Origin of the sequence: Streptomyces longispororuber, assembly GCF_014656095.1 — a bacterium.
GTDB lineage: Bacteria > Actinomycetota > Actinomycetes > Streptomycetales > Streptomycetaceae > Streptomyces > Streptomyces longispororuber.
Genome location: NZ_BNBT01000065.1, coordinates 1 through 42,152, shown reverse-complemented (window position 1 = coordinate 42,152; position 42,152 = coordinate 1). Strand labels below are relative to the sequence as shown.

34 protein-coding genes are annotated in these 42,152 nt (G+C 73.8%); 17 read left to right on the top strand and 17 right to left on the bottom strand.

The window, feature by feature from the left end; translation table 11 throughout:
* On the bottom strand, positions 1-991 hold a 991-nt coding region (locus IE330_RS20715; RefSeq protein ID WP_229925795.1), incomplete at its 3' end, for an RNA polymerase sigma factor.
* A 587-nt stretch (positions 992-1,578) separates the two neighbouring features.
* Here IE330_RS20715 and IE330_RS20710 point away from each other — a divergent pair.
* A complete protein-coding gene (locus tag IE330_RS20710) occupies positions 1,579-2,847 on the top strand; it encodes a S41 family peptidase (RefSeq protein WP_229925796.1) in 1,269 nt (422 codons plus the stop codon).
* An 81-nt stretch (positions 2,848-2,928) separates the two neighbouring features.
* A complete protein-coding gene (locus IE330_RS20705; RefSeq protein WP_190137569.1) occupies positions 2,929-4,425 on the top strand; it encodes a cellulase family glycosylhydrolase in 1,497 nt (498 codons plus the stop codon).
* A gap of 61 nt (positions 4,426-4,486) precedes the next feature.
* Here IE330_RS20705 and IE330_RS20700 read toward each other — a convergent pair whose 3' ends face one another.
* Positions 4,487-5,215 (bottom strand): SIR2 family NAD-dependent protein deacylase, encoded by a 729-nt coding sequence (locus IE330_RS20700; protein WP_190137568.1) that lies wholly within the window; start codon positions 5,213-5,215, stop codon positions 4,487-4,489.
* Positions 5,216-5,327: 112 nt separating this feature from the next.
* On the opposite strand from IE330_RS20700, the gene IE330_RS20695 reads away from it, so the two are divergent.
* A complete protein-coding gene (locus tag IE330_RS20695) occupies positions 5,328-6,566 on the top strand; it encodes an FAD-dependent monooxygenase (protein ID WP_373314697.1) in 1,239 nt (412 codons plus the stop codon).
* Between the two features lie 79 nt (positions 6,567-6,645).
* Here the strand turns inward: IE330_RS20695 and IE330_RS20690 are convergent, their stop codons facing one another.
* Positions 6,646-6,852, bottom strand: a complete 207-nt coding sequence (locus IE330_RS20690) for an antitoxin (protein ID WP_190137567.1) — start codon at positions 6,850-6,852, stop codon at positions 6,646-6,648.
* 134 nt (positions 6,853-6,986) lie between these two features.
* On the opposite strand from IE330_RS20690, the gene IE330_RS20685 reads away from it, so the two are divergent.
* Positions 6,987-7,730, top strand: coding sequence for a class I SAM-dependent DNA methyltransferase (locus IE330_RS20685; RefSeq protein WP_190137566.1), 744 nt, complete (start codon positions 6,987-6,989; stop codon positions 7,728-7,730).
* Between the two features lie 30 nt (positions 7,731-7,760).
* Here the strand turns inward: IE330_RS20685 and IE330_RS20680 are convergent, their stop codons facing one another.
* The 4 genes from IE330_RS20680 to IE330_RS20665 all read right to left on the bottom strand — a co-directional run bounded on the left by IE330_RS20680 (position 7,761) and on the right by IE330_RS20665 (position 11,675).
* Positions 7,761-8,198, bottom strand: a complete 438-nt coding sequence (locus IE330_RS20680) for an SRPBCC family protein (protein ID WP_190137565.1) — start codon at positions 8,196-8,198, stop codon at positions 7,761-7,763.
* 61 nt (positions 8,199-8,259) lie between these two features.
* On the bottom strand, positions 8,260-9,189 hold the full coding sequence (locus IE330_RS20675; protein WP_190137564.1) for a LysR family transcriptional regulator: 930 nt from the start codon (positions 9,187-9,189) through the stop codon (positions 8,260-8,262).
* A gap of 72 nt (positions 9,190-9,261) precedes the next feature.
* Complete coding sequence (gene sph, locus IE330_RS20670) at positions 9,262-10,239, bottom strand: sphingomyelin phosphodiesterase (protein WP_190137563.1); 978 nt, start codon at positions 10,237-10,239, stop codon at positions 9,262-9,264.
* Positions 10,240-10,547: 308 nt separating this feature from the next.
* Positions 10,548-11,675, bottom strand: coding sequence for a glutamate--cysteine ligase 2 (locus IE330_RS20665; protein ID WP_190137562.1), 1,128 nt, complete (start codon positions 11,673-11,675; stop codon positions 10,548-10,550).
* A 144-nt stretch (positions 11,676-11,819) separates the two neighbouring features.
* Between IE330_RS20665 and IE330_RS20660 the strand changes: the two genes are divergently transcribed.
* Both IE330_RS20660 and IE330_RS20655 read left to right on the top strand, forming a co-directional pair.
* A complete protein-coding gene (locus IE330_RS20660) occupies positions 11,820-12,785 on the top strand; it encodes an LLM class F420-dependent oxidoreductase (protein WP_190137561.1) in 966 nt (321 codons plus the stop codon).
* 37 nt (positions 12,786-12,822) lie between these two features.
* Positions 12,823-13,251: a hypothetical protein gene (locus tag IE330_RS20655; RefSeq protein ID WP_190137560.1), complete on the top strand. Its 429-nt coding sequence runs from the start codon at positions 12,823-12,825 to the stop codon at positions 13,249-13,251.
* 193 nt (positions 13,252-13,444) lie between these two features.
* Here IE330_RS20655 and IE330_RS20650 read toward each other — a convergent pair whose 3' ends face one another.
* A complete protein-coding gene (locus IE330_RS20650; protein WP_190137559.1) occupies positions 13,445-14,362 on the bottom strand; it encodes a glutaminase in 918 nt (305 codons plus the stop codon).
* A 719-nt stretch (positions 14,363-15,081) separates the two neighbouring features.
* Between IE330_RS20650 and IE330_RS20645 the strand changes: the two genes are divergently transcribed.
* Genes IE330_RS20645 through IE330_RS20625 form a run of 5 tightly spaced genes read left to right on the top strand, consistent with a single transcriptional unit; the run spans position 15,082 to position 22,715 of the window.
* The gene (locus tag IE330_RS20645; RefSeq protein ID WP_190137558.1) at positions 15,082-18,738 is read left to right on the top strand and encodes a nitrate reductase subunit alpha; all 3,657 of its coding nucleotides are present in this window, start codon (positions 15,082-15,084) and stop codon (positions 18,736-18,738) included.
* Entirely contained in the window at positions 18,738-20,381 is a 1,644-nt protein-coding gene (gene narH / locus IE330_RS20640) for a nitrate reductase subunit beta (RefSeq protein WP_190137557.1), read from the top strand. The genes IE330_RS20645 and narH overlap by 1 nt, the downstream gene beginning before the upstream one ends.
* Complete coding sequence (gene narJ, locus IE330_RS20635; protein ID WP_190137556.1) at positions 20,378-21,007, top strand: nitrate reductase molybdenum cofactor assembly chaperone; 630 nt, start codon at positions 20,378-20,380, stop codon at positions 21,005-21,007. The genes narH and narJ overlap by 4 nt, the downstream gene beginning before the upstream one ends.
* Entirely contained in the window at positions 21,004-21,717 is a 714-nt protein-coding gene (gene narI, locus IE330_RS20630; protein ID WP_190137555.1) for a respiratory nitrate reductase subunit gamma, read from the top strand. The genes narJ and narI overlap by 4 nt, the downstream gene beginning before the upstream one ends.
* Positions 21,714-22,715 (top strand): tellurite resistance/C4-dicarboxylate transporter family protein, encoded by a 1,002-nt coding sequence (locus IE330_RS20625; RefSeq protein ID WP_190137554.1) that lies wholly within the window; start codon positions 21,714-21,716, stop codon positions 22,713-22,715. Before narI ends, IE330_RS20625 begins: the two co-directional genes overlap by 4 nt.
* Before the next feature lie 94 nt (positions 22,716-22,809).
* Here the strand turns inward: IE330_RS20625 and IE330_RS20620 are convergent, their stop codons facing one another.
* The 3 genes from IE330_RS20620 to IE330_RS20610 all read right to left on the bottom strand — a co-directional run bounded on the left by IE330_RS20620 (position 22,810) and on the right by IE330_RS20610 (position 25,407).
* On the bottom strand, positions 22,810-23,856 hold the full coding sequence (locus IE330_RS20620) for a hypothetical protein (RefSeq protein ID WP_190137553.1): 1,047 nt from the start codon (positions 23,854-23,856) through the stop codon (positions 22,810-22,812).
* 188 nt (positions 23,857-24,044) lie between these two features.
* A complete protein-coding gene (locus tag IE330_RS20615; RefSeq protein ID WP_229925794.1) occupies positions 24,045-25,040 on the bottom strand; it encodes a RimK family alpha-L-glutamate ligase in 996 nt (331 codons plus the stop codon).
* A gap of 55 nt (positions 25,041-25,095) precedes the next feature.
* The gene (locus tag IE330_RS20610; protein WP_190137552.1) at positions 25,096-25,407 is read right to left on the bottom strand and encodes a hypothetical protein; all 312 of its coding nucleotides are present in this window, start codon (positions 25,405-25,407) and stop codon (positions 25,096-25,098) included.
* A 715-nt stretch (positions 25,408-26,122) separates the two neighbouring features.
* Between IE330_RS20610 and IE330_RS20605 the strand changes: the two genes are divergently transcribed.
* Positions 26,123-26,533, top strand: coding sequence for a VOC family protein (locus tag IE330_RS20605; RefSeq protein ID WP_190137551.1), 411 nt, complete (start codon positions 26,123-26,125; stop codon positions 26,531-26,533).
* A 125-nt stretch (positions 26,534-26,658) separates the two neighbouring features.
* Here IE330_RS20605 and IE330_RS20600 read toward each other — a convergent pair whose 3' ends face one another.
* Together IE330_RS20600 and IE330_RS20595 are read right to left on the bottom strand one after the other, a co-directional pair.
* The gene (locus tag IE330_RS20600; protein WP_190137550.1) at positions 26,659-27,168 is read right to left on the bottom strand and encodes a DUF5949 family protein; all 510 of its coding nucleotides are present in this window, start codon (positions 27,166-27,168) and stop codon (positions 26,659-26,661) included.
* Between the two features lie 211 nt (positions 27,169-27,379).
* Positions 27,380-28,723 carry a hypothetical protein gene (locus IE330_RS20595; protein WP_190137549.1) on the bottom strand — a complete coding sequence of 448 codons (1,344 nt, stop codon included), beginning with the start codon at positions 28,721-28,723 and terminating at the stop codon, positions 27,380-27,382.
* A 523-nt stretch (positions 28,724-29,246) separates the two neighbouring features.
* Between IE330_RS20595 and IE330_RS20590 the strand changes: the two genes are divergently transcribed.
* Positions 29,247-33,566, top strand: coding sequence for a HAMP domain-containing hybrid sensor histidine kinase/response regulator (locus IE330_RS20590; protein ID WP_190137548.1), 4,320 nt, complete (start codon positions 29,247-29,249; stop codon positions 33,564-33,566).
* Positions 33,563-36,226 carry a GAF domain-containing SpoIIE family protein phosphatase gene (locus tag IE330_RS20585; RefSeq protein ID WP_229925792.1) on the top strand — a complete coding sequence of 888 codons (2,664 nt, stop codon included), beginning with the start codon at positions 33,563-33,565 and terminating at the stop codon, positions 36,224-36,226. Before IE330_RS20590 ends, IE330_RS20585 begins: the two co-directional genes overlap by 4 nt.
* Before the next feature lie 126 nt (positions 36,227-36,352).
* Here the strand turns inward: IE330_RS20585 and IE330_RS20580 are convergent, their stop codons facing one another.
* A complete protein-coding gene (locus IE330_RS20580) occupies positions 36,353-36,826 on the bottom strand; it encodes an ATP-binding protein (RefSeq protein ID WP_190137547.1) in 474 nt (157 codons plus the stop codon).
* A 323-nt stretch (positions 36,827-37,149) separates the two neighbouring features.
* Here IE330_RS20580 and IE330_RS20575 point away from each other — a divergent pair, with 323 nt between their 5' ends.
* Positions 37,150-37,527 (top strand): nuclear transport factor 2 family protein, encoded by a 378-nt coding sequence (locus tag IE330_RS20575; RefSeq protein ID WP_190137546.1) that lies wholly within the window; start codon positions 37,150-37,152, stop codon positions 37,525-37,527.
* Positions 37,528-37,672: 145 nt separating this feature from the next.
* Here the strand turns inward: IE330_RS20575 and IE330_RS20570 are convergent, their stop codons facing one another.
* The gene (locus IE330_RS20570) at positions 37,673-39,325 is read right to left on the bottom strand and encodes a hypothetical protein (protein WP_190137545.1); all 1,653 of its coding nucleotides are present in this window, start codon (positions 39,323-39,325) and stop codon (positions 37,673-37,675) included.
* 417 nt (positions 39,326-39,742) lie between these two features.
* On the opposite strand from IE330_RS20570, the gene IE330_RS20565 reads away from it, so the two are divergent.
* Positions 39,743-40,291: a phosphatase PAP2 family protein gene (locus IE330_RS20565; protein ID WP_190137544.1), complete on the top strand. Its 549-nt coding sequence runs from the start codon at positions 39,743-39,745 to the stop codon at positions 40,289-40,291.
* A gap of 159 nt (positions 40,292-40,450) precedes the next feature.
* Complete coding sequence (locus tag IE330_RS20560) at positions 40,451-40,795, top strand: YkvA family protein (protein WP_190137543.1); 345 nt, start codon at positions 40,451-40,453, stop codon at positions 40,793-40,795.
* A gap of 28 nt (positions 40,796-40,823) precedes the next feature.
* Here the strand turns inward: IE330_RS20560 and IE330_RS20555 are convergent, their stop codons facing one another.
* Complete coding sequence (locus tag IE330_RS20555; RefSeq protein WP_190137542.1) at positions 40,824-41,255, bottom strand: DUF3995 domain-containing protein; 432 nt, start codon at positions 41,253-41,255, stop codon at positions 40,824-40,826.
* Positions 41,256-41,477: 222 nt separating this feature from the next.
* The gene (locus tag IE330_RS20550) at positions 41,478-41,819 is read right to left on the bottom strand and encodes a nuclear transport factor 2 family protein (protein WP_229925791.1); all 342 of its coding nucleotides are present in this window, start codon (positions 41,817-41,819) and stop codon (positions 41,478-41,480) included.
* Positions 41,820-42,152: the final 333 nt, after the last annotated feature.

Below are 42,152 nucleotides of genomic sequence, written 5' to 3'. Positions count from 1 at the left end.
AGATCGCCGTCACCTGGTCGGCGCCGTCGCCGGGGGCCGCGGCCAGCGCGCCCGTGCCGCCGCCGGAGGAGGCCTGGCCGTACGCGGGCAGCGCCTGCGTGGCGGGCTCGCCGTGCGGCGCGTACGCCGTGGCCGTCAGGTCGCCGGGCCCGGCCGCCGACCCGAAACCGGCCTCGGCCCCGGCGCCCGGGAACTGCCCCGCCCCCATGGCCAGCAGCGGCGGCACCAGCGCGATCCCGGCGAGCAGCCCCTCCGCGGGCGTCAGGCGTGCGCCGAGGCCCGAGCAGGCCGCGCAGTCCCGGGTGTGCCGGACGAGCCGCTTGCGCCACAGCGCGGACGGCGCCCCGTCCCAGGGCGCGGTCAGGGCGGCCAGCTCGGGGCAGCGCGGCTCGGCGGCGAGCGCGCGGACGACGACCCGCGCCGCCTCGAGCTGGGCCTTCATGCGCTGCACGCGCACAGCGGTGTGCTCCGGGGTCAGCTCCAGCGCCCGGGCCACCTCGTCGCGGGACAGCTCACCGGCGGCTTCCAGCCACCACAGCGCGAGCAGCTCCCGGTGGTCGTCGTCCATCCAGCGGGTGGCCTGCGCGACCTCCTTGCGCTCCCCGGACAGGCCGAGCCTGAGGATCGTGACGTCCGTGAAGTCCCCGCCCGGGGCCGGGACGTCGTACGCGTCCTGCAGACTGCCGGCGACGGGCGCCGACCGCTGGTGGCGCCGGGTCTCGTTCATCGTGACGGCGACGAGCCAGGAGCGGAACGAGGCCGGGTCGCGCAGGCCGGGCAGCCCGCGCAGCATCCGCACCATGATGTCCTGCACCAGGTCGTCGACGTCGGCGTGGCCGCGCAGGGCCCGGCCGACGATGTTGTACACGAGCGGCAGACAGGCGGCCACCAGCCGGTCCTGGGCCCGCGGGTCCCCGGCGCGGCCCGCGACGACCAGAGCCGTCAGCCCGGCGCCGTCCCCTTGCTGCGGCTCCCACTGATCGTGCTGCACGACACATCTCCTGTCCTGATCGGTACGTGGTGCTGGGTACGCCCACTGCCTTGGAGATCCTGCGGGGCGGGGGCGGATAACAGAAACAGCGCGGATCACTTTGAGATCTGACTCACGTCGGCCGCACGCCCTCCCTTCCGGCTCCAGCCCCGGCCCCGCCCCGGCTCTTGCTCCAGCCCGCACCGGCCGGTGGCCCCCTCCCGGCGGGGGCCACCCCCACCCCCGGCCCACCGGGCAGCCGGATGGCAGTCCCCGTACCGCGTCCGGAAACGTGGTGCGCACAGCGATCGCCCCACCGACCGGAAGGCCTGACCGTGCGCCTCGCCCCTGCCACCGCCACCGCCACCGCCACCGCAGTCGTCCTGGCCCTCGCCGCGGGAGCGGCGGCAGCCGCCCCGAGCACCGGCGACCGGCAGCGGCCCACCGCGGAGAGGCACCCCGCCGCGGCCGCGGGGCAGCCGGACACGGCCGAAGGACGCACGGACACGACAGAGGGACGGACGGACAGGGCCGAGGGACGGACGGACAGGGCCGAGGAGCAGCCGGTCGCCGACGGTTTCTGGCGCACCGACGGCTACGGCACCGTCCTGTCGCTCCACGACGGCACCCTGCGCGAGTACCAGACCACCTCCGTGAGCTGTCTCAAGGGCGACACCGCCCGGCGTACGGGCCCCGGCCGCTACACCACGCCCGACGGCACCGTCCTGACCGTCCGTACCCGGCAGGACAAGGACCACGCGTCCATGAGCGCCGACAGCAGTGTGGGCCACCGCGCACTGCGGCGCGTCCCGGCGCTGCCCGCCGCGTGCGCGCGCCCCGCGCCCAAGGGTCCGCGGGCCGCCTTCGACGTCTTCTGGCAGTCCTTCGCCGAGAACTACCCGTTCTTCGCGGCCAAGGGCATCGACTGGGACGCCGTACGGGACCGGTGCCGGCCCCGGGTGCACCGGGACACCACACGGGACGAACTCTTCGCCGTCTTCAGCGAGATGGTGGAGCCCCTGTACGACGCCCACGTCGCCGTGCGGGACGGCGACCGCGTCTTCGCCCGGGTGCGCCCGGGCACCGTCATGCCCTCACAGGAACTGGACACCAAGGTCAAGGAGTTCGTCGAACGGCGCGACCTGAAGGACGCCACCCACCGTCAGGACTTCGCCCAGGGCCGGATCACCTACGCCGACCTGCCCGGCGGCCAGGGCTACCTGCGGATCTCCGGCTTCGCCGGCTACGTGCCCGACGGCCCGTTCGCCGCGCACCGGGCCGAGCTCGACCGGGTGCTCGACACCGTCCTCACCAAGGACCGCGTCCGGCGCCTGCGGGGCCTGATCATCGACCTGCGCGTCAACGGCGGCGGCTCCGACGCCCTGGGCCTGCGCATCGCCGAGCGCCTCACCGAGACGCCCTACGTCGCGTACGCCAAGCGCGCCCGCAACGACCCCGCCGACCCCACCCGGCACACCCGCCCCGAGCCCCTCCGTGTCCGCCCCGCCGACGCGCCCCGCTACACCGGGCCGATCGCGCTCCTGACCGGTGGCTCCACGGTCAGCGCGGGGGAGACCTTCACCCAGGCCCTGATGGACCGCCCGGGCAGGACCGTACGCGTAGGACAGCCGACACAAGGAGTCTTCTCCGACGTCCTGGCCCGCGACCTGCCCAACGGCATGTCCGTGTGGCTGCCGAACGAGGAGTTCCTCACCCGCGCGGGCCGCACCTTCGACGGCACCGGCATCCCGCCCCACCTGAGCGAACCGGTCTTCACCGACGAGGAGTTCGCCCGGAACCGCGACTCCGCGTTCGACCGGGCCAGGCGCGTGCTGCGCGCCGCCGCGCCGGACAGCCGTCCGCCGCACGCCTCTTGATGGTTCGTCAGGCGGCGGGTTGGATGGCGCGGACCACGCTGGACACCCACGGCGTCCCTGTCGACCACCGGAGGTCCGCCCATGGCCCCGCGCCGCGCGCACCGCCTCGCCCCCGCCGTGCTCCTCGCCGCCGCCCTCCTGTGCGGCGCGCTCACCCCCACGGCCGAGGCCCGGCCCACGGACACGCAGGCGCGGGGCAGGCCGGTGACGGACGCCGGACCCGCCACGGCTCGCACCGCGCCCGCCCCGTCCGCCACCGGCATCCCGCGCCTCACCGACCGCCGCGGCCGCGCCCTCACCCTGCGCGGCTGGAACGTCGAGGACAAGGTCCACCAGGGTGACGAGGCGCTCAGCGCGATCACCGAACGCCACTTCAAGGACCTGCGCGCCCAGGGCTTCAACTTCGCCCGCCTGCTGGTCTTCTGGGACGACCTGGAGCCCCGGCGCGGCCACTACAGCACCTCGTACCTGCGCAAGATCCGGCGCGTCCTCGACTGGGCGCACCGGCACGGGATCCACGTCGTGCTGGACGCCCACCAGGACGTCTTCGGCCCGGCCTTCGGCCACCGCGGGATTCCCCGGTGGGCGACGCGCACCGACGGCCTGCCCTTCACCCCGCACCCCGACGACTGGTTCGCCGAGTACTTCGAGCCCGCCGTCCAGCGTGCCTTCACCCACCTCTACGAGGACAAGGACCTGCGGGCCGCGCAGGCCCGCATGTGGCGCCTGCTCGCCGACCGCTTCGGCGGCCACCCCGCGGTGCTCGGCTACGACCTGATCAACGAGCCGATGGGCGAGCTGCGCCCCGGCGAGGACCTGGCCACCGCCGCCCGCCGCATCGAGGCCACCCAGCTCACACCCCTGTACCGGCGCCTCGCCGAGGCCGTCCGCAGCCGGGACCGCTCCACCTGGCTGTTCGTCGAGCCGACCCCGATCGTCGGCGAAGGCGTCCCCACCGGCCTCGGCCGCGTCGACGACGAGCGGGTCGTGTACGCGCCGCACTTCTACAACACCGCGATGGAGGCGGGCGCCGACTACGACCCGGCGGCGGGCTGGATCGAGGCGTACGAGCGGGCCGTCACCGCCTACCCGCGCCGGTACGGCCTGCCCGTCGTGGTGGGGGAGTGGGGCCCCCTGAACAGCGGCCTGCCGAACATGCCCCGCTTCTACGACGACGCCCTCGCCTCGCTGAACCGCTACTCCTCCGGCTGGGCGGGCTACGTGTGGTGCTACGGCGGCGGCTACTGCGCGCTCGACCGCGAGGGCCGCTTCCGCCCGCCGAAGGAGCGCACGGCCACGCCCTACGCGCCCGCCGTCGCCGGAGCCGTACGCCACGACGCCTACGACCCGGTCACCGGCACGTACCGCCTCACGTACCGGGCCACGGGCCGTCCCGGCACCACGGAGCTGTCCCTGCCGCCGACGGCCCGGGGCTGGCGCGTCGAGATCTCCGGGCGCGGCGCGGGCGCCGACGCGGACGGCGTCCCGCCGGGGGAGGCGAGCCGCGTGCGGGTGCGGGCGGAGCGCCGGACGGTGGTGGAGGTGCGGGTGACACCGGGCCCGGGACGCCGTCCCTGAGCGCGGCACCGGGCACCGGGCCGGGGCGGGGTGGGGACCGGGCGGTGCCCCCGCGGCGCTCTCAGGCCGCCGCCAGCCCCCGCAGCAGCGCGGGCAGCGCCGTCCCGATCGGCTCGCGCACCACCTCGTCGGCCCGGTCGTCGTACGGGGTCGGCTCGGCGTTGACGATGACGAGGCGCGCCCCGTAGTCGGCGGCCATGCCCGCGAGGCCCGCCGCGGGCTGCACCTGGAGGCTGGTGCCGACCGCGACGAACACGTCGCACGCCTTCGTGATCGCCACGGCGTCACCGAGCACCGCCGGGTCGAGGCTCTCGCCGAACATCACCGTCGCGGACTTCAGGATGCCGCCGCAGGCCGTGCACGGCGGGTCCGCCTCGCCCGCGTCGACCCGGGCGAGCGCCTCCTCCATCGGCCCCCGCGCGTGACACGCCGTGCACACCACCGACCGCGCGGAGCCGTGCAGTTCGAGCACCTTGCGCTCCGGCATCCCGGCCGCCTGGTGCAGCCCGTCCACGTTCTGCGTGATCACCCGCACCGGCACCCCGGAGCGCTCCAGGTCGACCACCGCGTGGTGGGCCGCGTTGGGACGCGCGTGCAGCGCGCGGTTCTCCCGCCGCATCCGCCACGACCGGCGCCGGATCTCCGGATCGTTCATGTAGTACTCGTACGTCACGAGCTTCTCGGCCTCCGGATCCCGCCGCCACAGGCCGTTCGGCCCGCGGTAGTCGGGTATGCCGGAGTCCGTGGAGATCCCGGCTCCGCTGAGCAGGGCGACGAGGGGCTGGCTCATGCCACCGAGCCTAGACGCCGGCCCCGGCGCACCGTCCGAACGGCCGTCCCACCCGTGGTCATTAGTCACATTTGCCCGCCCTCCTGCTACTCTCTGTGGTCACTCCGTCATCATGAGCAAACTTGCAGAGGTGTACGTGAAGGTCGCCTGCGTCGGCGGTGGGCCCGCCGGACTGTATCTGTCCATCCTGGTGAAGCGGCAGGACCCGGCCGCCGATGTCACCGTGTACGAGCGCAACCCGGAGGGGTGCACCTACGGCTGGGGCGTCACGTACTGGCGGGGACTGCTCGACAAGCTCCGGGCACACGACCCCGAGTCCGCGCGCGCCGTCGAGGAGCACTCCGTCCGCTGGCGCGACGGCGTCGCCCACGTCGGGGACATGACGGCGCGGCACCGCGGCGACGAGGGCTTCGGCATCGGCCGCCACCGGCTCCTCGAACTCCTCGCCGCACGGGCGCGGGAGCTCGGCGTCCGGCTGGAGTTCGGCCGCGAGATCACCGCCGCCGACCTGCCCCTCGACGCCGACCTGGTGGTCGCGGGCGACGGTCTGCACAGCGCCCTGCGCGGCGCGCGCGCCGACCACCACGGCACCCGCGTCGCCGCGGGGCGCAACCGCTACATCTGGCTCGGCACCACCAAGGTCTTCGACGCGTTCACCTTCGCCTTCGTGAAGACCGAGCACGGCTGGATCTGGTGCTACGGCTACGGTTACGGCCCCGAGGGCAGCACCTGTGTCATCGAGTGCGCCCCCGGGACGTGGACCGGGCTCGGCCTCGACCGCGCCGACGACGCCGAGGGCCTCACGCTGCTGGAGAAGCTCTTCGCCCACGTCCTGGACGGGCACCCCCTCATGGGCCGCCCCACGGCCGACGGCAGATCCCCGTGGCTGACCTTCCAGACCCTCACCAACCACCACTGGTACCGCGACAACGTCGTCCTCCTCGGCGACGCCGCGCACACCACGCACTACTCGATCGGGGCGGGCACCACCCTCGCCCTGGAGGACGCCATCGCCCTCGCCACCGCCCTGCGCCGCCACACCGAGCTCCCGCGCGCCCTCGCCGCCTACCAGGACGAACGCAAGACCGCCCTGCTGTCGACGCAGAGCGCGGCCCGCTACAGCGCCCAGTGGTACGAGAACCTGCCCCGCTACATCGACCTGCCCCCGCACCGCATGTTCGCCCTCCTCGGCCAGCGCCACTCGCCGCTGCTGCCCTACGTCCCGCCCCAGCTCTACTACGGCCTGGACAAGGTCGCCGGCCAGGTGAAGGTGTTGCGCCAGTTCAAGCGCTGGCTGGGCCCGAAGCTCGCCCGGAGCGCGCACACGCGGACCCTGCCGGGCGGCGACTAGCGCCGCGCCGCCGAGGCCCGCGTGCGCGGGGCCGGTGGCGGTCCGGGCCGGGGTCAGGCCCGGACCGCCCGGGCGCCGTTCAGGCCTGCGGGGGGCTGTCCTGGCCCTTGCCCTGCTCCCTGTCCGAGCCGAACTGCTGCCGCAGCTTGTCCTGCGCGGTGTCGACCTGGCCGCTGTACTTCCCCTGTGTCTTCTGGTCGACGAAGTCACCCGCCTTGTCGATGCCCTGGCCGGCCTTGTCCTCGTGGCCCTTCAGCATCTGCTTGAGCTTGTCCATCACAGACATGGGCTGTCTCCTCGCTGTGTCGCCCCTGACTCCAGGTTCACCGCGCCCCGCCCGATCCGCATCCCGTGCGCCGGGGAGTCCGTGCGCCGGAAAATCCCGTGCGGCGCCCCCGCCCCGCCCGTTACCGTCCGGGCATGCCCCCTGAGGAAGACGGATTCTTCGCGGAGGACGTCGCCGCGACATACGACGTGTCAGCGGCGGACATGTTCCGGCCGGACGTGCTGGACCCCGCGGTCGACGTCCTGGCGGAGCTCGCGGGTGACGGGCCCGCCCTGGAGTTCGGCATCGGCACGGGACGCGTCGCGCTGCCGCTGGCCCGGTGCGGCGTCCCGGTGCACGGCATCGACCTGTCCCGCGCCATGACGGCCCGGCTGCGGGAGAAGCCGGGCGGCGACGGCATCGGCGTGACCATCGGCGACTTCGCCACCACCCGCGTCGCGGGCACGTACGCCGTCGTCTACCTCGTCTTCAACACCATCAACAACCTCACCACCCAGGACGCCCAGGTCGCCTGCTTCCGCAACGCCGCCGCCCATCTGCGCCCCGGTGGCACCTTCGCCGTCGAGGTCGGCGTGCCCGACCTGCGCCGGCTGCCGCCCGGCCAGAGCGCGGTGCCGTTCCACATCAGCGCCACGGGGTGGGCGTTCGACACCTACGACGTGGCCACGCAGGCGATGAGCTCGCACTACGTCACCCTCACCGACGGCCGCGCCGAGCACCGCTCCATCCCGTTCCGGTACGTGTGGCCCGCGGAACTGGACCTGATGGCGCGCCTCGCCGGACTTCGGCTGCGCGACCGCTGGCAGGACTGGAACCGGGCGCCGTTCACGAGCGAGAGCACCCGGCACGTCTCGGTGTGGGAGAAGACGGACGCCTGACCGAACCGGCGGCGGTTCCGCCGCGGGCTCTCACCGCCCGGCCAGGAGCCTGTCGACCGTCCGTCCGAACAGCCACGCCGCCGCCCGCCCCACCAGCGGGTCGAGCGGGCGCGGCAGCCACCGCACCCGCAGCTCCTCCCGCCACACCACGTGCGTGCCCCCGCCGGCCGCCGGTCCCACCTCGATCTCGGCCCACCCGAGGACGACCGCACCGCGCTTGGCCAGGCGGCACGATCCGCGGCCACCGTCCGGCGCCCGCCAGGCCACGACCTCCATCGGGTCGTCGAAGGCCAGCGGCCCGAGCCCCGTACGCGCCGTCACCACATCGCCCCGGCCGCGCGGGGCGGCGCGCCGGACCGTGACCGTGGTCAGGGGGATGGTGCGGCCGTGCCGCTCCCAGTCCGTCAGCCGCCGCCACGCCTCGTCGGGGCCGAGGGGCGTCGTACGGACGATGCGGAAGCGCGCCATGGCTCGATCGTAGGCCGCCGGGCCGCGCCCCGGCCCCCGGGGACCGGCCGGGCCCGGCACGTCAGCGTGCCCACTCCGGCCGCCAGGTGCCGGCACCCCGCTCCCCGGGCCGTGCCGGTGCGAGGTGGTCGCGCAGCGCGGCCAGGGCCGGGTGCGGGTTGTCGGCGTGCCACAGCAGGCAGTGCGGGTACACCGGCGTGGGGTCGCGCAGCGGGATGAGCCGCATGTCGTGGCCGACGGGCCAGACGAGGGGCGTGCGTTCGCTGAGGAACGTCGCGAGGGTCGCGGAGTCCGCGATCGTGTCGAGCAGGGCCTCGACGCCGAAGTCCGGCCCGATGGTGTCGATGCTCAGGCCGAAGGCCGCGGCGAGCGCGTCGTAGTACGCGGCCCACTCCGTGCCCGGCGCGTTGCTCGGCATCCAGATGCGGTGCCCGGCAAGATCGGCGAGCGCGATCGCCTCGGCGGCGGCGAACGGATGGCCGGGCCCGGTGAACAGCCGCAGCGGCTCGTCCAGGACGGGCAGCGCCCTGATGTCCTCCGGGAGCTGCCGCCCGGGCATCGTCACGGCGCGGAACGACGCGTCGATGGTGCCCGCCGCGAGCGCCTCCACGGCCGCGTCGGCGCCGTACAGCGTGACGACGTCCAGCTCGACGTCCGGGTGCGCGCGGTGGAAGTCACGCACCAGGCCCGCGGTCGCGGCGCGCCGGCCGACCACGTCGACGCGCAGGGCCCGCCGGCCCGGGCGCACGGAAGCCGCCGCGCGCTCCTCGGCCAGGAGCAGCGCCCGGGCGTGCGGCAGGAACGCCTGCCCGTCGATGGTGAGCCGGGCCCCGCGCGGGGTGCGGGCGAAGAGCCGCACCCCGAGGTCGTCCTCCAGCGCGGCGACGCGCTTGGAGACCGCCTGCTGCGTGAGCGACAGGTCGGCGGCGGCCTTTTGGAACTGCCCGGACTCCGCGACGGCGACGAAGGTGCGTACGGCGTTGAGGTCCACACCGGAGACCCTAGCCGCACAACCGCCCGTTGTGGCGGGGGAGCGGGGCCCGGGCCCCGGAGGGTGGTGCCGTCAGCCGCCCACCACCGGGTAGTGGTCCGAGAGATTGGTGTACGTGTACTCCTTGCCCCAGCTCGACACCGTCCAGGGGGCGCTGCGCTCCTTGATGACCTCGTTCGTCCAGGACGCGGGGCGGACGTGCCCCGCGCGGTGCAGGACGTGGTCGAGGTCCTCGCGGGGGTCGTCGGGGTAGCGCTCGGCGGCGATCGAGTTGTCCCGCGTGTCGAAGGAGTACGGGTGCCCGGTCCGGGCGTCGGGAGCGGCGAGCCCCGCGTCGGCGAGCATCGAGGCGTACTCGCCGCTGTGCCGGTCCACGTTGAGGTCGCCCGCCACGAGGACCTGCTCGGACGCCGGGATGCGCTTGGCGTCCAGGAACGCGTCGAGCTCCTTGAACTGCCGCGCGCGCGTCGCCGCGGCCTCGCCCGCCGCGCAGCCCGGGTCGGTGGACTGGGCGTGCGTACCCACCACGTGCACCCTGGTGCCCCTGACGTCGAGGACGGCGTACACGAACCCCTTGTTGGAGTAGGAGTCGGAGCCGCAGGCGTCCTTGTAGACGTACTGCTCCTTGCGCACGACGGGCCACTTGCTCAGGACCGCGACGCCGCCGTCCTCCGGGGTCAGCGCGGAGTAGGCGCCGCCGGTGGCGTCCCACCCGGACGTGCCGCGGCCCAGCACCGGCGTCTGGTGCGGGTAGAGGGAGGCGGCGTTCTTCCGGAGGGCCTCGGAGGAGGAGTTGTCGAACGCCTCCTGGAGCACGACGACGTCGTTGCCGCGGAAGAAGCCGGCGGCGGGTATCGCCTTGGCGCGGTGGTCCTGCCCCCAGTTCGGGTAAAGGCTCTTGCTGAACAAGAACGCGTTGTACGAGAGCACCTTCAGGCGGGGCGCGTCGGCGGCCGTCGCGCTCGGGGCCGTCGCGGTCAGCGCGGCCGTCGTGGCGAGGGCCACGGCGGCACAGACGCCCAGACGGGCACGCGGCGTGGAGTGGGACACGGGGGTTCTCCCTGTGGGGGCGGGGCGGGGACGGGCCGGTGGGACGCACCGGCGCCCGTCATCCAAGACGCCGCGGATGACGTCCCGTTGACCCGGAGGTGATCATGCGGTGAGCGGGGCGCCGCGGTCCGCCACCCCTGCGCGTGCCGCCGCACGGCTCACCCCGCCCCACGCGGCGGGGTCCCCGCTGAGCCGCCCTGCCCGCCGCCCCGCCACCAGGCACCTCTCGCGCCCCCGCCTCCCGGCCCCGTACGGCGTCGGCCCCGTACGGCGTCTCGGGAGGCGGGGGCCCTCAGGCCCTCAGGCCCTCAGGCCTGGGTGCGGCGGACGCACTCCGCGACGACCGCGCTCAGGCTGCCCGTCTTCTCCAGCAGGTCCCGCTGGAAACGGGCCCCCGTGCCCTGCTTCAGCAGCCGCGCCGTCTGCTCGCGCGCCGCCGCCAGGTCGCCGCTGTCCTCCAGGGCCTCGGACACGTGGTCGAGCAGGGCGTGCACCACCTCGTCGCTCGGCGTGGGCCGCATCGTCAGCGGGTGCAGGAGGACGTCGTCGAGGCCGGAGCGCGCGGCCCGCCAGGCGGCGAGCCGCAGCAGGCTGACACCGTGGCCGACCGGGGGCCGGCCCGCGCGCCACTCCCGCGCGGCCGTCTCGACCAGCGCCCGCGCGAGCGTCGCGATGAGGACGGTCGTGGAGGCGTCCAGGCAGACGTCCGCGACGCGGATCTCGACGGTGGGGTAGCGGTGGGAGAGCCGGGCGTCGAAGTAGACCATGCCCCGGTCGTGCAGCACCCCGGTGGACACCATGTCGCTGACCTGCTGCTCGTACCGCTCGGCGGAGCCGAACACCTCGGTGGGGCCCGCCATGGGCCAGCGCCCCCACACCCGGCTGCGGTAGCTGGCGTACTGGCTGTCCTTGCCCTGCCAGAACGGGGAGTTGGCGCTCAGCGCGACCAGGACGGCGAGCCAGGGCCGGATCCGGTCCACGACCGCCACGCCCTCCTCGTCGGACTCGACCGAGACGTGGACGTGGCAGCCGCAGGTGAGCTGCTCCTGGGTGGTGAGGCCGAACTGCTCCTCCATCCACTGGTAGCGCCCGCCCACGTTGACCGAGGGGCTCGCGGGCAGCGGCGAGGTGGCGAGGGCGGCCACCGAGGCGCCCAGGTCGCCCGCGTGCCGGGCCGCCTCCGCGCGCCACCGGACGATCTCGGCGGCGAGTCTGCCCATGTCGGACTGGGGCTGCGTGGCGAACTCGATCTGGTGGGCGTGCAGCTCCTTCTCGAACGTCTCGTCCTCGGCGTCCTGCCCGCCGTCGCCGTCGGATCCCGGGCTCTGGGCGGAGTCCCTGGCGGCCCGTGCCACGACGGCGGTGGCCAGCGCCTTGGGCTCACCACTCGCATGGTCGAGCAGGAGCAGTTCTTCCTCAACGCCAACGGTACGCACGTGATGCCGCCTTTCTGGGCTGTCTTTTCCGGGGAGTGTGGCGCCCCGGGGGTACCCGGTACCCCGACATGGCGGGTACAGCCGTTCCGGCCCGTGCTTACCGTCACACGTTTGAGTCCCCGCAGGAAGGCAAATGCGTACCCTATGGTGCAAATCGGCTACACGATGATGACCGAGCAGGCGGGTCCCCTTTCCCTCGTCGAGCATGTGGTGGCCGCGGAGCGCGCCGGCTTCGACTTCTCGGTGACCTCCGACCACTACTTCCCGTGGCTCGAGTCCCAGGGGCACGCGCCCTACGCGTGGGGCGTCCTCGGCGCCGCCGCGCAGGCGACCTCGCGGATCCCCCTGATGACGTACGTGACCTGTCCGACGGTCCGCTACCACCCCGCGGTGGTGGCCCAGAAGGCCGCCACGATGCAGTTGCTCTCCGAGGGGCGCTTCCGGCTCGGCCTCGGCAGCGGCGAGAACCTGAACGAGCACGTGGTCGGCGCCGGCTGGCCGTCGCCGCAGGTCCGCATCGAGATGCTGGAGGAAGCGGTCCAGATCATCCGCGCGCTCTTCAAGGGGGACAACGTCAACCACCAGGGCACCCACTTCGACGTGGCGAACGCCCGGCTGTGGGACCTGCCCGACGAGCCGCCGCCCGTCGGGGTGGCCGTCTCCGGCGGACGCTCCTGCGCGCTCGCGGGCCGCCTCGCCGACCTGGTCATCGCCACCGAGCCCAAGGCGGAGCTGCTGGAGGCCTTCGACCGGCACGGCGGCCGCGGCAAGCCCCGGGTGGGCCAGCTTCCGGTCTGCTACGACACCGACAAGGACGCGGCGGTCGCCCGCGCCCACGACCAGTTCCGCTGGTTCGCCGGCGGCTGGCCGGTCAACTCCGAGCTGCCGGGGCCGTCCGGGTTCGCCGGTGCCACGCAGTTCGTCACGCGGGAGGACGTGGCGCAGCAGATCCCGTGCGGCGACAACGTGGACGACTTCGTCGAGGCCGTGCGTCCCTACGCCGAGGCGGGCTTCACGGAGATCGCCCTCGTCCAGGTCGGCGGCGACCACCAGATGCCGTTCATCGACTGGGCCGAGCGCGAGCTCCTGCCCGCCCTGCGCGAACTGTGACGACCGGCCGGCCCCTCGCGACCTCTGGGAGGACAACATGAACGACACACAGGACACCGTGCCCGGCGACGCCGAGTCCCCGTCCCCGGACCTGGTCCAGGTGGTGCTCGGCGAGTGCTCGCCCGCCGACGCGGACGCGGTCTTCGGCGTGCTGCGCGAGCACTTCGACTCCGACCGCGGCGGCGACGCGCCGCACCAGACCGACGAGACCGAGGCGGAGCGCCGTCCCGCGGTGTGGACCGGCGCCTTCCGCGCCTCGCGCACCCCGGACTCCGTCTCCGGCGTCCTGCTCTCGGGCCCCGTGACCGCCGATCTGCAGGGCGGACCGCAGGCCGTCGGGCACGTCCGCGCGACCCTGGAGTCGGCCTTCGACGTGTCGGTGCAGGGCAAGGCCTCCGGCGACCAGGAGGTGGAGGTCCAGCTACGGCTGACGGGCGCCGACCGCGGACGCCCCGGCCCCGGCTGACCGGCGCCGACCGGCGACGGCCCGGCCCCGACGCGCGAAGCGCCCGCCCCGGCACGGCGGTGCCGCGCCGGGCGCCGGGCACGCCCGCGTCAGCACGTCAGTACGTCGACTCGTCAGTACGCCAGTACGTCGACTCGCCAGTACGTCGACTCGTCAGTACGTCGATACGTCAGCACGCGAGCGCGTCAGCACCTCAGAACACCGACATCCCCGTGAGCGTGGTGAAGCGGTCGAGGGCCGCGACGCCCGCCACGGAGTTGCCCCGCTGGTCGAGCCCCGGGCTCCACACGCACAGGGTGCAGCGCCCGGGCACGACCGCGATGATGCCACCGCCCACGCCGCTCTTGCCGGGCAGGCCCACGCGGTAGGCGAAGTCCCCTGCGGCGTCGTAGGTGCCGCAGGTCAGCATGACGGCGTTGACCTGCTTGGCCTGGCTGCGGCTGAGCAGGGTCGAGCCGTCGGCCCGTATGCCGTGGCGGGCCAGGAACCCCGCGGCCAGCGCCAGGTCCGCGCAGGACGCCTCGACGGAGCACTGGCGGAAGTACTGCTCCAGGAGCGCGGGCACCGGGTTGGCGATGTTGCCGTACGACGCCATGAAATGGGCCAGGGCGGCGTTGCGGTCGCCGTGCGCGGTCTCGCTGGCGGCGACGTTCTCGTCGAAGGTGAGGTCCTGGTTGCCGGACTCGGCCCGCAGGAAGTCCCGCAGCGTTCCGGCCGCGTCACCGGTCAGGGCGTGCAGACGGTCGGTGACGACGAGCGCCCCGGCGTTGATGAACGGGTTGCGGGGGATGCCGTGCTCGTACTCGAGCTGCACCAGGGAGTTGAACGGGTTGCCCGACGGTTCGCGCCCCACGTGCTCCCACAGCAGCTCGCCCTCCAGGGAGAGGTCGAGGGCGAGGGTGAAGACCTTGGTGATGGACTGGGTGGAGAAGGGGTGCTGCCAGTCCCCGACGCCGTACACCGTGCCGTCGAGTTCGGCCACGGCCATCCCGAACCGCAGCGGGTCCGCCGACGCCAGCGCCGGGATGTAGTCGGCCGGCCGGCCGCGGCCCGGCAGAGCCTGGACCTCGGCGGCGATGCGGTCCAGGACGGGCTGGAGGGAGGGGGGCACGTGGGCTTGCTCCGTGTTCGTACGGTAATGCGGTGAGGCGTCCGCAGTACCTTAATACCTCGCCGTGATCTTGGGTCCCGTGGTCCCGTCGGGCCGCCCGCCGCGTCCTCCGAGCAGGGCGGCACCCACGACGCCTTTCGTCAGGCGGCACGGTTTGCGGGAGCACCGCCCCTCCGGGACGTCGCACGACGCAAAGCGGAGTTTCCCCTGGTGGGCGAGGTCGTCGCCGTGGATATGCCGTGCGTCTATGACCACCCCCTTGTCCCGGCGCGGAAAGGGGCGCCGGAATTGCCTCTAAGGCAACCCTTCCCCCAAGGGTGGGCAGCGGTGGGCAGAGTTGAAGGCCGACCTGCGGAGGTGGCTCCCCGTGGGCGTGTCGCCTCGTATGACGCTCGGACCCGTCACCCCGGTCGGCGGCGTCAGCGGGGTGCCACGTCCGCATAGCGCACCCTCTCTCTTCGCTTCCGCAATGCGCTGGAGGGTTTCTCGCTCGCTGGCAGGTCAAACGCATGGCCACGCACGGGAAGTAGAGCCCGGGCAAAGAATCCGGCGACCATTGCAAAGTGGAAGTAAAGTAAGTTCTAGGTACACCCAACTGGCCGAAAACAGGTCTGTACCAGGGCCGGAGCAGAGGCACTCTGACCTCCGATCGACGAGGTGCGTGCCCGCGTGGCCGGTGCGGCACGGCGGGCACCGCGACGCGCGAGGGGAGCCCGGGCATGGGCAGGCTACGCGGTAGGGCGCAGGCGCGGCGGGCCGTGGCGGACGCCGCGGAACGACTGCTCGAGATGGGCCGATTACTCCAGCACGCGCCCACGACACCGGAGGGCCGCGCGGTCTTCCGGACCCGGGAGGCGGTCAACGACCAGCCGTACCGGGACCGCTGGGCCCACGACAAGGTCGTGCGCTCCACCCACGGCGTGAACTGCACGGGCTCATGCTCCTGGCAGGTGTACGTCAAGGACGGGCTGATCACCTGGGAGACCCAGGCCACCGACTACCCCTCGACCGGTCCCGACCGGCCGGACTACGAGCCCCGCGGCTGTCCGCGCGGGGCGGCCTTCTCCTGGTACACCTACTCGCCCACGCGCATCCGCTACCCCCTCGCACGCGGCGTCCTGGTGGAGCTGTACCGCGCCGCCAAGCAGCGCCTGGGCGACCCGGTCGCGGCCTGGGCGGAGATCACCGGGGACCCGGAGACGCGGCGCCGCTACCAGTCGGCGCGCGGCCGCGGCGGCCTGGTGCGCATCGGCTGGCAGGAGGCGCTGGAGATCGCCGCGGCGGCCTACGTCCACACCCTCGGCGCCCACGGGCCCGACCGGATCGCCGGGTTCTCGCCCATCCCGGCGATGTCCATGGCCTCGCACGCCGTCGGCGCCCGCTTCCACGCGCTGATCGGTGCGCCCATGCTGTCCTTCTACGACTGGTACGCGGACCTGCCGGTGGCCTCTCCGCAGGTCTTCGGCGACCAGACCGACGTACCGGAGTCCGGCGACTGGTGGGACGCCGCCTATCTGATGCTGTGGGGCTCGAACGTGCCGGTGACGCGGACCCCGGACGCCCACTGGATGGCCGAGGCCCGCTATCGCGGTCAGAAGGTCGTGGTGGTCTCCCCGGACTACGCGGACTCCACCAAGTTCGCCGACGAGTGGCTGCACCCGCACCCCGGCACCGACGGCGCGCTCGCCCAGGCCATGGGCCACGTGATCCTGCGCGAGTGCTTCGCCGACCGGCAGGTGCCGTACTTCACCGACTACGTCAAACGCTTCACCGACCTGCCCTTCCTGGTCACACTGGAGGCGCGGGACGGGGGCACGTACACCCCGGGCGCCTTTGTCACCGCCGCGGACGCCGGCCTGGCCCGCGACGCGCAGCCGGAGACACGGCGGTGGATGCCGGTCTTCGTCGACGCCGTCACCGGCGAAACGGTCGTCCCCAACGGCACCCTGGGGGACCGGTGGAGCAAGGGCGGCGCCGGCCGCTGGAACCTGGACCTCGGCGACCTCGACCCCCTGCTGAGCCTGCACGGCCACCCGGGCACGGCGACCGCGCCCGTCACGCTGCCCCGCTTCGACGAGCCGGGCGGGACCCTCCGGCGCACGGTCCCCACCACACGCGTCGGCGACCGCCTGGTCACCACCGTCTTCGACCTGCTCCTCGCCCAGTACGGGGTGGCCCGCACGGGCCTCGGCGAACCCGTCCCCTACGAGGACGCCGCCACGCCCTGCACCCCCGCCTGGCAGGAGGCCATCACCTCGGTACCCGCCCGGGCGGCGGTGCGCGCCGCCCGGGAGTTCGCCCGCACCGCCGAGCAGACCCAGGGCCGCTGCATGATCGTGATGGGGGCCGGCACCAACCACTGGTTCCACTCCGACACCATCTACCGCTCCTTCCTCACCCTGCTGCTGCTCACCGGCTGCCAGGGCGTCAACGGCGGCGGCTGGGCGCACTACGTCGGCCAGGAGAAGGTCCGCCCCTACGCCGGCTGGCAGCAGCTCGCCACCGGCGCCGACTGGGCACGCCCCTCCCGGCAGATGGCCGGCACGCCGTACTGGTACACGCACACCGACCAGTGGCGCTACGACCGCACCACCGCCGACGCCCTGGCCTCGCCCACCGCGCGTGGCGCCCTCAGCGGGATGCACACCGCGGACCTCGTCGCCCACGCGGCCCGGCGGGGCTGGATGCCCGCCTACCCCACCTTCGGCGCCAACCCGCTGACCCTCGGGCGGCGCATCCGCGACGAGGCGGCCGACCCCACCGCCTGGGTGGCCGCCGAACAGGCCGCGGGCCGCCTGCCCCACGCCGTCGAGGACCCCGACGACCCCGCCAACTGGCCCCGTGTGCTCACCGTGTGGCGGGCCAAACTGATCGGCTCCTCCGCCAAGGGCAACGAGTTCTTCCTGCGGCACCTGCTGGGCACCGCCGACAACGCCACCGCCGAGGAGACCCCGCCCGGCGAGAGGCCCCGGGACGTCACCTGGCGCGACCAGGCACCGCGCGGCAAGCTCGACCTGCTGCTCGCCCTCGACTTCCGCATGACCTCCACCACGCTCTTCGCCGACCTCGTCCTGCCCGCGGCGACCTGGTACGAGAAGCACGACCTGTCCTCCACCGACATGCACCCCTACGTGCACGCCTTCTCCCCGGCCATCGACCCGCCCTGGCAGGCCCGCACCGACTTCGAGATCTTCCACGGCCTCGCCGCCGAGGTGTCCCGCCTCGCCCGCGGCCGCCTCGACGTGGCGTACGACCTGGTCGCCACCGCCCTCCAGCACGACACCCCGGACGAGGCACCGCCACCGGGACCCACCGGGCCGCGGTACGCCGTCGTCGAGCGCGACTACCGAGCCCTCGCCGACCGGCTCGCCGCGCTCGGCCCGCTCCCCGACGAACAGGGCATGCAGGTCAAGGGCGTCACCGTGCGCACCACCGCCGAGAGCCGCTGGCTGAAGGACCGCTGCGGCACCGCCGCCGAAGGACCGGCCCGCGGCCGCCCCCTGCTCGACACCGACGTCAAGCTGTGCGAAGCCATCCTCGCCCTGTCCGGCACCACCAACGGCCGCGTCGCCGCGGAGGGACTGCGCCGGCTCGCCGAGCGCTGCGGGGGCGACAGCGGCCTGGGGGACCTCGCCGCCTCGGTCGCCGAGCGCCGCATCGTCTTCTCCGACACCCAGGCCCGCCCCGTCCAGGTCGGCGCGAGCTTCGAGTGGTCCGGCAAGGAGGCCCCCGACCGCCGCTACGCGCCCTTCACCGTCAACACCGAGCACCGCAAGCCCTGGCACACCTTCACCGGCCGCCAGCACTTCTACCTCGACCACCCCTGGATCGCCGAGTTCGGCGAACAACTGCCCGTCTACCGCCCGCCCCTGGACCTGGCCGTCCTCGGCGAGGCGCCGTCCGCCGACGCCGACGGCGCCTCGGTCACCGTGCGCTACCTGACCCCGCACTCGAAGTGGTCCATCCACTCCGAGTACCAGGAGAACCTGCTCATGCAGACCCTCGCCCGCGGCGGACCCGTCATCTGGATCAGCGTGCCCGACGCCGAGACGATCGGCGTGGCGGACAACGACTGGATCGAGGCCGTCAACCCCAACGGCGTGGTCGTCGCCCGCGCCGTCGTCTCCCACCGCATGCCGCCCGGCACGGTGTTCATGTACCACGTGCAGGAACGCCTGGTGAACGTCCCCAAGTCGGAGCGGACCGGGCGGCGCGGCGGCGTCCACAACGCCCTGACCCGGCTGCTCGTCAAACCCACCCACCTCATCGGCGGCCACGCCCAGCTCTCCTTCGCCCCCAACTACTACGGCCCCACCGGCAACCAGCGCGACGCGGTCACCGTCATCCGCCGCCGCTCCCAGGAGGTCACGTACTGATGCCCCGCGGCAACGGCTCCATCGGACGGTGCATGGCACAGGTCGCGATGGTCATGAACCTCGACAAGTGCATCGGCTGCCACACCTGCTCGGTCACCTGCAAACAGACCTGGACCAACCGCTCGGGCACCGAGTACGCCTGGTTCAACAACGTCGAGACCCGCCCCGGCCAGGGCTACCCCCGCGCCTACGAGGACCAGGACCGCTGGAAGGGCGGCTGGCAGCTCAAGCACGGCCGCCTCGTCCCGCGCAGCGGCGGCCGCGCCCGCCGCCTGGCCCGGCTCTTCGCCAACCCCGAACTGCCCGCGCTCGACGACTACTACGAGCCCTGGACGTACGACTACGAGAACCTCATCAGCGCGCCCCTCGGCGACGACGTGCCCACGGCGGTGCCCCGCTCCCAGGTCGACGGCCGCTCCACCGCGGTCACCTGGGGTCCCAACTGGGACGACGACCTCGGCGGCGGCCCCCGGCACCTCGCGGGCGACCCCGTCCTCAAGAAGATGAACGACCAGGTGCGCCTGGAGTACGAGCAGGCGTTCATGTTCTACCTGCCGCGCATCTGTGAGCACTGCCTCAACCCGTCCTGCGTCGCCGTGTGCCCCTCCGGCGCGCTGTACAAGCGCATCGAGGACGGCATCATCCTCGTCGACCAGGACCGCTGCCGCGGCTGGCGCATGTGCGTCACCGGCTGCCCGTACAAGAAGGTCTACTTCAACCACACCACCGGCAAGGCCGAGAAGTGCACCCTGTGCTACCCGCGCATCGAGGCCGGGCAGCCCACCGTCTGCTCCGAGACCTGCGTCGGCCGCCTGCGCTACCTCGGCGTGATCCTGTACGACGCCGACAAGGCGGGCGAGGCCGCCGCCACCCCGGACGAGAAGGACCTCTACCAGGCGCAGCTCGACTGCTTTCTCGACCCGGCCGACCCCGGCGTCGTGGCCGCGGCCGAGGCGGCCGGCATCCCGCACGACTGGATCACCGCCGCCCGCCGCTCCCCGGTGCACGCGCTGATCAGCCGCTACCGGGTGGCCCTGCCACTGCACCCGGAGTACCGCACCCTGCCCATGGTCTGGTACGTCCCGCCGCTGTCACCGGTCGTGGAGTCCCTCACCGCCACCGGCCACGACGGCGAGGACCCCGCCACGCTCTTCGCCGCCATCGACTCCCTGCGCATCCCCCTGGACTACCTCGCCGGGCTCTTCACCGCTGGCGATCCGGCACCCGTCGAGGCCGCCCTGTGCCGCCTCGCCGCGATGCGCACCCACATGCGGCGCGTCAACCTCGGCGAGGAGCGGGACCCGGCCGTCGCCCGCGCCGTCGGCATGGACACCACCGACATCGAAGCCATGTACCGGCTGCTCGCCCTCGCCAAGTACGACGAGCGCTACGTCATCCCCACCGGCTACCACACCACCGCCATCGGTGACGAACCCGACGGGTGCAGCCTCGACCACGACCACGGCCCCGGCATGTACGACGCCGGCGCCTTCCACGCCCCGCTGTCCGAGTCCGAGTCCGAGTCCGAATCCGAGCCCACGGCCGCGGGGACGTCCCTGCGCGGCCGCGTCAACCTCCTCAACTGGAACGGACGAGGCCGCCCCGCGGGCCTCTTCCCCCGCCGCGACGGACACACCACATGAACACCACCGCCCTGCTCCACCAAGCGGCGTCCCTGCTCCTGCGCCACCCCGACGACGACTGGCCGCGGCGGCTGCGGGCCGTCACCGACGCCCTCACCCGCGCGCCGAGCCCCCACGCCGCGCCCCTGCGCCGGTTCTGCGCCACCGTCACCGGCACGCCCGCCCTCACCCTGTCCGCCCGCTACGTCGCCACCTTCGACCGCAGCCGCCGCCGCACCCTGCACCTGACCTACTACACCGACGGCGACACCCGCCGCCGCGGCCGGTCCCTGCTGCGCTGGCAGCACCTCTACCGCGCCCACGGCTGGCAGCCGCCCGCCGACGAACTGCCCGACTTCCTCCCCCTGGCCCTGGAGTTCGCCGCCCGCTGCCCCGGCCCGGGCCGCACCGCCCTGCAGGAGCACCGCGCCGCCCTGGAGCTCCTGCGCCTCGCCCTGCGCGACCACCGCAGCCCCTACGCCGACGTCCTCGAAGCCGTCTGCGCCACCCTGCCCGGCACCTCGCCCGCCGACCGCGCGGCGGCCATGCGCCTGGCCCGCACCGGCCCGCCCACCGAGACGGTCGGGCTCCCGCCGTTCCCCGGGCGCACCGCGCCGAGCCCGCACGAGGAGGCGACCGCCCCGTGAACCACCTGCACACCGCCCTGTGGGGCGTGCTGCCCTACCTCGTCGCCACCGTCCTGGTCACCGGCACCGCGTGGCGCTACCGCTACGACCGGTTCGGCTTCACCACCCGCTCCAGTCAGCTCCACGAACACCGGCTGCTGCGGATTGGCGGCCCCCTGTTCCACTACGGCCTGCTCTTCGTCGTCGTCGGACACGTCATCGGCCTGCTCGTCCCCGAGGCCGTCACCGAACGCGTCCACGTCCACGAGTGGCTGTACCACGCCAACGCGCTGCTCGTCGGCGGCGCCGCGGGCCTCGCCACGCTGGCCGGACTCGCCGTCCTGCTCCACCGCCGGCTGCGCGTGCCCGCCGTGCGCGCCGCCACCAGCCGCGGCGATCGCGCCGTCTACCCGGTCCTCGCCGCGGTGCTCCTGGCCGGGCTCGCCGCGACCGCCACCACCGTCCCACCCCACCACTACGACTACCGCCTCGGCGTCTCCGTGTGGTTCCGCTCCCTGTTCGCCCTCGCCCCGGACGTAGCGGCCATGTCCGCCGCCCCCTTCGTGTACCAGGCCCACGTCCTGCTCGGCCTCGCCCTGTTCGCGCTGTGGCCCTTCAGCCGCCTCGTCCACGCCTTCACCGCGCCGCTCGGCTACCTGGCCCGCCCCTACATCGTCTACCGCTCCCGCGGCGCCCGGCCCGCGGTACGGAACGGCACCGCGCGCCGGTGAGCCGCCAGGCGCTCCGCGACCGGTGCCGGGCCCTGCCCCCGGCGTGCTTCGCCCCGGTCATGGCCACCGGCATCGTCTCGCGGGCCCTGGCCGAGGCCGGGGCCCGTACCGCCTCGGCGCTGCTCCTCGCCCTCGCCTGCGCCACCTACGCGCTCCTCCTCGCGGCGAGCGCCGTCAAGGCCCTGTGCCACCGCGCCCATCTGCGGGCCGAACTGACCGACCCGGCCCGCCTGTTCGGGCACTACACCTTCGTCGCGGCCTCCGGCGTCCTCGCCACCCGCCTGGGCCACGGGCCCGCGCGGGGCGTCTCGTACGCCCTCCTCGCGCTGGCCGCCGCCGTGTGGACGGCGCTGACCACCGCCCTCACCCGCCTCCCGCGTGCCACCGCACGGGCGGCCGCCCGGCAGGCCGACGGCACCTGGTTCCTGGCCACCGTCGGCCTCCAGTCGCTCGTCCTGTGCCTCACCGCCCTGCCGCCCCGGCGCGTGTTCCTGGCGCCGGCCCTCGCCCTGTGGTGGTGCGGCGTCCTGTTGTACGCCCTCACCCTTGCCGTGGTCACCCGGCGGCTAATACGCCACCCGCCCGAGGCCGACCGCTGCACCCCGGCGTACTGGATCACGATGGGAGCCGCGGCCATCAGCACCCTCGCGGGCACCCAACTCCTCGACCAGGACCGCTTCCGGCCCCACGCAGTGCACGGCCCCCTGACGCTCGCCGTGGTCACCCTGTGGAGCTGGGCGAGCACGCTCATCCCGCCGCTGCTCGCCACCGGCTGCTGGCGCCACCTGCACCACCGCGTGCCCCTGTCCTACGAGCCCGCCCTGTGGTGCGTTGTCTTCCCCGTCGGCATGTACGCCACCGCCACCCTGCGCGTCACCGCCACGGTGACCCACCCCGCGCCCACGGCCGTCGCGCTCCCCCTCGCCTGGAGCGCGGCGACGGTGTGGCTGACGGTGCAGGGCCTCGCGCTGGCGTCGCACCGCCCGGCCCGGCTGTGACGCGCCGCACTCAGCGGCCTCGGCGGACCGGCACCGGGTCCCGTCCGGTCGCCGCCGGACGGGCCCGGTACTCCGCTCGCCGTACTCCGCTCGCTCAGAGTCCGATCGTGGCCAGTGCCGGGCGGAACGCGGTGAGGGCGCCGTCGACCGGCTGGGGAACCGTCCACGTGTCACCGGGCAGGGGGAACCTGCTGCACCAGATGCGCTCGTCACCGCCGGCGCCCTTCCAGGTCATGTAGACGGAGCCGCTGTACACCGCGAGGGCCGGCCCGACGCTGGTGAGCGCGCCGGGCACCGGCCGCGGTGCCGTCCAGGAGGCCGAGTTCGGGTACAGGCGGCTCCAGAAGACGCGCTGGTCGTTCCCGACGCCCTTCCAGGCCAGGTGCAGGCCGCCTCCGGGCGGGCCCGCCAGCGCGACGCCACCGCTGGTCAGGGCGCCGGACACCACCTGTGCGCCGGACCAGTCGTTGGCCCCGGTGCTGCCGCCGCGGTAGGTGTTCCACCAGATCCGCTCGTCCCCCTCGACGCCCTTCCAGGCCATGCGGGGTAGGCCGTACGTGCCGATGTGGTCGACGGCCACGGCGGGCGTGAAGCTGGTGAGGGCGCCGGGGACGACCTGCGGCCCCGTCCACCCGCCGAAGCGGCTGTTCCAGAAGACGCGTTGGTCCCCCGAGACGCCCTTCCACGCCATGAGGACACCCGCGTACGGGGCGAGTGCCGGGCCCACGCTCGTGAGGGCGCCCGGCACCGGCTCGGCCCCGGACCAGGTCGCGCCGTCGAACCGGTTCCACCAGATCCGCTCGTCGCCCTCGACGCCTTTCCAGGCCATGTGCAACGGCCCGCCGGACGGCCCGGCCAGAGCGACACCCGCGCTGCTCAGTGCGCCCGGCACGGGCTGGGGCCCGGTCCAGCCGCCGTCGCCGCGCAGGCCGTTCCACCAGACCCGCCGGTCCTCGCCCAGACCCCGCCAGGCCATGAAGGTGCTGCCGTCGCTGACGCTCGTTCTCCCCCGCCCGGAGCGCTCCGCCCCGGGGGCCGGGGGAGCGGCGAACCCGTGGACCCCCGCCGCGGCGACGGCCGCCGCCCCCAGGCCCAGTAAGCGGCGACGGCTGAGTGACGTGCCCGTCCCTGACTCCCGCATCGTTCCTCCTCGGCTCCGCGACCTCGTCACAGCGCCCGCGCACACCCGGCGCGGGCCCGTCGACTATGCCGAGCGCCGCCGCACGCGGGCCAGGACAGTTCCACTCAACAGAACACCGCCGTGCGGCGGACGCCGCCGCACGCAGGGCAGGGCCGCGAAGACTGGGACCGGGCTCGACCGGCCTGACGTCACGCTTCCCGGGCGAGCTGCCCCGCTCCGTGCGCCGCCGGAGCGCGGCGGCCCGAGCGCTCGCGGTCGGCGAGACGGCGCGCGAGGCACGCGGTGATGGCCGGGGCGACCGCGGTCATGAAGGGGCGCCAGCCGGGGACGGCGTTCACCTCGCAGACGGTGTAGGCGTCCTCGCCCGCGAACAGCAGGTCCACCCCGGCGATGTCCAGGCCCACGGCCGCGGCGGCGCGCACCGCGAGCTCCTCCGCCCGCGGGTAGCGGCCCGGGCACGGGGTGGCGGAGCCGCCCTGGGCGATGTTGGCGGTGAGGGCGTCCCCGCCGGAGGTGTGCAGCACCGTGTCCACGGGCTCGCCGTCCACCACGACCACGCGCAGACAGCGGCCGTGCGAGGACGCCACCAGCTCCTGGAAGAGGAACGGCGCCTCCCGCTGGAGGCTCCCGGCCACCTGGCGCAGCAGCCGGGCGTCGGGCGCGAGGAAGACCTGCCCGCCCCGGGAGCCGCGCACGGACTTCACCACGCACGGCGTCCGCAGGTGGTTGCTGCGTACGACGCCTTCCAGCGGCGCGGTCGCGTACGACAGCGTGTCCGGCACCGGCAGCCCCGCCAGGGCCAGTTCCTGGAGCTGCCAGACCTTGTTGCGGCTGTTGAGCTGGGCGTCGACGGAGTTGACCAGCGTGCTGCCCATGCGCTCCAGGTGCCGCAGCAGCGTCACCTCGCGGTCGTCGCGCATCGGCCCGGCGACCTGGCGCACGCACACCACCTCGGGCGCGGGCAGCTCGACGCCGCCCAGGGTGCGCAGCACCAGCCGCCCGCCCTCGACGCCGAAGAGCAGCTCGTCGGTGTGCCACACCGCGAAGCGGCTGCCGTGGGCGGCGGCCAGCGCGGTGGCGAGTTCGCGGGTGGACCTGCGCAGCGCGGTGGGGTGCTGCACCACCAGCATCCACACGTCGGCGGGTGCCGGGCTGACCGGCCGGGAACGGTCCTGTACGTCCACACGAACTCCTCGTCGTCGGCGCCGCCGGGAACGCGGCGGCCGGAAGGAGCCAGTCTCACAGGTCACCGCGCGCGATCTCGCCGAGGGCGTGACGCACGGGTGCGGCCGCCGCCCCGACCCGGGCCCGTATCGAGGCGGGCACCAGGACGACCGGAGCCCCGCACCGGGGCGGGCACCAGGACGACCGGCGTAAAGGGCCGCCGGATGTCCGGCCGTGGGGCCCGCGCGTGCGCGCCACCAGGGACGGGGCCGCGGCGCCGTCCAGGTCGTACGCCTTCTGGGCGATCGCCGTGTGGTGGGTGGTGGGCTCGTCTCCGCGGGAGCCCTCGGTGTCGGGCCGGGGATCACACGCCTTGGGGGGAACCATGTCCTCGACCGCACGGGTCCGTACGCGCGCGTTACGCCTGCGCCCGACCGCGCGCCCGACCTCGACAGCGCGCCCCCGTGCCGCCGCGCGCCCCCGTGCCGCCGCACGCCTGCGCCTGACCGCCGTAGTGTCCTTCGCCCCGGGCGCCGTCGCCGCCACCGCCGCCCTGCCCGCGACCGCCCTGCCGCGACGGCCTCGCAGGCCCCCGCGCCACCCGCGCCACCCGCGCCGCCCGTGGAACGCGTCTCCGTCGCCGCCGAGGGCACCCAGGCCGACGGGGCGTCCAGTCACGCCACCCTGTCGCGCAACGGCGCGTACACCCTCGTCCACAGCGGCGCCACCAACCTCACCCCCGAGCACACACCCCGCCCGCCGGGCTCCGTGCACATCCGCGACAACGCCACCGGCGAGGTGCGGCGGATCAGGGAATCCCTCCAGGACCCCGCCTTCAGCGCCGACGGCCTCCGATCTGCGCCTGCTCCGCCTCCCGAGCGGCCACGAGACCGTCGTCCACGCCCACGCCCGGGGCGTGCCCGGCGCGCTCGCGGACAAGGGCCGCCTCGTCTTCGACAGCCCGGCCGCCGACGTCGTCCCCGGCGACACGGACGGCAAGGCCGACATCTTCCCGCGGCGCGCCCGTTGAGACCGCGGCCAGGGTCGAACCGGTCAGGATCGAAGAAGCGCGGGTCGCACCGCCGTGCCTAGCGTGCACGTCATGGACGTCACCATCCACGCGAGCTTCCTGCCGCACTCCGACCCGGACGCCTCCCTGGCCTTCTACCGCGACTCCCTCGGCTTCGAGGTCCGTAGCGACGTGGCCATCGACGGCGACCGCTGGATCACGGTCGGCCCCGCCGACCAGCCCGGCACCCACATCGTCCTGGAACCGCCGGGCACGGACCCCGGCGTGACCCCGGACGAGCGCCGCACCATCGCCGAGATGATGGCCAAGGGCACCTACGCCACCATCGTGCTGGCCACCGACGACCTCGACGCCTGCTTCGCGCGGGTGCGGGCCGGCGGCGCCGACGTGGCCCAGGAGCCCACCGACCAGCCGTACGGCGTGCGCGACTGCGCCTTCCGCGACCCCGCGGGCAACCTGGTCCGCATCCAGGAATGCCGCTGACCCCCGCCCCGCGCCCGGCGCCGACGGGCAAGCGCCCCGGCGCGACAGCGCCCCGGGGGCGCGGACGGGTGTCCGTCCGCGCCCCCGGGGCGTGTGAGACCGGTCGTGCGTATCAGGTACGGACCTCAGGTACGGACCCTGCGCACCGGCAGCAGGCAGCGGGCGCTGGTCGGCACCATCCGCTCGTCCGAGACGAAGGCACGCAGCTCCTCGGCGCCGACCGGCTCGCCCTGCACGGCCTCGGGGAACGGACGTACCGTGCAGATCAGGTGGGCCCGGCCGCTCTCCTGAGCCGCCTGCTGCCACTGCGGGGACACCGGGCACTGCACCTGGAGGAAGGGCATGTTCAGCGCCGCCTGGCCGGCCTCGACCAGCAGCGTGATGGGGGACCGGCCGACGCGGGTCAGGTCCGTGCCGCCCGAGCCGACCGTGAGACCGGCCTTCTCCAGCTCGGCGCGCAGCGCCTCCGCGCCCGCCTCGGGCCCGTCGCGGCCGTCCCCGCGGGAGCACACCAGCAGGAACGGCGTCACGGCGTCGCCGGAGTCGGGCGCGGGCTCGTTGGCCCAGGGAATGACGATGAGGGTGCCCAGGAGGGAGCCCCGCTGCTCTGGCTTCACGGCGGTGGAAGAGGTCATGGCCTCGGATCGTAGTGACGCCTGCCACCCCCTCCGGGCGCATCTCCACCCGTTCGGCCCTGCCCGAGCCGCCGGATTCACCGGGCAAGGTGTACGGCCGCGGCCATGTTCGGCACCGCGCCCGCTCCCGAGGGACCCGGCTCCCGACGGGCGGTGCCGGTCCCCGACGGATGGCACCCCCCTGCCGGGACCGGTCTGCGGGGCGCCGCCCTCAGCGCTGTGGTGTGGTGCCGGGCCGGAACGTCACGTGCGCGCCGTAGGAGAAGCCCGCGCCGCCGACCGTGTTGCCGGTGACCGCGACGTCGCTGACCGGTGAGACGAACCCGGCCGTGTCCGCGTTCACCCGCACCGCGTTGCGCCGGGCGCCGGAAGCGCCCGCCGCCACCGTGACGCGGTTGTCGACGATGTCGACCCCCGAGACGGGGTTCGGGCCGACCGGGACCGGCGGCCGGTCGGTCGTCCGCGCCGTCAGGGAGCTGACGTAGACGCCGCCGACACTGTCGTTGACCGTGTTGCCGCGCACGGTGACGGCGGTGGTGTTCATCACGCCGACGGCGTCCCACTTGGCGCCGTCGACGACGTTGCCCTCGATGAGGACGCGCGCGTGCACCTGGCCGACCTTCTCGCCACCCGTGTGCGAGCCGACCAGCTTCGCCCAGGAGGGCTGGGAGCCGGACGGGCCCGCGTGGTTGCGCAGCACCCGTACGTCCACGGTCGGTGTGCCGTCGCTCGCGCCGGCCCAGGTGTTGCCGGCCAGGGGCAGGTCGAGCTGGATCGCCTCGCCGTGCCAGAGACCCTGCGTCGGGTCCTCCACCCAGCCCTTGAAGAAGCAGTCCCGGACCACGCCCCGGCGCACGGCGTTGAGCTCCACCGCGTGCCACCACTTGACGTTCCACACCGTCACGTCCGCGACCTCGACGTCCTGGGTGTGGACGAAGGTCAGCACGTTCATCGGCGGGGCCTTGTCGGCGCGGGCCCTGGCCGGGCCCGAGTCCTGCCAGACCCAGGCCGAGACGGGGTCCCACTCGCCGCCCTTGACCATGATGTTCCCGGGGGCCGCGTAGCCCTTCGTGGCGGGGCCGGGGACGTGGTTGACGAGCATGGTGGCGGCCTTTGCCCCGCTGACGGCGGGCGCGGTGAACGCGCCCTGGGCGTCGGCCTCGTACACGGGCGTGGGCGAGTGCTGGTTCTTCCGGTCCAGCGTGTACGTACGGGTGGTGGTGCCGAACTTGGCGACGAACCGGGCGCCGGACGCGTCCAGCACGGTGTTGCCGCCGATCACCAGGGTGTCGAGCAGGGTGTAGGTGGGAACGCCCTCGTACCCGGCCTTCACGATGACCCGGCCCTTGCCGTCGACGCCGTGCGGGCCCGCGATGCCGGCCGCCGCGTCGTCCAGGGCCCTGCGCAGCGCCCGGACGTGGGCGGCCTCGCCCGCGACGGACGGGTTCACGCCCGCCGCGCCGGCCCGCGCGGGCGACGCCGCGCCCCACAGGACCGTGGCGGCACCGGCCGCCGCCCCGCCGCGCAACAGCCCCCGGCGACTGACCTTCGACATGCCCACCCCGTCTCCCGGCCCTCCGGCCGCGCCTCGCTCGCTCACCAGTACGACGACTGGCGACGACTGTACGGCACCCCGGCAGGGCGGGCCGGGGGTGATCTTTCGCACCCTTGAGGCACCGTTTACCCGCTGCGCGCCGCCCCCCTGGTACGTCTGGGATCGCCCTCCGGGATACGTGGCCGGAAACCGGGCCCCGCGTTCCGCGAGCCGCCGGACACCCAGCACGGGCCGTGTCCCTCAAGCCGCCGGGGCGCTCGCCGCGAGCCGCCCACGCCCGTCGCCGGGCGCCCACCCACAAGTCGCCGGACGGCGCGCCCCCTTGCACGCGCCGGGAGCGGAGCGGCGTTGACGCGCGGTGCGATTCCAAGATTCGATTATCTCCCCGCCGGACGGACTAGTCTTGGGCCTATTGCCACACGGCAATGGTTCAACATTGAGACAACCACGCAGGACCGCCTGTCCCCGGGCGTGCCCGCTGATGCGTTCTTCGTTGTCGGATCTGAGTGGAACGAGGCTGGACATGGCTGAGGCGCCGGTTGGCGGTTCGAATGCGGTACCGCGGGCGCGGTCTACCCGGGGCACCAAGGTGGGCGAAGCGGAACTGCGGCAGCTTCTGGCCGGTTTGACGGCGGTACGCGACGGGGACTTCGGCACCCGGCTGCCGGACGAGGGCGACGGGCTGATCGGCGAGATCGCCACCGTCTTCAACGGCATGGTGGACCAACTGTCACTGTTCACGTCCGAAGTGACGCGCGTCGCACGGGAGGTCGGCACCGAGGGCACGCTCGGCGGCCAGGCGGAGGTGCCGGGCGTCTCCGGCACGTGGGCCGACCTCACCGACTCGGTCAACGCCATGGCGGGCAACCTCACGACGCAGGTCCGCGACATCGCGCAGGTGGCCACGGCCGTCGCCAAGGGCGACCTGTCGCAGAAGATCGACGTGGACGCGCGCGGCGAGATCCTGGAGCTGAAGGAGACCGTCAACACGATGGTGGACCAGCTCTCCGCCTTCGCCGACGAGGTCACGCGCGTGGCCCGCGAGGTGGGCAGCGAGGGGCAGTTGGGCGGCCAGGCCGAGGTGCCGGGCGTCGGCGGCGTCTGGCGGGACCTGACCGACTCCGTGAACTTCATGGCGGGCAACCTCACCGCCCAGGTCCGCAACATCGCGCAGGTCACGACGGCAGTGGCCAAGGGCGACCTGTCGCAGAAGATCACAGTGACCGCCCGCGGCGAGATCCTGGAGCTGAAGAACACCATCAACACGATGGTGGACCAGCTCTCCGCGTTCGCCGACGAGGTGACCCGCGTCGCCCGGGAAGTGGGCACCGAGGGAAGACTCGGCGGCCAGGCGGACGTCAAGGGAGTGTCGGGCACCTGGCGGGACCTGACCGACTCGGTGAACTTCATGGCCGGCAACCTCACGGCCCAGGTCCGGTCCATCGCGCAGGTGGCCACCGCGGTCGCCGAGGGCGACCTCTCGCAGAAGATCCGCGTGGACGCGCGCGGCGAGATCTCGGAGCTGAAGAACACCATCAACACGATGGTGGACCAGCTCTCCGCCTTCGCCGACGAGGTCACCCGCGTCGCCCGCGAGGTCGGCACCGAGGGCAACCTCGGCGGCCAGGCGACCGTCCGCGGCGTCTCCGGCACCTGGAAGGACCTGACCGACAACGTCAACGTCATGGCCTCCAACCTCACGGGCCAGGTGCGTTCCATCGCGCAGGTCGCCACCGCGGTGGCGCGCGGCGACCTCTCCCAGAAGATCACCGTCGAGGCGAAGGGCGAGGTCGCCGCGCTCGCCGGTGTCATCAACACCATGGTGGACACCCTCTCGGCGTTCGCCGACGAGGTCACGCGCGTGGCGCGCGAGGTCGGCACCGAGGGCCAGCTCGGCGGGCAGGCACGGGTCGCCAACGTCGCCGGCACCTGGAAGGACCTGACCGACAACGTCAACTCCATGGCGAACAACCTGACCGGCCAGGTGCGCAACATCGCCCTCGTCACCACGGCCGTCGCCAACGGCGACCTGTCGAAGAAGATCGACGTGGACGCGCGCGGCGAGATCCTGGAGCTGAAGACGACGATCAACACGATGGTCGACCAGCTCTCCTCGTTCGCCCGCGAGGTGACCCGCGTCGCCCGCGAGGTCGGCAGCGAGGGACGGCTGGGCGGCCAGGCCGAGGTCGAGGGCGTCTCCGGCACCTGGAAGCGCCTGACCGAGAACGTCAACGAGCTGGCCGGCAACCTGACCCGCCAGGTCCGCGCCATCGCCGAGGTCGCGAGCGCCGTCGCCGAGGGCGACCTCACCCGCTCCATCACCGTGGACGCCTCCGGCGAGGTCGCCGAGCTCAAGGACAACATCAACACCATGGTCGAGTCGCTCCGCGAGACGACCAGGGCCAACCAGGAACAGGACTGGCTGAAGTCCAACCTGGCGCGGATCTCCAGCCTCATGCAGGGGCACCGGGACCTCGCCGTCGTGGCCGAACTGGTGATGGACGAGCTGACCCCGCTGGTCTCCGCCCAGTACGGGGCCTTCTACCTCGCCGAGGAGACCCGCGACGGCACCGAGCTGACCCTGGTCGGCTCCTACGGCCGCCCGGCCGACTTCACCGGCCACGGCCGCTTCAAGCTCGGCGAGTCCCTGGTGGGCCAGGCCGCCCGCAGCCGGCGGACGATCGCCGCCGACCACGTGCCCAGTGACTACGTCAGCATCTCCTCCGGGCTCGGGCAGTGCGCGCCCAACAGCCTCGTGGTGCTGCCCATCGTCGTCGAGGAACAGGTCCTCGGCGTGATCGAGCTGGCCTCCTTCACCCCCTTCACGGCGGTGCACCGCGACTTCCTCGAGCAGTTGATGGAGACGCTCGGCGTCAACGTCAACACCATCGTCGCCAACGCGCGCACCGACGAGCTCCTGGACGAGTCGCAGCGGCTCACCTCCGAACTCCAGGCCCGCTCCGAGGAGTTGCAGGTCCAGCAGGACGAACTCCAGCGCTCCAACGCCGAACTGGAGGAGAAGGCCGCCCTGCTGGTCGCCCAGAACCGCGACATCGAGACCAAGAACCTGGAGATCGACCAGGCGCGCCAGGAACTGGAGGCCCGCGCGCAGCAGTTGGCGCTGGCGTCCAAGTACAAGTCCGAGTTCCTCGCCAACATGAGCCACGAGCTGCGCACTCCGCTGAACAGCCTGCTCATCCTGGCGCAGCTCCTGGCCCAGAACCCCACGCGCAACCTCACCGCGAAGCAGGTCGAGTACGCGGGCATCATCCACTCCGCCGGTTCCGACCTGCTCCAGCTCATCAACGACATCCTGGACCTGTCCAAGGTCGAGGCCGGCAAGATGGACGTCAACCTCGAACCGGTCGCCCTGCGGCAGCTCGTGGACTACGTGGAGGCCACCTTCCGGCCGCTGACCACGCAGAAGAACCTCGACTTCACCATCAGCACCGCTCCCGGTGTGCCGACGGACCTGCTGACCGACGACTCGCGGCTGCGGCAGGTGCTGCGCAACCTGCTGTCCAACGCGGTCAAGTTCACCGACCGGGGCAGCGTCGAACTGCGCGTCGAGAAGGCCAGCGAAGCGGAGCTGCCGCCCTCCATGGGCCGCGTCGACGCGGTGCTGGCCTTCCGCGTCAAGGACACCGGCATCGGCATCGCCGAGCAGCACCTGGAGGCGATCTTCGGCGCCTTCCAGCAGGCCGACGGCACCACCAGCCGCAAGTACGGCGGCACCGGCCTCGGGCTCTCCATCAGCCGGGAGATCGCGCACCTGCTGGGCGGCGCGGTCACGGCCGAGAGCACACCGGGCCAGGGCAGCACGTTCACCCTGTACCTGCCGGTGGCGGGGGCGAGCCCGTACGCCGTCACCGCGGACGAACCGCTCGCCCCGGCCGCACCGGGCCGTACCGTCGCCCTCGTGAGCAGCGGCCAGACGGCCGACCGCCCGGCCCTCACGGCCCGGCCGAAGCGCCGGCTGCTCGTCGTCGAGGAACGCTCCCGCGGCCTGCTGTCCCTCGTGGCCGAGAACGCGGGCGCCGACGTCTCGGGCAACCAGGACCTGCCCCTGCGCACGGCCGACATCGAGATCATCACCGCCGTGGGCGCCCAGGAGGCGGCCGAGAGCCTGGCCGAGGGCCCGTTCCACTGCGTGGTCCTCGAACTGGACATGCCCGAGGACGAGGCCCTGCGCTTCCTCGCCGCCATGGACGGTGACGCCGCAGGCACGACCGTGCCGGTCCTCGCCCACAACAGCCGCCGCCTCGACCGCGCCCAGGAGAGACAACTGCAGTCCATGGCCAGCACCCGGCCGCTGGAGCTGATCAGCAGCCTGGACGAGCTGCGCGAGCGCATTGCCCTGCACCTGTCCGCCGAGAAGCCCGGGGACGCCCTGCCCCTGGTGCGCCCCGAAGAAGCACGCCAGCAGCCGCCGCAGTCCGTCGACGGCAGCCTCGCGGGCCACACCGTGCTCGTGGTGGACGACGACGCCCGCAACCTGTACGCGATCAGCGGCATCCTGGAGATGCACGGCATGAAGGTCCTGCACGCCGACAACGGCCGCAAGGCCCTCGACATGCTCCGCGAGCACGCGGACATCGACCTGATCCTGATGGACGTGATGATGCCGGAGATGGACGGCTACGCCGCCACGTCCGCGATCAGGCAGGACCCGGCACACGCCCACCTGCCCATCATCGCGGTGACGGCCAAGGCCATGCCCGGCGACCGGGAGAAGAGCCTGACCTCGGGGGCGAGCGACTACGTCACCAAGCCCGTGGACGCCAACGACCTGGTCGCCTGCATCGGCCGCTGGCTGGCCACGGACCGAGGTCAGCGGCTGTGAGCACTCCTGACCTGCCGAAGGGCTCCGCGCCGAGCGACGCGCCGGACCCCGCGTCGAGCGATACGCGGAACCCCGCGCCGCACGACGCCGCCGGGACCACCGGCCCCCGGCGCCTGCCGACACCACGCGGTACGGAGACCGCCGGTCTGCCGCACCCCCGGCCGGGGGACCACGCCGCGGGGGCCGCCGGGCAGGGCCCGGGGGAGCTCGCCGTCCCGGAGCCGTCGTCGCCGGAGCCGTCGTCGCCGGAGCCGTCCGCCGAGTCGGCGGACGTCGTACCGGCACAGGCTCCACCGGCGCCCGCGGCCGGGCCCCGGGACACCTCCGGCCTCGGCCGTCTGGCCGCCACCGTGGAGCGGCTGCACGCCGAGATCCGCGCCGCGCAGGCGGCCGCCGACGGCCGCGCCCTGATCGAGCTCGCCAAGGGCGTGCTCATCGAGCGGCTCCAGTGCGGCCCGACCGCGGCCGCGCAGCAACTGGCCAGCCTGGCCGCCGAGTCCGGCGTCTCGGAGCTGGAGCTGGCGGCCGACATCATCAACCAGGCGGCCCACGACCAGGTCGCCGAGGTCACCGAGGAGTTCGTCCGCAGGACCAGCGGCGACGCGAGGGCCGCGGCGGACGACACACCGGTCGCCGTGCGCCTGCGTACCGCCGAGAGCGGCGCGCTGGCCTCCCGGGACACCCAGGCGGTCGCCGAGTCCCTCCTGGAACACGCCCTGGAGCCCCTGGGCGCCGTGGCCGTCGCCGTCTGGACGGCCGGTCCCGACGCCTCGCTGACCCTGGCCGGACACGCGGGCTTCCCGCCGGACGAGGCCGGGCGCTGGCACTACGTCCCGCCGGGCGTGTCCACCCTGGCCCGGCAGGCCCTCGGCGAACGCCAGGCCGTACGGGTCACGTCGCTGGCCTCGGCGGGGCTGCCGTCCATCGGCGGGGCGCTCCACCTCGACGGCGGCCGGGTGGCGGTGCCCGCGGGTACGGGCGGCCGCATCCACGGCATCCTGGAGATCTGCTGGGCCGACCCCCTGGAGCCGCAGCCACCCCAGATCATGCGCCAGATCGACGCCTTGGCGGAGCTGTGCGCGCACACCCTCGACAACCGCCCGGCGCCGGGGGCCTCGCTCGCGGCGCGGACCTGGTCGACCGAGCCCGCCGACTCCGAGCTGGTGAACCTGGCGGAGGGGCTCTACGACCCCGCCCTGGTGCTCACCCCGTTCGTCAGGGCCGACGGGGAGCTCGCCGACTTCCGCATCCACCACGTCAACAGCCACTTCATCGACCCCGCGGGGCGCCCCCGCAGCGCCGTCGCCGGGGCCATGCTGCTGGAGGCGTACCCCATGGCGGTCGGCGGCGGCGACCTCTTCGACAAGATCGCGCATGTCTACGCGACCGGCGAACCGTTCCGCGCTCGGCGCTTCACCCTCACCTCCCTGGTCGGCCAGGTGCCCCTGGACACCACCGCCGACATCAGCGTCAGCCGCCACGGCAGCAGCGTCCTGCTCATCTGGCGCGTCGAGGACGAGACGGCGCGCCTGGCCAACCTCCTGCAGCACGCCCAACGCCTCGGCCAGATCGGGGGGTTCGAGGAGAACACCGTCACGGGCGAGATCGTCTGGAACGACCAGCTCTTCGACCTGTACGGCAGCCCCCGCCACACCAGCCCCGTACCGCTGGAGGCGCTGACGTCGCACACGCACCCGGACGACGCCGCCACCGTCCGCCGCTTCCTGCGCACCGTGCTGCACCACCGCCGTCCGGCCTCGGCGGCCTTCCGGCTGGCACGGCCCGACGGCGTCACCCGGCACATGCGCGTCATCGCCGAGCCCGTCCTCGACGCCGAGCACAAGCTCCAGGCCGTGCGCGGCGCCTACCAGGACATCTCCGCGCAGCACTGGACGGAGGTCGCTCTGGCCGCGACCCGCGACCAACTGGCCCACACCGAGCAGCAGGCGGCCGAGCGCAACCGCCTGACCCTGCAGCTCCAGCACGCCATCATGCCGCCCGCGCAGGCCCCGCTGGACAGCGCCGACCTGCGGGTCGCCGTGCGCTACCGCCCGGCGGAGTCCGAGTCCATGGTCGGCGGTGACTGGTACGACGCCGTCGTCCTGCCCTCACAGCAGATCCTGCTGTGCGTGGGTGACGTCGCGGGCCACGGCATCGAGGCCGCCACCAGCATGGTGGTGCTGCGCAACGCCATGCGCGGCCTGGCCGTCACCGGCGCGGGCCCCGCCCAACTGCTGTCCTGGCTGAACACCGTGGCGCACTACCTGACCGACCGCGTCACCGCCACGGCCGTCTGCGGACTGTACGACCCGGAGCGGCGCACGCTGCGCTGGGCGCGGGCGGGCCACCTGCCGCCCGTCCTGATCCGGGGGCAGAAGGCGACGGAGCTCCGGGCCGTCAGCGGCATCCTCCTCGGCGCCGTCTCCGAGGCGGCCTACGAGGAGGAGGAGCTGGTCATGGAGCCCGACGACACCCTGCTGATGTACACCGACGGCCTGGTGGAGCGCAGGGGGGAGTCGGTGGAGGACTCCCTGGCCCAACTCCTCACCAAGGCCCGGCTGCCCACCACCACGCTGGAGCAGCGCCTCGAAGGCCTGCTCACCCACAGCAAGTCCGACACCGACGACGACACCTGTCTGATCGGCATCCAGGTCGTGTGACGCCCGGCCGTCGGTGTGCCGCCGTACGCGACGGCGGCACACCGACGGGCGGACCGGACGGGCGGACCGGACGGGCGGACCGGACGGGCGGACCGGACGGGCGGACCGTGGGTGGTGGCCGCCGGGTCAGGTGGTGGGCCGCGTGCCCTCGCAGGGGTGCTCGGAGAGGGCGATCCTGGCCGTGATGCGCTTGCCGACCGGCTCCTGCTCCACGAAGAGGCTCTCGGCGACGGCCTTGACGATCTCCAGGCCGTGCTGGCCGATGCGCCCGGGATCGACGGCCCGGGCCGTGGGTACGGCCGGGTCGCTGTCCCACACCACGACGTCCACGGCCCGGGCGGTGAGGCGCAGCTCCATCAGGACGGGGCCGGGGGCGTACTTGCGCGCGTTGGTCACCAACTCGCTGACCACCAACGGCACGAGCTCCCTGGCGCGTGCCGATATGGGCAGACGGTGGGCGGCGTCCGCCTCGTCGAGGAAGGCGGCGGCGCGGTGGCGGGCGCTCGCGATGCACCCGTCGTCGCCGGCCAGGGCGAGCCCGGCACGCATCAGTTGCTCATCCGCCGCCGTACAGCCGTGCGCTTCGGCACGCGATCCCATCGGCTTCGCCCCCACTCCCCGTTCACGTGCCCCCTGTTACCCCGCCCGCCGCCGGGCATGCGCCGTGACGTACCTCACTGTTCCATGTCCCGTCCCGACGGCGGCGGGGGTACCTCACGGGCGGGGGAGGCGTACGTCGTCTCCCCGCAGTGTCCCCGTGAGGGCTCGAAGGCACCTCAAGCAGGTCGGGACCGCGTCGGGCCCGGTTCACCCGCTCCCGTCACGTACGGCGTTTCTCCACCGCGGCAGCACACGAACGAGCCCCGGACGCGCCCGGAGCGGCCTCCGGCGCCAGGCGGCGGGGACACTGATATGACTGGTGCATGCAGGAAGAGACCGCACGCGCAGCGATCGACATGTTCATCTCCGCGTTCAACACCTCGGACGACAGTTATGTCCCGGCGCTGCTCTCCCAGGCCCTGACCTCGGACGTGGTCTTCTGGGGACCGTTGGGCCGCAGTGAGGGCGTCGAGGCGGTCGAGCGTTTCGTACGGGACATCCGGCGCCACCCGGCGGGGACCGGCACGATGGCGCGCTGCTCGGCGGTGGACATGCCGGACGAGTGGGCGCGGTACCAGTGGGTCTTCACCACCCCGGACGACGGCCCCCGCCTGACGGGCACGGACGTCGTCCACCTGCGGCGGAACCTCATCGACCAGATCATCGTCTTCGCGGGAGAGATCGAGCCGTCCGCCGCTTGACCCGCCCCCGCTCCTCGGCGGTGCTCCACCCCGCCCTGCCCCGTCCGGCACCGGGCGCGGCAGGCGGCCGACCGAAGTGCCCGGAGGCCGCCGCGCGCACCCGTGCCGCCGCACATCCATGCCGCCGTGCACCCGTGCCGCCGGGCTACAGCAGCCCTCCGAGCGGCAGGACGCGCTCGCTGAGCCGTCCGCGCAACCGGCCCGCGGAGATCTCGGCCTCGGCGAACCAGTCGGCGGCCAGCAGGAGTTCCACCTGCTCGGCGACCCGGTCGGGCGGCAGGGCGCAGAACGCGGCCACCCTGTCCAGGTCGAGCCCGCCGTCCTCGGCGTGGCCGAGGCGGCCGTCGAAGCCGGTGTGGGCGGCGGTGTACAGGGCGACGAGCCGGGTGGCGGGCCCGCCCTTCTTCTTGCGGATCTTCCGGTCGCCCACGACCTTCTGGGCCCAGCCGGAGAGCCTCGCGCGGGTGGTCTTGCCGAAGCCGAACGGGCGGGGCCGGTCGGGCAGCAGCGCGGGAACGGTGATGAGCGTGGGGTCCTCGGGCCGGGAGTCCAGCGCGTCGGCGACGTCCTCGGACAGCCGCAGCCAGTCGGCCGCGACCAACTGCTCCAGTACCCGCTCGGCGTCCTTGTGGAGCCAGCCGGACAGGTCCTGGCCGGTGACGTTCCCGGTGCCGGCGCGCGCGGCCCGCAGCGTGAGCATGAGCACCGCGAGGCGCGCCTCGGGCCCCGGGCACGGGGTATGGGCGGTGACGTGGTCAAGGACGGCGCGGGCGTGCGCGGCCTGGGTGCGGGTCAGGAGCCGCTCCACCACGGGCGCGTCGTCCGGCGCGTCGGCGGGCTGGCCGGTGCGGTTCTCGTGCATCTCCCGCGTGGCGCCGATCGCCTTCTCGGCGCGCTCCGCCTCCTCGCGCAGGGTCTCGTCGCCGCTCACGTCGGCCCAGAGGGCGAACGCGCGGGCCTTGCGCTCGTGGAGGGCGGCGAGGAGGGCGAGGTCGGGTTCGGGGCGCTTCTGGTAGGCGCGGAAGGCGTCGCCGAGTTCGGTGAGTTCTTGGCGCAGGGTCTCGGGTTCGAGGTCGTCGGGCACGACGCGCTGCGCGATCTTCCCTCGCCGTTTGGGCCGCCGGGACGGGGAGGCCTGCGGGACGGCGCGGGCCTGGGGGACGGCGCGGGCCTGGGGGACGCGTGCCGGAGCCTCGGCGGAGACGGGCGTGGCAGGGGAGGCGCCGACGGGGGAGGCGCCGCAGTCGGAGAACAGGGCCGCCATGCCGCCCGCCCCCGCTCCGTTCCCCGGCGCCGCCTGCTCCTCCGCCTTCCGCGCCGCCCGGTCCGCCCCGGCGTGAGCGCCGTGGGACGGGGGCGGGGCGGTGTCCAGGACGCGGCAGTCGGCGGTGGCGGCCGCGCAGCGCGCGCACGTCTCCGCGACGCGCCAGAGCCTTCCGGCGCGGTCCGCGTACACGGTCAGCACCACGGGCCCGCCGCACCGCCCCGCCGCCGGGCGCGGCCCGCCGGAGCCGGAGCCGGAGGTGTGCCACGCGCAGTCGACGGCGCGGCAGGCGCACCAGGCGTCGCCCCGCGGCCCGCCTTCCTCGCGGACGTGCGCCAGATGCGCGTTCACGTGCGCGATCGCGGCCTTCCGGGCCGCGGCGGCACCGTCGGGGAAGTGCTGATCGGCGCAGGCCGGACGGGAGCAGGACAGTCTCACCGCACCTGCGGCAAGGCGGCCATGGGGGTCCAGGCGCACCGTCCACACCCGCCCCACGACGCGCTCGGTCTCCTGCGTGCCACTCTCCACCGCCATGGTGCGTCCTTCCAGCGTCTCTTGAGCCGTTGTCACCGCGGCGGCTGCCCACCACCGTGACGCGGACCGTCCGGACCGGTGGCGCACGCCCCGGCCCGCTGTTCCCTGTTGGGTCATTGCATACATCGGCGCCCGTGGAAAGTGGGCCACATACTCGAACGCTGTACCCCAATCGGTGAACGCCACGTTCGAAATGAGGCGGATGTGCCCCGTCGCCGGCGCACGGACACAACCCTCCCCACCCGCCGTGCCGTTCACCGGGACGTGGGTCCGGCGCACGGCACCGACGACGCCCGCGTCCGGTGCGTACGCGGGCCTCCGCCGGACAGGTCGTGGCGACGGGCGGTACGGAGGCTGATCGAACGACGTGGCCGATGGTGAGGCATGCACCGGCACACCGCGGGATACATGCAGCTCATGAGCTTGCTGGCGCAGATTCATCAGGCGGACCGGCGGCTGACCCAGCGGGTCGCCGCCGGTGCCTCGCCCCGCGTGCACCGCACGCTGTCGGCCGTGGAGGAGCTGGCGGAGGGCACCAAGCTGTGGTGCTGTGCGGCCGCGGTGATGGCCTGGACGGGCGGTCGCCGCGGCCGTACCGCCGCCGCGGCGGGCCTGGCCTCCGTGGCCGTCGCCCAGCTCGTCTCCAACGGCGTGTGCAAGCAGCTCGTCGACCGCCGTCGGCCGCCCAAGGACTGGATCCCCCACGACGAGGTCGAGGACCGCCCCGATTCCCCCTCCTTCCCCTCCGGGCACACCGCGGCCGCCGTCGCCTTCACCGCCGCCGTCGCCCCGACCTGGCCGCTGCCCGGGGGCCTCTGCGCGATCCCCGCCGCCATGGTGGCCGTCGAGCGCGTCCAGTCCGGCGCCCACTACCCCAGCGACGTCACCGCGGGCGCCGTCCTCGGCCTCGCCAGCGCCTGGCTCACCCGCCGGGTCCCCCGCCTGGTCCTGCGTCTGTGGCTCTAGTGGCGTGGGCGCTGCCAGGAGGAGTGGCCGTACCGCGGTGCCCGCCGGACGACGGCATGGCCCGCCCCCTCGCGTACGGCACGAGCCGCCGGGGTACCCGTCCCGCGACCAGCAGCCCTGCGCCACGGGGCACCCGGGCCCGACAGCCGGAGGCGAACCATGAGTGACCAGAACTGGCCGGTGGCGCTGATCGTGATCGTGGCACTGGTGCTCGTGGTGGCCGCGGGTGTCGCGCTCGTGCTGTTCCTGCGGCTCCTGCGGGCCCGGCGCCTGCTGCGCGACGCGGGTGTCCCGGTCGAGAACAAGCTGGCCTTCTGGGGCGCCCTGATCTATGTGATCTCCCCGGTGGACCTGCTCCCGGACCCCGTCTACCTGGACGACATCGGCGTCCTGCTGCTCGCCCTGCGCTCCCTGCACACGGCGGCACTGCGCTCGGGCCGCTCCGGCCGGAGCGCCCCGGAAGAGGCCGCCCCGGAAGGGCGGCGCCCCTCCGGCAAGCGGTGACGCGGAGCCTTGTACTCGTGCAGCGGGACTAACGCCGACCGGCGGCTGTCGCGACAGTGCCGCCCAAGACGGCGAGTGCCACGCACAGCGGGGAGTACAACACCGTGTTCCACCGCTGGAACGCCTCGGCGGCACCGGAGTTCATGAAGTATCCGCCCAGGCCACGGGCCAGCAGCACCAGCGTCAAGCCGTACATGCCCGCAAGGCGCAGCCACTTCGGGCCGATCGCCGGGATCGTCCCGTTCACCATGAGGGTGAGCACGGCGCCGCCCAGCAGGGCCAGCCCCACCAGCATCGTGCTGGAGGCCGACGGCATCACGCCGTCGTCGCTGCCGCCGATCGTCCTGGTGAACGTGAGGGCGTCCTTCATGGGCCAGGGCGAGAACGCCCAGACGAAGTGCAGCAGGCCGATCCCCGCGAGGGTGATCGTCAGCACCACAGGGGCCACCGTGCGGACCATGTCCCGTACCTCCAGCTCGACGTGCTCGTTCCCTCGACGCGCGGCGCCCGCCGCGATGGGACACGCGCGACCGTCCCGAAGGGCCACCGGCGAAGCTCGCCCTCCACACGGCTCCGCCCGGGCGGCCACATCTGTACGGCTCCGTATAGAGGGACCCTAGCAGCCATCTATACGGAGCCGTATAGATGGCCTCCCGAGCGCACCCCCGGGGAGGTGCCCCGGTCACCTCGTGACATCGCGCGCCGGGGCCGGGCCGAAGACCAGGCGGTGCCCGCGGGCGGTGTCCACGTACTCACGGACCCGGTGGATCAGCCCGTTCCGCAGCTCCACGACGAAGCAGTAGTCGTTGCTGTAGGGGCTTCCGTCGGCGAGCGTCGCCGTCATGGTCGCCTCCACGGCCGCCCGCTCGCCGTCGGTGTGGATCCCGTGGAGGGCGACGCGGACGTCCGCTCGAACAAGTGGGGGAGGTCCTCGGCGAAGAAGCGCGCGATCGTGTCCCGGCCCACCAGGTGGTGAGTCACCCGGAGGGCCTGGGCGGTGGCGTTGCCAGGGGGTGACAGCCATTCGGCGTCCTCGGTGAGGACCGCGGAGATCCTGTCGGCGTCACGGCCGGCGAGCGTCCGGAAGGCGTTCTCGATGAGGCTGCTCATGAACTCACCGTGCCGTCGCCGCGCGCCGGTGTCTTGGACGATTGTTCCGCGCGGGCCCGCTGCGGACCGGTCCGTCGGTCTCGCCTGCTTCCAGGGCCGTGTCCCGTGTGGTGCCAGGCTGTCGGGTGGTTCTCGGGGCCTGGTGCGTGGAGGTGCTACGTTCCGGACGGGCTAGGCCGTTTCCTTCGGATCATCGTGCCGACCAGATGAAGATGGCCGCGATGTGGAGTCCGGCGAGGTAGATGGT

What these genes read in the sequence shown, in the direction of transcription:
- IE330_RS20705 (WP_190137569.1), top strand. Translation starts at nt 2,929, where the DNA reads ATGGCCCCGCGCCGCGCGCACCGCCTCGCCCCCGCCGTGCTCCTCGCC.
- IE330_RS20700 (WP_190137568.1), bottom strand. Translation starts at nt 5,215, where the DNA reads ATGAGCCAGCCCCTCGTCGCCCTGCTCAGCGGAGCCGGGATCTCCACG.
- IE330_RS20695 (WP_373314697.1), top strand. Translation starts at nt 5,328, where the DNA reads ATGAGCAAACTTGCAGAGGTGTACGTGAAGGTCGCCTGCGTCGGCGGT.
- IE330_RS20690 (WP_190137567.1), bottom strand. Translation starts at nt 6,852, where the DNA reads ATGTCTGTGATGGACAAGCTCAAGCAGATGCTGAAGGGCCACGAGGAC.
- IE330_RS20685 (WP_190137566.1), top strand. Translation starts at nt 6,987, where the DNA reads ATGCCCCCTGAGGAAGACGGATTCTTCGCGGAGGACGTCGCCGCGACA.
- IE330_RS20680 (WP_190137565.1), bottom strand. Translation starts at nt 8,198, where the DNA reads ATGGCGCGCTTCCGCATCGTCCGTACGACGCCCCTCGGCCCCGACGAG.
- IE330_RS20660 (WP_190137561.1), top strand. Translation starts at nt 11,820, where the DNA reads ATGGTGCAAATCGGCTACACGATGATGACCGAGCAGGCGGGTCCCCTT.
- IE330_RS20655 (WP_190137560.1), top strand. Translation starts at nt 12,823, where the DNA reads ATGAACGACACACAGGACACCGTGCCCGGCGACGCCGAGTCCCCGTCC.
- IE330_RS20645 (WP_190137558.1), top strand. Translation starts at nt 15,082, where the DNA reads ATGGGCAGGCTACGCGGTAGGGCGCAGGCGCGGCGGGCCGTGGCGGAC.
- narH (WP_190137557.1), top strand. Translation starts at nt 18,738, where the DNA reads ATGCCCCGCGGCAACGGCTCCATCGGACGGTGCATGGCACAGGTCGCG.
- narJ (WP_190137556.1), top strand. Translation starts at nt 20,378, where the DNA reads ATGAACACCACCGCCCTGCTCCACCAAGCGGCGTCCCTGCTCCTGCGC.
- IE330_RS20620 (WP_190137553.1), bottom strand. Translation starts at nt 23,856, where the DNA reads ATGCGGGAGTCAGGGACGGGCACGTCACTCAGCCGTCGCCGCTTACTG.
- IE330_RS20610 (WP_190137552.1), bottom strand. Translation starts at nt 25,407, where the DNA reads ATGGTTCCCCCCAAGGCGTGTGATCCCCGGCCCGACACCGAGGGCTCC.
- IE330_RS20605 (WP_190137551.1), top strand. Translation starts at nt 26,123, where the DNA reads ATGGACGTCACCATCCACGCGAGCTTCCTGCCGCACTCCGACCCGGAC.
- IE330_RS20600 (WP_190137550.1), bottom strand. Translation starts at nt 27,168, where the DNA reads ATGACCTCTTCCACCGCCGTGAAGCCAGAGCAGCGGGGCTCCCTCCTG.
- IE330_RS20595 (WP_190137549.1), bottom strand. Translation starts at nt 28,723, where the DNA reads ATGTCGAAGGTCAGTCGCCGGGGGCTGTTGCGCGGCGGGGCGGCGGCC.
- IE330_RS20590 (WP_190137548.1), top strand. Translation starts at nt 29,247, where the DNA reads ATGGCTGAGGCGCCGGTTGGCGGTTCGAATGCGGTACCGCGGGCGCGG.
- IE330_RS20580 (WP_190137547.1), bottom strand. Translation starts at nt 36,826, where the DNA reads ATGGGATCGCGTGCCGAAGCGCACGGCTGTACGGCGGCGGATGAGCAA.
- IE330_RS20575 (WP_190137546.1), top strand. Translation starts at nt 37,150, where the DNA reads ATGCAGGAAGAGACCGCACGCGCAGCGATCGACATGTTCATCTCCGCG.
- IE330_RS20570 (WP_190137545.1), bottom strand. Translation starts at nt 39,325, where the DNA reads ATGGCGGTGGAGAGTGGCACGCAGGAGACCGAGCGCGTCGTGGGGCGG.
- IE330_RS20565 (WP_190137544.1), top strand. Translation starts at nt 39,743, where the DNA reads ATGAGCTTGCTGGCGCAGATTCATCAGGCGGACCGGCGGCTGACCCAG.
- IE330_RS20560 (WP_190137543.1), top strand. Translation starts at nt 40,451, where the DNA reads ATGAGTGACCAGAACTGGCCGGTGGCGCTGATCGTGATCGTGGCACTG.
- IE330_RS20555 (WP_190137542.1), bottom strand. Translation starts at nt 41,255, where the DNA reads ATGGTCCGCACGGTGGCCCCTGTGGTGCTGACGATCACCCTCGCGGGG.
- IE330_RS20550 (WP_229925791.1), bottom strand. Translation starts at nt 41,819, where the DNA reads ATGGCTGTCACCCCCTGGCAACGCCACCGCCCAGGCCCTCCGGGTGAC.